The organism is Pseudomonas sp. GW821-FHT02H06, assembly GCF_059421525.1.
Map to the genome: position 1 here is coordinate 1 of NZ_JBWKVD010000008.1, position 57,671 is coordinate 57,671.

General features: G+C 60.4%; 40 protein-coding genes (1 of these 40 running past the window's edge). 20 read left to right on the forward strand and 20 right to left on the reverse strand.

From position 1 onward, the window contains the following. Positions 1-93: 93 nt before the first annotated feature. The 6 genes from msrQ to AC07VF_RS14600 form a co-directional block, all read right to left on the reverse strand. Positions 94-714, reverse strand: coding sequence for a protein-methionine-sulfoxide reductase heme-binding subunit MsrQ (msrQ, locus tag AC07VF_RS14575; RefSeq protein WP_192174629.1), 621 nt, complete (start codon positions 712-714; stop codon positions 94-96). Then, positions 714-1,727 (reverse strand): protein-methionine-sulfoxide reductase catalytic subunit MsrP, encoded by a 1,014-nt coding sequence (gene msrP, locus AC07VF_RS14580; protein WP_495009219.1) that lies wholly within the window; start codon positions 1,725-1,727, stop codon positions 714-716. The genes msrQ and msrP overlap by 1 nt, the downstream gene beginning before the upstream one ends. Before the next feature lie 71 nt (positions 1,728-1,798). Next, entirely contained in the window at positions 1,799-2,647 is an 849-nt protein-coding gene (gene pssA, locus AC07VF_RS14585; RefSeq protein ID WP_192174627.1) for a CDP-diacylglycerol--serine O-phosphatidyltransferase, read from the reverse strand. A gap of 147 nt (positions 2,648-2,794) precedes the next feature. Further along, the gene (gene ilvC, locus AC07VF_RS14590) at positions 2,795-3,811 is read right to left on the reverse strand and encodes a ketol-acid reductoisomerase (protein ID WP_037018564.1); all 1,017 of its coding nucleotides are present in this window, start codon (positions 3,809-3,811) and stop codon (positions 2,795-2,797) included. 46 nt (positions 3,812-3,857) lie between these two features. Next, positions 3,858-4,349 carry an acetolactate synthase small subunit gene (gene ilvN / locus AC07VF_RS14595; protein WP_093469284.1) on the reverse strand — a complete coding sequence of 164 codons (492 nt, stop codon included), beginning with the start codon at positions 4,347-4,349 and terminating at the stop codon, positions 3,858-3,860. Positions 4,350-4,351: 2 nt separating this feature from the next. Further along, positions 4,352-6,076 (reverse strand): acetolactate synthase 3 large subunit, encoded by a 1,725-nt coding sequence (locus AC07VF_RS14600; RefSeq protein WP_192174626.1) that lies wholly within the window; start codon positions 6,074-6,076, stop codon positions 4,352-4,354. Between the two features lie 411 nt (positions 6,077-6,487). On the opposite strand from AC07VF_RS14600, the gene AC07VF_RS14605 reads away from it, so the two are divergent. Beyond that, on the forward strand, positions 6,488-6,916 hold the full coding sequence (locus tag AC07VF_RS14605; RefSeq protein WP_192174625.1) for a DUF4124 domain-containing protein: 429 nt from the start codon (positions 6,488-6,490) through the stop codon (positions 6,914-6,916). 3 nt (positions 6,917-6,919) lie between these two features. On the opposite strand, the gene AC07VF_RS14610 is transcribed toward AC07VF_RS14605, so the two are convergent. From AC07VF_RS14610 to mrcB, 3 genes are read right to left on the reverse strand one after another with little or no spacing between them, the layout of a single operon-like run. Beyond that, positions 6,920-7,249, reverse strand: a complete 330-nt coding sequence (locus tag AC07VF_RS14610) for a YqcC family protein (protein ID WP_192174624.1) — start codon at positions 7,247-7,249, stop codon at positions 6,920-6,922. Continuing rightward, positions 7,242-7,997: a tetratricopeptide repeat protein gene (locus AC07VF_RS14615; protein WP_192174623.1), complete on the reverse strand. Its 756-nt coding sequence runs from the start codon at positions 7,995-7,997 to the stop codon at positions 7,242-7,244. The genes AC07VF_RS14610 and AC07VF_RS14615 overlap by 8 nt, the downstream gene beginning before the upstream one ends. 31 nt (positions 7,998-8,028) lie before the next feature. Beyond that, the gene (gene mrcB / locus AC07VF_RS14620) at positions 8,029-10,350 is read right to left on the reverse strand and encodes a penicillin-binding protein 1B (protein ID WP_495009218.1); all 2,322 of its coding nucleotides are present in this window, start codon (positions 10,348-10,350) and stop codon (positions 8,029-8,031) included. Between the two features lie 133 nt (positions 10,351-10,483). Here mrcB and AC07VF_RS14625 point away from each other — a divergent pair, with 133 nt between their 5' ends. The 3 genes from AC07VF_RS14625 to AC07VF_RS14635 all read left to right on the forward strand — a co-directional run bounded on the left by AC07VF_RS14625 (position 10,484) and on the right by AC07VF_RS14635 (position 12,987). Continuing rightward, positions 10,484-12,019, forward strand: a complete 1,536-nt coding sequence (locus AC07VF_RS14625) for an AAA family ATPase (protein ID WP_192174621.1) — start codon at positions 10,484-10,486, stop codon at positions 12,017-12,019. 102 nt (positions 12,020-12,121) lie between these two features. Continuing rightward, positions 12,122-12,466, forward strand: a complete 345-nt coding sequence (locus AC07VF_RS14630) for a pentapeptide repeat-containing protein (protein ID WP_192174620.1) — start codon at positions 12,122-12,124, stop codon at positions 12,464-12,466. Positions 12,467-12,708: 242 nt separating this feature from the next. After that, positions 12,709-12,987 (forward strand): TfoX/Sxy family protein, encoded by a 279-nt coding sequence (locus AC07VF_RS14635; protein ID WP_192174619.1) that lies wholly within the window; start codon positions 12,709-12,711, stop codon positions 12,985-12,987. 190 nt (positions 12,988-13,177) lie between these two features. Here the strand turns inward: AC07VF_RS14635 and deoC are convergent, their stop codons facing one another. The 4 genes from deoC to AC07VF_RS14655 form a co-directional block, all read right to left on the reverse strand. After that, entirely contained in the window at positions 13,178-13,954 is a 777-nt protein-coding gene (gene deoC, locus AC07VF_RS14640) for a deoxyribose-phosphate aldolase (RefSeq protein WP_495009217.1), read from the reverse strand. Positions 13,955-14,145: 191 nt separating this feature from the next. Beyond that, positions 14,146-14,913: a heme ABC transporter ATP-binding protein gene (locus tag AC07VF_RS14645; protein WP_495009216.1), complete on the reverse strand. Its 768-nt coding sequence runs from the start codon at positions 14,911-14,913 to the stop codon at positions 14,146-14,148. Continuing rightward, positions 14,913-15,896: a FecCD family ABC transporter permease gene (locus AC07VF_RS14650; RefSeq protein ID WP_495009224.1), complete on the reverse strand. Its 984-nt coding sequence runs from the start codon at positions 15,894-15,896 to the stop codon at positions 14,913-14,915. The genes AC07VF_RS14645 and AC07VF_RS14650 overlap by 1 nt, the downstream gene beginning before the upstream one ends. A 50-nt stretch (positions 15,897-15,946) precedes the next feature. Beyond that, the gene (locus AC07VF_RS14655; protein WP_495009215.1) at positions 15,947-16,840 is read right to left on the reverse strand and encodes a heme/hemin ABC transporter substrate-binding protein; all 894 of its coding nucleotides are present in this window, start codon (positions 16,838-16,840) and stop codon (positions 15,947-15,949) included. A gap of 169 nt (positions 16,841-17,009) precedes the next feature. On the opposite strand from AC07VF_RS14655, the gene AC07VF_RS14660 reads away from it, so the two are divergent. Next, the gene (locus AC07VF_RS14660) at positions 17,010-17,339 is read left to right on the forward strand and encodes a Rieske (2Fe-2S) protein (RefSeq protein ID WP_346627735.1); all 330 of its coding nucleotides are present in this window, start codon (positions 17,010-17,012) and stop codon (positions 17,337-17,339) included. On the opposite strand, the gene sfsA is transcribed toward AC07VF_RS14660, so the two are convergent. Beyond that, positions 17,317-18,060 (reverse strand): DNA/RNA nuclease SfsA, encoded by a 744-nt coding sequence (gene sfsA, locus AC07VF_RS14665; RefSeq protein ID WP_192174615.1) that lies wholly within the window; start codon positions 18,058-18,060, stop codon positions 17,317-17,319. The genes AC07VF_RS14660 and sfsA overlap by 23 nt on opposite strands. After that, positions 18,060-19,232: a pyridoxal phosphate-dependent aminotransferase gene (locus AC07VF_RS14670; protein ID WP_346631265.1), complete on the reverse strand. Its 1,173-nt coding sequence runs from the start codon at positions 19,230-19,232 to the stop codon at positions 18,060-18,062. The genes sfsA and AC07VF_RS14670 overlap by 1 nt, the downstream gene beginning before the upstream one ends. Before the next feature lie 350 nt (positions 19,233-19,582). On the opposite strand from AC07VF_RS14670, the gene dksA reads away from it, so the two are divergent. The 10 genes from dksA (at position 19,583) to pgi (ending at position 32,257) form a co-directional block, all read left to right on the forward strand. Then, complete coding sequence (gene dksA / locus AC07VF_RS14675; RefSeq protein WP_065988293.1) at positions 19,583-20,026, forward strand: RNA polymerase-binding protein DksA; 444 nt, start codon at positions 19,583-19,585, stop codon at positions 20,024-20,026. A gap of 133 nt (positions 20,027-20,159) precedes the next feature. After that, positions 20,160-21,047: a tRNA glutamyl-Q(34) synthetase GluQRS gene (gene gluQRS / locus AC07VF_RS14680; protein WP_495009214.1), complete on the forward strand. Its 888-nt coding sequence runs from the start codon at positions 20,160-20,162 to the stop codon at positions 21,045-21,047. Between the two features lie 121 nt (positions 21,048-21,168). Further along, positions 21,169-21,345, forward strand: coding sequence for a hypothetical protein (locus tag AC07VF_RS14685; protein WP_002552060.1), 177 nt, complete (start codon positions 21,169-21,171; stop codon positions 21,343-21,345). After that, entirely contained in the window at positions 21,329-24,283 is a 2,955-nt protein-coding gene (locus tag AC07VF_RS14690) for a sensor histidine kinase (RefSeq protein WP_192174612.1), read from the forward strand. The genes AC07VF_RS14685 and AC07VF_RS14690 overlap by 17 nt, the downstream gene beginning before the upstream one ends. Before the next feature lie 22 nt (positions 24,284-24,305). Then, positions 24,306-25,745, forward strand: a complete 1,440-nt coding sequence (locus AC07VF_RS14695; RefSeq protein WP_133776134.1) for a sigma-54-dependent transcriptional regulator — start codon at positions 24,306-24,308, stop codon at positions 25,743-25,745. Positions 25,746-26,501: 756 nt separating this feature from the next. After that, complete coding sequence (locus AC07VF_RS14700; protein WP_192174611.1) at positions 26,502-27,899, forward strand: polynucleotide adenylyltransferase PcnB; 1,398 nt, start codon at positions 26,502-26,504, stop codon at positions 27,897-27,899. Positions 27,900-27,905: 6 nt separating this feature from the next. After that, entirely contained in the window at positions 27,906-28,388 is a 483-nt protein-coding gene (folK, locus tag AC07VF_RS14705) for a 2-amino-4-hydroxy-6-hydroxymethyldihydropteridine diphosphokinase (RefSeq protein WP_192174610.1), read from the forward strand. A gap of 210 nt (positions 28,389-28,598) precedes the next feature. Continuing rightward, the gene (panB, locus tag AC07VF_RS14710) at positions 28,599-29,399 is read left to right on the forward strand and encodes a 3-methyl-2-oxobutanoate hydroxymethyltransferase (protein WP_495009213.1); all 801 of its coding nucleotides are present in this window, start codon (positions 28,599-28,601) and stop codon (positions 29,397-29,399) included. Further along, on the forward strand, positions 29,396-30,247 hold the full coding sequence (gene panC / locus AC07VF_RS14715) for a pantoate--beta-alanine ligase (RefSeq protein WP_495009212.1): 852 nt from the start codon (positions 29,396-29,398) through the stop codon (positions 30,245-30,247). Before panB ends, panC begins: the two co-directional genes overlap by 4 nt. A gap of 345 nt (positions 30,248-30,592) precedes the next feature. Then, a complete protein-coding gene (gene pgi, locus AC07VF_RS14720; protein ID WP_192174607.1) occupies positions 30,593-32,257 on the forward strand; it encodes a glucose-6-phosphate isomerase in 1,665 nt (554 codons plus the stop codon). Between the two features lie 71 nt (positions 32,258-32,328). Here the strand turns inward: pgi and AC07VF_RS14725 are convergent, their stop codons facing one another. Beyond that, positions 32,329-32,898 (reverse strand): hypothetical protein, encoded by a 570-nt coding sequence (locus AC07VF_RS14725; RefSeq protein WP_495009211.1) that lies wholly within the window; start codon positions 32,896-32,898, stop codon positions 32,329-32,331. A 323-nt stretch (positions 32,899-33,221) separates the two neighbouring features. Here AC07VF_RS14725 and AC07VF_RS14730 point away from each other — a divergent pair, with 323 nt between their 5' ends. Beyond that, positions 33,222-34,403: an acetyl-CoA C-acetyltransferase gene (locus AC07VF_RS14730; protein WP_495009210.1), complete on the forward strand. Its 1,182-nt coding sequence runs from the start codon at positions 33,222-33,224 to the stop codon at positions 34,401-34,403. Positions 34,404-34,560: 157 nt separating this feature from the next. On the opposite strand, the gene mgtA is transcribed toward AC07VF_RS14730, so the two are convergent. Further along, complete coding sequence (gene mgtA, locus AC07VF_RS14735) at positions 34,561-37,296, reverse strand: magnesium-translocating P-type ATPase (protein WP_495009209.1); 2,736 nt, start codon at positions 37,294-37,296, stop codon at positions 34,561-34,563. Positions 37,297-38,058: 762 nt separating this feature from the next. Between mgtA and AC07VF_RS14740 the strand changes: the two genes are divergently transcribed. The 3 genes from AC07VF_RS14740 to AC07VF_RS14750 all read left to right on the forward strand — a co-directional run bounded on the left by AC07VF_RS14740 (position 38,059) and on the right by AC07VF_RS14750 (position 42,464). Then, positions 38,059-39,075 carry a class I SAM-dependent rRNA methyltransferase gene (locus AC07VF_RS14740; protein WP_346631256.1) on the forward strand — a complete coding sequence of 339 codons (1,017 nt, stop codon included), beginning with the start codon at positions 38,059-38,061 and terminating at the stop codon, positions 39,073-39,075. 111 nt (positions 39,076-39,186) lie between these two features. Beyond that, positions 39,187-42,147, forward strand: coding sequence for a DUF748 domain-containing protein (locus AC07VF_RS14745; RefSeq protein WP_495009208.1), 2,961 nt, complete (start codon positions 39,187-39,189; stop codon positions 42,145-42,147). Then, positions 42,147-42,464 carry a DUF2845 domain-containing protein gene (locus tag AC07VF_RS14750; RefSeq protein ID WP_346631254.1) on the forward strand — a complete coding sequence of 106 codons (318 nt, stop codon included), beginning with the start codon at positions 42,147-42,149 and terminating at the stop codon, positions 42,462-42,464. Before AC07VF_RS14745 ends, AC07VF_RS14750 begins: the two co-directional genes overlap by 1 nt. 144 nt (positions 42,465-42,608) lie before the next feature. On the opposite strand, the gene AC07VF_RS14755 is transcribed toward AC07VF_RS14750, so the two are convergent. Genes AC07VF_RS14755 through AC07VF_RS14765 form a run of 3 tightly spaced genes read right to left on the reverse strand, consistent with a single transcriptional unit; the run spans position 42,609 to position 47,524 of the window. Continuing rightward, complete coding sequence (locus AC07VF_RS14755; protein WP_192174600.1) at positions 42,609-43,982, reverse strand: HlyD family type I secretion periplasmic adaptor subunit; 1,374 nt, start codon at positions 43,980-43,982, stop codon at positions 42,609-42,611. Next, positions 43,972-46,125: a type I secretion system permease/ATPase gene (locus AC07VF_RS14760; RefSeq protein ID WP_346627711.1), complete on the reverse strand. Its 2,154-nt coding sequence runs from the start codon at positions 46,123-46,125 to the stop codon at positions 43,972-43,974. Before AC07VF_RS14760 ends, AC07VF_RS14755 begins: the two co-directional genes overlap by 11 nt. 49 nt (positions 46,126-46,174) lie before the next feature. Further along, positions 46,175-47,524, reverse strand: a complete 1,350-nt coding sequence (locus AC07VF_RS14765) for a TolC family outer membrane protein (protein WP_192174598.1) — start codon at positions 47,522-47,524, stop codon at positions 46,175-46,177. A gap of 402 nt (positions 47,525-47,926) precedes the next feature. On the opposite strand from AC07VF_RS14765, the gene AC07VF_RS14770 reads away from it, so the two are divergent. Beyond that, positions 47,927-57,671 carry the 5' portion of a retention module-containing protein gene (locus tag AC07VF_RS14770; protein ID WP_495009207.1) on the forward strand. Its footprint extends 6,554 nt past the window's final position, so the window shows 9,745 of its 16,299 coding nt (coding positions 1-9,745); it begins with the start codon at positions 47,927-47,929; its stop codon lies off the right edge, out of view.

A 57,671-nucleotide genomic window follows, 5' to 3' on the forward strand; every position in this document is an offset into this window, starting at 1 on the left:
TCCAACTCGTTGATTATCAAGGAGTTTTCCGTTTCGTCTGCGCCGGAAGTGGGGCGAATTATAGACAGATCCAGAGGAGCGTCAAGCACTTATTTAAACTTTGGTGGCAACGTTGCTGCTCTTGGCCCGACGACGCTGGATACGCCCAGCAATTACGGGGATCCTAAGCACAAGAAGCAGTGCGCCGATCGTTGCATATATAGCCCACTCCTTCAGATCCGCCCGCACAATCCAAAGCATATGGAGCAAACCGAGCCCCAAAATCAGGTAACTGAGCCGATGCAGCTTCTTCCAACGCACTCCCAAACGGCGCTGGCTATAGCGATTGGAAGTAACCGCCAGCGACAACAGACCCAGAAAACCCAGCGCCCCGACAATGATGTACGGCCGCTTGACGAGTTCAACGCCCAATTGCGCCCAGTCGAATCCAAGGATAAAGAAGCCATAACCCAGCATGTGCAGCGACACATAGGTGAAACACCACAGCCCCAGCTGCCGGCGAACAGCGATCCATCCGGGCCAGCCCGTCGTGCGCTGCAATGGGGTCATCGCCAGCGTGATCAAAAGCAGGGTCAATGTTCCGAGGCCCAAGCGATTAACAAGCACTTTCCCGGGATCCGGCCCCAAAGCAAAAATCCACGCCTGGTAAAGCCAATACATGGGGACTAACGCTGCTGCGATGAAGACCGACACTCGCCAGTAGATGAAGCGCATCAATAGTTTTTCCGGAGATCCAGGCCTGTATAAAGAGAGGCAACCTGCTCCCCATACCCATTGAACATCTCGGTCTGGCGAATATTCGGGCTGAACAGCCCGCTAGGCAAACGTCGCTCGTGCGCTTGGGTCCAACGGGGGTGGTCAACCGTCGGGTTCACATTGGCATAAAAACCGTACTCGCTTGCCGCAATGCTTTGCCACGTGGTTTTCGGCTGCTCGCTCGTCAGGCTGATGCGCACGATGGACTTCGCGCTTTTAAATCCGTATTTCCAAGGCACGATCAGACGCAGCGGCGCGCCGTTCTGATTGGGCAGCTCCCGTCCATACATGCCCACCGCCAGAATCGCGAGGGGATTCATCGCCTCATCCAGGCGCAGACCTTCTACATAAGGCCAGTCGATCAATGCAAAGCCGGAGCGCTGGCCAGGCATGGTCTTCGGGTCCTGCAGCGTTTCGAAGCGGATGTATTTGGCATTCGCCGTGGGTTCAACCTGCTTGAGCAGCTCGGAGATCGGGAAACCCAACCAAGGGATAACCATCGACCACGCCTCCACGCAGCGTAAACGATAGATACGCTCCTCCAGCTGATAAGGCTTCATGAAGTCTTCAAGCGCGTAGCGGCCAGGCTTGGCCACCTCCCCGTCGATGACAACGCTCCACGGCTCGGTTTTCAGGGAGCCGGCGTTTTGCGCAGGATCGCCCTTGTCGGTGCCGAATTCGTAGAAGTTGTTGTAGTGGGTCGCATCCTTGAACGGCGTGATCGTCTCGTCCTTGACGGTAACGGCTTGCCACTTGGTCGCAGGCAATTTGCCTTTGAACCAGTCCGGCGCGGCGCCGGCTTCAACGTCGGCGTAGCGCGAGGCTTCCTCGGCTTGGGCCCAAGGAGGCATCGCACTGACGGCGAGCCCTGCAAGTGAGCTGCCGAGCAACGCGCGGCGAGAGAGATAAATGGATTCGGGCGTGACATCCGATTCTTTGCAATCAGATGTGGAAGGGATCTTGATCAGCATGATGACTCCGCAGTTATAGAGAACTGAAGCATCTATAGCTGCGGAGTATGCGGGAAATGCAGGCCGACTAACTACCTCTGGCGACGCAGACGCAGCAGGTACTGGATCGGACCAGACGCTGCGTAGCCGAGGAATATCAGCAGCAGAATACGCGGAGGATCACTGAACACGACGGCAAACACCAGAACCACCGCGAGGATCGCAACAAACGGCACTCGCCCCTTGAGATCCAGCTCTTTGAAACTGTTGTATTTGATGTTGCTGACCATCAGCATCCCGGCAGCAGCAACCAATAGAGCGACCAGGAACGACAATTTCGACCCCTGAATGCCGTAATCGCTGAAGGCCCAGACGGTGCCTGCGACTACGCCCGCCGCGGCAGGACTTGCCAGCCCTATGAAGTAACGCTTGTCCGCCTTGCCTACCTGAGTGTTGAAGCGCGCCAGACGCAATGCTGCGCCCGCGACATAGATGAAGGCGACCATCCAGCCGACCTTGCCCATGTCGCCCAGCGCCCAGCCAAATGCCAACAACGCCGGCGCCACGCCAAAAGCGACCATGTCGGACAGCGAGTCATACTCTGCGCCGAATGCGCTCTGGGTGTTGGTCATCCGCGCGACGCGGCCATCCAGACCGTCCAGGACCATTGCAACGAAGATGGCGATGGCGGAAAACGCAAAGTATTTACTCGCGCTCACCTGATCACCTGCACTCAATGCGCTCTGCGCACTCATGGCGCTGATGATTGCGTAGAAGCCGGCGAACAGATTCGCGGTGGTGAACAGATTGGGCAGCAGGTAGATGCCGCGATGACGGACCTGGCGCCCTTCGGCGTCATGGCCCTCTTCAATGTGTTCATCGATCGGTAGCAGGCTTTCGGCGTCAGAAGCCTTGTTCGGCTCTTCGGGACGTTCGCTCATGGACAATACCTTGCAGCTGAAAAATTTCGACAAATGCTTGTGGCCTCTGGGCCGACAAACGATGCAGCTTTATACCAGATGAGCCCCCATAACGAAAAAACGCGACCCGAAGGCCGCGTTTTTTCCTGCAAGAACTGATCTGTGATCTTAGTTCTTGGCTTGGTCGACGATTTTGTTCTTGGCGATCCAAGGCATCATCGAGCGCAGTTGCTCACCAATGATTTCCAGACCATGCGCCTTGTTGTTACGACGCTTGGCGGTCATCGAAGGGTAGCCACTGGCGCCCTCGGCGATGAACATCTTCGCGTATTCGCCGTCCTGGATGCGCTTCAGAGCATTGCGCATGGCCTGACGGGATTCGGCGTTGATGACTTCCGGGCCGGTCACGTACTCGCCGTATTCGGCGTTGTTGGAGATCGAGTAGTTCATGTTGGCGATCCCGCCTTCGTACATGAGGTCGACGATCAGCTTCAGCTCGTGCAGGCACTCGAAGTAAGCCATTTCCGGCGCGTAGCCGGCTTCCACCAGGGTTTCGAAACCGGCTTTGACCAGTTCAACGGTACCGCCGCACAGAACGGCTTGCTCGCCGAACAGGTCGGTTTCGGTCTCGTCCTTGAACGTGGTTTCGATGATGCCGGTACGACCGCCGCCAACACCCGACGCGTACGACAGTGCGACGTTCTTGGCGTTGCCCGAAGCATCCTGATAAACGGCGATCAGATCAGGGATGCCACCGCCTTTGACGAACTCGGTACGCACGGTGTGGCCCGGTGCTTTTGGCGCGATCATGATCACGTCGAGGTCGGCACGCGGAACTACCTGGTTGTAGTGAATAGCGAAGCCGTGGGAGAAGGCCAGTGTTGCGCCCTTCTTGATGTTCGGCTCGATTTCGTTCTTGTACAGCTGGGACTGGAATTCGTCCGGGGTCAGGATCATGACCAGGTCTGCAGCGGCGACAGCGGAAGCCACGTCGGTCACTTTCAGGCCGTGAGCTTCAGCTTTGGCGACAGTGGCCGAACCCTTGCGCAGGCCAACGGTGACATCAACGCCGGAGTCTTTCAGGTTGCACGCTTGAGCGTGGCCCTGAGAACCGTAACCGATGATGGCAACTTTTTTGCCCTGGATGATCGAAAGGTCGCAGTCTTTGTCGTAATAAACTTTCATGAAATTCCCCTGATAACTTGGCCGCAAGGCCATTTGCAAAATTAGGTTAGATGCTCAGCACTTTGTCGCCGCGGGCAATGCCCGTGACGCCGCTTCGTACGGTTTCCAGAATGGCGGTGGTGCCAATCGCCTGGATGAAGCTGTCCAGCTTGTCGCTTGTCCCGGTCAACTGCACGGTATAGACGCTGCTGGAGACGTCGACGATCTGGCCGCGAAAGATGTCGGTGGTACGCTTGATCTCGGCACGTTGTGCGCCAGTGGCTTTCACCTTGATCAGCATCAGCTCGCGCTCGATGTGGGCGCTTTCCGACAGATCGACAAGCTTGACCACCTCGACCAGCTTGTTGAGGTTCTTGGTGATTTGCTCGATTACTTCATCATGGCCAACGGTGGTCAGCGTCAGACGCGAGAGAGTCGGGTCCTCGGTTGGCGCCACTGTCAGGCTCTCGATGTTGTAATTGCGCTGCGAAAACAGGCCGACCACACGAGACAGCGCGCCCGGTTCGTTTTCCAGCAATAGCGAAATGATGTGGCGCATGGTTATGTCCGCTCCGTCTTGCTCAGCCACATGTCACGCATGGACCCGTCTCTGATCTGCATCGGATAAACGTGCTCGCTGACGTCGACCTGGATGTCGAGGAACACCAGGCGATCTTTCATGGCGAACGCTTCTTCCATCTTTGGCTTCAGGTCCTTGAGATCGGTGATGCGCATGCCGACATGACCGTAGGCCTCGACCAGCTTCACGAAGTCAGGCAGCGACTCCATGTAGGAGTGCGAGTGACGGCCGCTGTAGCTCATGTCCTGCCACTGACGGACCATGCCGAGCACGCCATTGTTGAGCAGGATGATCTTCACCGGCAGGTTGTACTGCAGGCAGGTCGACAGCTCCTGAATGTTCATCTGAATGCTGCCTTCGCCGGTGACGCAGGCGACATTGTCATTCGGGAAACTCAGCGCAACGCCCATCGCGGCAGGCAGGCCAAAACCCATCGTGCCGAGACCGCCGGAGTTGATCCAGCGATTGGGTTTGTTGAAGCGATAGTACTGAGCCGCGAACATCTGGTGCTGACCCACGTCGGAGGTGACGTAGGCATCGCCTTTGGTCACTTCGCACAGCGTCTCGATCACGGTCTGCGGCTTGATGACGCTTCCGTCGCCACGGTTGTACGGGAACAGGTCACCGCCGGCGCGCCACTCTTCGATCTGCTTCCACCACGTCTCGACCGAATCCTTGTTTGGGGTTTCGGCAAGCTCTTTGAGGGTCGCAACCATTTCGGTCAGGACGCTTTCCACCGGACCAACGATAGGCACGTCGGCCTTGATGGTTTTGGAGATGGAAGCAGGGTCGATGTCGACGTGAATGATTTTGGCGTTCGGGCAGAACTTGGCCGGGCCGTTGATGACGCGATCGTCGAAACGTGCGCCGACCGCAAGGATCACGTCGGCGTGGTGCATCGCCAGGTTGGCGGTGTAGCTGCCATGCATCCCCAGCATGCCGACGAACTGGCGATCAGTGCCCGGGTAGGCACCAAGCCCCATCAGCGTGTTGGTGACCGGGGCGTTCAATTGCTGCGCCAGTTCGGTCAATGGCGCCGAACCGTTGCCCATGATCACACCGCCACCGGCATAGATGACCGGGCGTTTGGCCGCGACCAGCATTTCCACGGCTTTGCGGATCTGGCCGGAGTGGCCACGGACCGCCGGGCTGTAGGAACGCAGCTTGGCTTTCTTGGGGAAGATGTATTCGAACTTTTCCGCCGGGTTGGTCATGTCTTTCGGGATATCGACAACGACAGGACCAGGACGACCGGATTGGGCGAGGTAGAACGCCTTTTTCAGGACTTCCGGGATTTCCGACGGGTGCTTGATCATGAAGCTGTGCTTCACGATCGGCCGGGAGATACCGATCATGTCGGTTTCCTGAAACGCGTCGGTACCGACCATGTTGCTCGGGACCTGGCCGGACAGCACCACCATGGGAATCGAGTCCATGTACGCGGTGGCGATGCCGGTGATGGCGTTGGTTGCTCCGGGACCCGACGTCACCAGTACGACACCTGCCTTGCCGGTGGCGCGGGCGTACCCGTCCGCCATGTGAGTCGCGGCCTGTTCGTGACGAACGAGGATGTGGCTCACAGCCGGTTCTTTGAACAGCGCGTCATATATATGCAGGAGGGCACCGCCAGGGTACCCGTAGATATGCTCTACGCCTTCGTCACGCAAAAAGCGGACGACCATTTCAGCGCCAGATAAAAGCTCCACGTTGTTCACCTCTAAAACGCCAGAATACCGTCCACACAAGCGAGGAGACGGGTCTTAATAGGTTTACTGCAAAGCAGAGCATGAGCGACGGTGGTCGCCGACTACGTCAGCACTGACTGAGCAAGTATTGGGATCGCCCCTTTAAGTGTTTCGGGGTCTTCCCACCCAGCGCGAGGTAACGCGTTGCGGGTGTTACGGGTCGGCGCGGGTGTGCGCCTCATGATCTACCGAGACGGTCTGCTTCTGGCAGTCCCTCTACAGCGAACTTTGGATTGTTCGGATTCGCCCCCCGCAAGTCAAGTCATCGATGCGCTTTCTTCGTCCGCAGTCCGCCAAAAGGCACCGAATGAGGTCGTGGCGCCGCGCTTGTGATAGGTTTCCGGCCAATGCCACAGAAGTAAGGAACCGGGAATGCGCTGGATGATGCTTGCAGCGACGCTGACACTTGCCGTCGCCCCGGCGGTAAGCCAGGCCGCGCAGATATACAAATGGGTCGACGCTCAGGGCGTCACGCATTTCGACGCCCAGCCGCCTGCCGGGCAGGCAGCACAGGAAATCAATACAGCGAGCCCCGTCGCCGCACCCCCTGCCCCGCCGCCACAGAACCAGGACGGGGTACGGGAGCAGGAGGCGGTCGATGCCAAGGTCAAGAAGCAGGTCGCCGTTCAGGAAGCGAAGCTTAAAGAGGCGTGTGACGAGCAGCGCACCAACCTTGCCCAACTGCAGAACAACCCTCGGGTACGACAGGAGGTGAACGGCGAGTTCAGGCGGTTCACGGAAGAGGAGCGCCAGGCTCGCATTGCCGAGGTCAAGAAGTACCTCGACGATCAATGCAACTGAGGGTCAGACCGCCTCTGTGATCAGGCGGTCAAAGCCTTTCAGCAGGGCAAGCAACTCGCGCGCTTCCCCGATACGGCTGGCGTACACCATCTCGGCCATTTCCAGAATACCGGATGCCGTGGGCAATGGCAGATCACGCTCAAGGATGATCTTCATGCGCGGCAGGAAGATCCATTGCAACCACTGATCAAAATCCAGCGTGTCGACGCAGAAGGGTTCACGGCTGGACAGCGACTCATCGCTGGGCGGCACATCCTTCCACCATCCCAGCACTCGCAACTCCCGCTCGATCAACAGCAACTGGTCGGCGATTTTCGGGAAGCGTTTATCCATTGGCTTTCTGCCGCGCCAGCGCCGCGCCGGCGGCGTCACCCTGTTTTTCACGCGACTGGGCAATCAACCCCCAAAGACTGGCTTGAAGGCTGGCACGGCCATTGGCGTAGGTCAGACCGCGACGCGCCAGTTGCTCGGCCTGAGGCGCATCGCCCTGAGCCAGACGCACTTGCGCCAGACGGTAAAGGACCTGTGGCTCACGGGGAGCAACGCGCTGCGCCCGCTCAAGGCTTGACGCCGCGCCGTTGAGGTCACCACCGGATTGCTGTTGCTGAGCGGTGGTCAGCAAGGCCAGCACCGGGCCATCGAGTTGCTCGTCTTCCGATAATCCGCCGCTGGACGCAGACGGAATGCCAGTCGGCGCCGACGCCGGCATGTTGTAGGTATTGCTGGTCGCTGGCGGCGGTGTGTACGTGTTGTTCACCGGAGCCTGATTGACCGGCGACGTGCTAATCGGAGCGGTACTGATCGGCGCCGTGGTGGGCGGCACGAACGTCGATATCGGCGCGCCACTGGCGTTGGCGCCGCCGGGCACCATGACCGTGACACCGGAATCTTCCTGGATCGATTGGGACTGCGCTGGCGCCTGCACGGGCGCGCGGTAGGTGTTGTTGCGTGTCGACGAAACACGTTCGCCGTTTGAAACGCGTGACCCTGAGTCCACCACCGGAATCGCACTGCGCGTCTGGGACGCGCAACCGTTGAGCAAAGCCAGAGCCGTTAAAGCCGGAATCCACCACTTGTTCACGTCACTTCCTCTTTGCTTGATTCAACCAGGCTTAGTTCAACCAGCCCTTGACCCAGTCCATTACCGAATCGGCAGGCGCTGCTGCACCGCCGCAGGTCGGGCCGGGTTGCGGCTCACTGCCGCGAATATACGGCATCTGTACGGCGTTCGGGCAGCTGGCGTCGGTGCCTTCACCAGTACTGGCATTGACCCAGGCCTGCACGACGTTATCGGGCATCGCCATGTCCAGCGGCAGCGGATCGGCCTTCTTCATGAAGCTGGTCCAGATCTGCAAGGCGCCGGTGGCCCCAGTGAACGGCGTCTTGCCGTTGTCGTCGCGGCCCATCCAGACGATCGCCAGCAAATCCTGACTGAAACCGGCAAACCAGCTGTCGCGGGAATCGTTGGTGGTGCCCGACTTGCCCGCCAGATTCAGGGTGCTCGGCAGCACGTTGTACACCGATTTACCCGTGCCTTCGCGCATCACCCGCTGCATGGCGTTCTGCAGCAGATAGATCGAACCCGGGTCGAAACGTTGTTGAATCTGGAAAGGGTAGCGCTTGAGCGGCTCCCCTTCTGCAGTCAGTACGCTGCGAATCCCGCGCAATGGCGTATTGAAGCCGCCGCTGGCGATGGTCTGATACATCGTCGCCACCTCGATCGGCGTCAGCGCGCCAGCCCCCAGGAGCATCGACGGGAAAGCCGGCCACTCGCGGGTCACGCCCAGCTTTGTCAGGGTTTTGAAGACATTCGGAATGCCCAGGTCCAGACCCAGCTTCGCGCTGGACAGGTTGTAGGAATGCGCAAGGCCCTGATACAGGAAAATATTGCCGTGGGCTTTGTGATCGTAGTTCTGCGGCTTCCAGATCTGGCCGTCGGCGCCTTTCACCTGAAAGGGTTCATCGGGTACCCAACTGGTCAGCGTGTATTGCTGCGGACGTTCGAGTGCGGTGAGGTAGATGGCCGGTTTGACCAACGACCCAATCGGCCGAACGGCATCCAGCGCTCGGTTGAAACCGGCGAAGCCTGCCTGGCGGCTGCCGATCAGCGCCTGGACTTCGCCGGTTTCCGGATTGGTGACGACCATGGCCGTTTCCATCTCGTCCACGCCTTTTCGGCCCGAAATCTTGGCGAAGCTTTCGCGCACGGCGGCTTCGGATTTCATCTGCAGAATCGGGTCGAAGCTGGTGAAGATCCGCAGGCCTTCCTCGGTCAAGTCTTCATCGCGGTAGTCCTGACGGAGTTGGCGTTTGACCAGATCAAGGAAGTCCGGAAACGAGCTGTCGGCCAGCGATCCGACTTTGCTCACGCCCAGCGGCATTTTCTTCGCCGCCGCCACCACTTCCGGCGTGGCGACACCCTGCTGTTCCAGCAGATCGAGAACCAGATTACGCCGTTCCAGCGCACGCTCCGGGTTGCGGCGCGGGTTGTAATACGACGGCCCTTTGACCAGGCCGACGAGCAAGGCGACCTGATGCAGCTTCAGTTCCGACAGCGGCTGGCTGAAGAAATACTGACTCGCCAGACCAAAACCGTGAACCGCACGCTGACCGTCCTGACCGACGAACACTTCGTTCAGATAAGCCTCGAGAATTTCCTGCTTGCTGTAATGGATCTCCAGCAGAACAGCCATCATCGCTTCGGTCAGCTTGCGGGTGATGCTGCGCTCGTTGGTCAGGTAGAAGTTCTTGACCAGTTGCTGAGTCAGCGTCGATCCGCCCTGGCGCATCTGGCCAGCGGATGCGTTGATCCAGAAAGCGCGCACGATCCCCTTTGGCGATACCCCAAAGTGATGGTAGAAATCGCGGTCTTCGACGGTGACGAGGGTGTCGAGCAAATAAGGCGGCGCCTGATCGAGTTTGATCAGAATCCGGTCTTCGAGATTCTTCGGGTACAAGCCGCCGATCATCAGAGGCTCAAGCCGCGCAACAGCCAGCTTGGCGCCATTGGCGGCGGTCAGTTCCGCGACGTAATCGCCGGAGAAGCGCACATGGATCTGCTGTGCCGGATCAGCGCCTTCATAAAACTGGAAGCCGCGGGTGTTGAGATCGACATTGTTGCCGTTGACCGCAGCAGCGCCCGGCCCGTTGGCCACGGCTTCGCGGCGATAGCCCAGCGCATCGAGCTCCAGAAGGAAGTCGTCGCGTGAAAGCTTCTGGCCGACGAACAGCTCCAGCGGTCGCGCATATACCTTGGCCGGAATGGTCCAGCGCTTGCCGGAGAATTTTTCCTGGACGATGGAATCCAGGTAAACGGCGAAGCAGCCAAGGATCACCAGCCCGACAAGACTGAGTTTCAGGGCCCAGCCCAACAGGCTGCGCAGGCGGCTGTTGGTGGGTTTGGGGGATTTTTTCGGGGTGCGGGATCGGGTCATGGCGGCGGATTATACGCACTTTCAAAGCCCCCGACAGACCACCCTTTAAGCGGTTTGCAGCAATGTCTGTAGCGGCCATAATGGCCGCCTTTCGCTACTTCTCTATCGACTTATCACCTTTCAAGGATCGTCCGTGAGCCAGACACTGATAGCCGCGCTGCAAAACCCCGCCCTGTTTCCTCACCCGGTCGAACAGTTTCAGGTCATCGAGACGCATATTTCCTGGGTGCTGCTTACCGGCCCTTACGTTTACAAGATGAAGAAGCCGGTCAATTTTGGCTTTCTGGACTTCACCAGCCTGTCGGCGCGTAAGCATTTCTGTGAGCAGGAGCTAATGCTCAACCAGCGCCTGACGGAGGATCTGTACCTGGAAGTGCTGCCTGTCACCGGCAGTATCGACGCTCCGCAGCTGAATGGTGAAGGCGAAGCGATCGAGTACGTGCTGAAAATGCGCCAGTTCCCGCAGGACGGCCTGCTCAGCACCTTGCAAGCCAAAGGCGAACTGACCACCGCGCACATCGACGACATGGCACGGCAGATCGCCGAGTTTCATCTCAAATCGCCCAAAGTCCCGATGGAAAACCCACTCGGCAGTGCTGACAGCGTCATGGCGCCGGTCACGCAGAACTTTGAGCAGATTCTGCCCTTCCTCAGCGAAAAGTCTGACCTCATTCAGCTGGAAGCGCTGGAAGCGTGGGCCAACACCAGCTTCGAGCGCCTCAAGCCATTGATGAACCAGCGCAAGCTGGACGGGTTTGTCCGCGAGTGCCATGGCGACATCCACTTGGGCAACGCAACGCTGATCGATGGCAAGGTCGTGATTTTCGACTGCATCGAATTCAACGAGCCCTTCCGCATGACAGACGTCTATGCGGACATCGGCTTCCTGGCCATGGACCTTGAGGATCGCGGCCTGAAAAGCCTGTCCCGTCGATTCGTCAGCCAGTACCTGGAGCTGACCGGCGACTACGCGGGCCTGCAGCTGCTGAATTTCTACAAAGCCTACCGCGCACTGGTCCGCGCCAAAGTGGCGCTGTTCAGCCTGAATGCCGATGCTGACCAGGTGCAGCGCGCCGCAACCCTGCGCCAGTATCGTAACTACGCCAACCTGGCCGAGAGCTACAGCGCGATCCCGTCCAATTTTCTGGCCATCACCCATGGCGTTTCTGCGGTCGGGAAAAGCCAGGTCGCGATGCGGCTGGTGGAAGCGCTGGGTGCTATCCGCCTGCGTTCGGATGTCGAGCGCAAGCGTGTATTTGCCGACCATAACGACCTGTATTCCGCCGATGTCAGTGCCGCCACCTATCAGCGCCTGAACGAGCTGGCCGGTGTCGTGCTCCGCGCAGGCTTGCCGGTGGTCATCGACGCAACTTATCTGAAGCTCGCACAGCGTCAGGCAGCCGCGCAGATTGCCGAGGCGATGGGCGTTCCTTTCCTGATCATTGATTGCGCTGCGCCAAAGGCAGTTATCGAGGGATGGCTGGCGCAACGTCGGGCACAGAATCAGGACCCTTCCGACGCAACGATGGAAGTCATTGAAGCGCAGCTGGCCAGTCGCGAAGCGCTGACCGCCGACGAGATACTGCGCAGCCGGCACGTCGAGACCAACGTCAGCGGCGATCTGGACAAGCTGGTCGCGGACATCCGTCAGCATCTGCCGGGCCTGTAACACGCCGGCCAAACCAGTGGTCGAGTCGTGAAGGATATCGCTTCACGGCTCGCCACTAGTGGCATTATAGTGGCGTCAGAATTCCAACAAAGGAGACGTCAGATGAACCAGCCCAAGCAGCTCGACTCGCCTCTGTTCGCATTGCTGCGAAAAGACGACGTGACCGCCTTCAACCTCGAACGGCCCAAGCAGGGCCCTGTCGATCTTTCGGCTGGGGATTTCCGTGGTCTAGACCTGCGTGAACTCAACGCTGAGGAGGTCGATTTCAGCGACGCCTACTTCAGATCTGCGGACCTGCGTGGCGTTGACTTCCGGACAACCAGGCTCGAGGGTGCAAGCATCGCCCACGCGCAGATATCCGGGGCGTACTTCCCGCCAGAGCTCAGTGCTGACGAAATCCTCATGTCGGTCAATTTCGGTACGCGCCTGCGCTATCGCACCCGCTAACCTCATCACAGCCGCCAAACCTCGCTCTATGCCTCGCCCCGCATGCGCCGCCGTGCCGGGCCCGTGCTCGCCTTTCCTCCTCACCTGACCCCTACCGTTCGGCGGCGTGGCCCGCGTTCCGCTGACATTCTCCCGCAGCCTGACTCGAGGTCGTCTACGCTCAAGGGCATGGCTCGCCTTTTCAGTTTGTGTCGAGCCTACGGAGAAGTTATTACACGGAATGACTGGAAAGGGCTGCAATCATGGACGATGAGTTACTGGGGATGAAGAATCTTGGCAAGACCTCGGTTCAATGGCTTCACGCTGCGGGCATTCACACTGTCGCCGACCTGCGCCGTCTTGGCGCAATCCAGGCCTACCGGGCCATCAAGGTCAGGGGTTTCCGAGCATCCAAAGCGCTGCTGTATTCACTCGAGGGCGCGCTGTCAAATCGCCTTTGGAGCGAGCTGCCTCAAGAATACAAAGATTCCCTGGACACCGAATTGAGGAACGTGAGCCCTGGGGCAATCGGGGAACGCTGAGCTCGCACAGCAAAATAGTCTGCAGAACACTGTTGACTTACAAATGAGAATCACTATGATTATCACATCCGGTCGCGAGACTGGCCGATAACCTGAAAGGCTCCTTGGTTCGGACTCTCAGATTATCTCCTCATCAGGCTAATCACGGTTTTTGACCCGGCTCTTTGCCGGGTCTTTTTTTGCCTGCGATTTAATGGCCCACACCCAGACGGACCATCAGATCATCCAGCAGGCTGGTCGCCCCGAGCCGCAGTCTCCCCTGCTCAAGCCAGCGGGGGCCGAATCGTGCCCTGACCAGATCCATGTGCACCCGCGCTTCATCGAGGGTCCGCACATTTCCGGAAACGTTGATGCCCACATGGGCGCCTGACTCGGCGATGGCCGCAATCAAAATTCGGCTGGCCTGGGGCGTTGCGTTGATGATGTGTTTGCCCGTGCTGGTTTTCAGAAAATTGGCGCCCTCCTCAATCGCCACACAGCTTGCACCGTGAATGACCTGCGGATCACGCAGCACGCCGGTTTCCAGCGTGACGGTCAATGCTGCCCGAGCACACCTGGCTTTGCAGGCACTGATGATGTCTGCGCCGATCTGCCTGTCCCCGCCAAGTAGCGCATGGAAGGGATAAACAAGATCGATTTCGTCGGCGCCCGCAAGGATTGCCGCCTGGGTTTCCGACTCGGCGGAGCTGACAGAAGGCGAACCGCTGGGGAAATTGACCGCGGCCACGACCTTGATCTCCCGCGCATGAAGCCTGTCGAGCGTGCGCCGCGCCAGTCCTGCGAATCTGGGCATTACGCAGACGGCGGCAACATGCCCCACAGGTGTCAGAGCTCGATGACACAACGCAATAATCTTTTCAGGCGTGTCGTCGGCATTTAACGACGCCAATTCCATCAGTCCAACAGCCAGTTGCGCCAGCGACGCTTCAACCTCATACACGTCAATTGCTTCGTTTAGGTCGCTCATCACACACCCTCAATGTCTTTGCCTGGGGCGACGATAATCGAGAACAGCTGTGCCTGAACGGTCACAAAGACGCAAAAGAGCAGGCCTACGTGATTACAAGAATTGTCCGAAGGACGTTGCCCGCACGGGCATCGAAAATGGGGCTGCTGCGTTGACAAGGGCAACTTATGCCGGTCGATCCGAGCCCCATTTCAGCGAGCGATCACCAGCGGATGCCCACGCTCGGGATGGGGCTGTACCAGAACATCCAGGCCGAATACCGACTTCAGCGCTTCAGACTTCAGCACTTGCTGGGGTGTGCCGGATAGATGTGCCCGCCCCTGATTCAGCAACAACAGGTGATCGCAATAACGGGCGGCCAGATTCAAGTCATGCAGGATCACCATTACCGCGCCGCCACGGTCGGCGAACGCGCGAACCGCTAACAGCGTGGTGTGCTGATGCAGCGGGTCGAGCGCCGAGGTCGGCTCGTCCAGCAGAAGGATCTGGCCCTCCTCGCCGGGCCACACCTGAGCCAGCACTCGCGCCAGATGGACCCGCTGACGCTCGCCTCCCGACAGCGTCAGATAGCTGCGACCCAGCAGGTGCAGCCCATCGGCGGCCGCAAGGGCGTACTGGATAACTTCACCGTCACGCTGCTGACCGCTGTCATGGGGCAAGCGGCCCATCGCAACCACTTCCTCGACCTTGAACGCGAAGCTCAACGTCGAACTCTGCGGCAGTACAGCCAGCCGCCGCGCCCGCTCGGGGCCACGCCACTGATTGAGGGGAATGTCGTCCAGCAACACCTGGCCGTGGGTCGGGGCAAGCTCGCCGCACAGGGCAGCCATCAGCGTACTTTTCCCGGCACCATTGGGGCCCAGCACGCCAAGCATCTGACCGGGCGCCAATGCCAAGTCGATGTTGGCGACCACCTGTTTGCCATCACGCATGATGCCCAAGTCATTGGCGATCAACATCAGCTACGCCCTCGAACCAGCAGGAATAGAAAAAACGGCGCGCCAATGAACACGGTGACAATCCCGATCGGCAGCTCCGCAGGGGCCATCACCAGTCGGGCGAAGATGTCCGCGAAGAGCAGCAGCGTTGCGCCTGCCAGCGCCGAGGCGGGAAGAACAACCCGGTGGTCCGGCCCGGTCAGCAGTCGCACCAGGTGCGGCACGATGAGGCCGATGAAACCGATCAGCCCCGCCGCCGCTACGGCGGCCCCCACGCCGAAGGCGATGCACAGAATCAGCTCACGCTTGAGGCGTTCGACCTCGATGCCCAGGTGACGCGCCTCCGATTCTCCCAGCAGCAACGCATTGAGCGCCTTGGCTCGGCGCGGCAGCCAGAGAATCACTGCCACGCAAACCAGCAAAAGAGGCCAGAGCCGGGCATAACTGGCGCCGTTGAGCGTGCCCAGGTTCCAGAACGTCAGCGTCCGGAGGCTGGCGTCATCGGCCAGATACGTGAACAGGCCTATGATCGAACCGGCCAGCGCGGTCATCGCCACCCCCGCCAGCAGCATGGTGCTGACGCTGGTTCGGCCATCGCGGCGTCCGAGCCGATAGACGATTGCGGTAACACCAAGCCCACCGGCGAAGGCGCAGATGGACAGCAGATACGGCTGGAACACCTCAGGCAAACCTCCCAGGGATGCTCCGGCGACGATGGCTACCGCCGCCCCCAATGCCGCGCCACTGGAAACCCCGACCAGACCGGGATCCGCCAAGGGGTTGCGGAACAGACCCTGCATCGCCACGCCGGACAAGGCGAGCACTGAACCTACTGCCAACCCGAGCAACGTGCGAGGCAGGCGGATCTGGCCCACGATCAGTTCCGCCTGTTGCAGGTTGTCCTCCGCCACGGGCACGCCCACCAGATGAAGAAACGCGCGCAAGGTGTCCATCATTGGCAGACTGACAGGCCCGAGCGCAAGGGACAGCCATATCGCCAGCAAACAGGCCAGGCCCAGTGCGATGAACAGCGTTTTGGGGGCGAGATCAAGCTTCATTGAGCGTTCGAGACCCTGGCGTTGAGCGCTGCGGCGTGAGGATAGAAGGCGTCTGCCAACGACTTCACGGCGTCCGGCAATCGAGGCCCAAGACCGCCCACCAGTAACGTCGGGTCAATCTCGATTACGCGGTTATCCCGGACGGCCCTGGTTGCCCCGAGCAGTGGGTTTTCACGCAGCAATGCCTCGCGAGGCTGGACACCGTTTTGAGCCCGATCGCTGACAACGAGCACTTCAGGATTCAGCCCGCTCAGTGCCTCATTGGAAAACACTTTATAGCCAGTGTGGGTAGCCAGGTTGCGGCCACCCGCCTGGGCGATTAGCCAGTCGCCGACAGTGCCTGCGCCAGCCACCATCGGCGCGCTGCCTGCATGACTGACCAGCAACAGAACACCGGGCGCGGAACGCTTCAGTTGCATCACTCGCTCATGCTCCGCCGCGAGCCGCTGGATGTATTGGTCGCTCAACTGCCGCGCCTCGCCTTCCTTGCCCAATAACGCGCCTAGCCTTTCAAGATTGGCCCGCAGCGCAGGCAACTCTGCACTCGCCGACAGCACCTCCACTTGCACGCCGGCCGTGCGCAATTGCTGGATGACCGGCGGAGGCCCCATTTCTTCGGTGCCTAGCAGAATCTTCGGACGCAACGTGAGAATACCTTCCGCCGACAACTGCCGCTGGTAGCCAATGCCCGGCAGCGATTTGACCGATGGCGGGTGCTGGCTCGTGCTGTCCACGCCCACCAGATGCGATTCCCCGCCCAGCGCGACGATCCATTCCGTCAAGGCGCCGCCAGCACTGACCCAGCGTTGCGGCTCAGGTGACGCGGCCGTTGCCAGATGGGCAATAAACAACCCTGTCACGATCGCGATCAGCTGGGCGGTGAAGCGCATAAAAGGTGCGTCCTCTATAAAGGAAGGCGCAGTCGATCACCTCAAGGCGCGACTGGCTGGATTTCGTTCATCGACTGACGGGTTTGACTGCTGGCAGAATGCGCAGCCTGCTACAGCCAGGCATTTGATAATTATTTGCATTTGAGCGTCAAGCGCCAAGGAGACCACGCTGAAATACCTGTGCGACAGCGCTGCGCTGATTGAAGGCAAAAGCCTCGGGTTTGAGGTTGATGAGCTCAAGATTCTGGCCGTCCGGCGAGGGGGTCAGGTTTATGTGTACGCCAATCGGTGTCCCCATCGTGGAGTGGCGCTGGAATGGCAGCCCGATGAGTTTCTCGATGCCAGCGCCAGCCTGATCCAGTGCGCCACTCACGGTGCGCTGTTCCTGATCGAGAACGGCGAGTGCGTCGCCGGCCCTTGCGAGGGCAAATCCCTGAGGGCTATCGACTGCGGCGAAGACGCTCAGGGCATCTGGATCAATCCAGTGGCACCGGACTGAGCGGGCGCGTTTCCGTGAGGTGAATCTCAAGGCGCCGATCAATGCGCACTTCGTCAGGGGTCAGCTCCACGCCATACGCCAGGACTTCAACCCCTGCCGCAGCCGCCTCAAGCAAGGCAGCGGCGTAGGCCGCGTCGATTTCGGCGGCGGGCCGCACGGCATCGATGCCAGTGAGGTTCACGCAGTACAGCAACACGGCGCGCACGCCTTCCCGCGCCAGGGCCGCCAGTTCACGCAGGTGCTTCGCGCCGCGCTGAGTGACCGCATCGGGAAACGCAGCGACACGACTGTCATCAAAGCCCAAAGTCACGCTTTTGACTTCCAGGTACAGCGGGCCATCGGGGTAATCCAGACGGAAGTCGACGCGGCTGTTTTCCTGGCCATAGGCGACCTCGCGCTTGAGCGCCGTAAACCCTTCCAATTCCGTGATCACGCCGGCCAGAAGTGCTTCTTCTACCAGCCTGTTGGCGCGCGCGGTGTTGACGCAGGCGAGCCGCCCCTGTGGTGTTTCGGTAATTTCCCAAGTGCCCGGCAGCTTGCGCTTGGGGTCATTGGAGCGGCTGAACCAGACCCGCCCCCCCGGCATCATGCAATTGAACATCGAACCCGTGTTGGGACAGTGAATCGTCAGCCGCTCGCCGCTGGCGGTCTCGATGTCGGCAAGGAAGCGCTTGTAGCGCTGAATCAGCCGGCCTTCTTCAAGTGGAGGTGAGAAACGCATCAGCCTTGCCAGCTCCGCAGACCCCGACCTATTCGCTCGACCGCCTCCTGAAGCCGAGGCAGGCTTTGGGTGTAGGCGAAGCGCACATGATGGCCGGCGCGGTACCGACCGAAATCCAGCCCGGGAGTAAATGCGACGTGCTCGGTTTCCAGAAAGTGATGACAGAACGCAAACGCGTCGCCACCGAACGCGCTGATGTCTGCGTATAGATAGAAGGCGCCTTCTGGCTCCACGGCAATGTTGAAGCCCAGTTCGCGCAGCGCCGGAAGCAAGAAGTCGCGACGCCGGGCAAACTCGGCACGACGTTGCTCGAGGATCTCCAGGGTCTGCGGCTCGAAACAGGCGAGTGCCGCACTTTGCGCCATGCTCGGCGCGCTGATGTAAAGATTCTGCGCCAGCTTTTCCAGATCACCGACCGCCGCCTCGGGGGCAACCAGCCAACCGAGGCGCCAACCGGTCATGCCGAAATACTTGGAAAAACTATTCAGCACGAAGGCGTCGTTATCGACTTCCAGCACGCTGCTCGCGTCCATTCCGTAGGTCAGGCCGTGATAGATCTCGTCCACCACCAGGTGCCCATCCCGTGCCTTGAGCGACGCCGAAAGCGCGGCAAGCTCGTCGCGGTGCAGCAAGGTCCCGGTCGGATTGGCTGGAGAAGCCACCAGCGCGCCGACGCTGTCCTCGTTCCAGTATTGAGCGACCAGATCGGCCGTCAGTTGATAACGCACTTCCGGCCCCACGGGCACCAACTGCGCAGCCCCCTCCACAAGGCGCAGAAAATGCCGGTTGCACGGGTAACCCGGATCGGCCAGCAGCCAGTGTTTGCCGGGATCGACCAGCAGACTTGCCGCCAGTAGCAGTGCACCTGAACCGCCTGGCGTAATCAAAATTCTGCCCGGATCGACGTTCACGCCGTAACGCTGAGCGTAAAAGCCCGAGATGGCCTCGCGCAGTTCCGGCAGACCACGGGCCGCCGTGTAACGGGTCTTGCCAGCGGCCAACGCCGCCTGACCGGCCTTGATGATCGGCTCGGCCGTGGTGAAATCCGGCTCGCCGATCTCGAGGTGGATAACGTCATGCCCCGCCGCTTGCAGTTCATTGGCCCGCGCCAGCAGCGCCATGACATGAAAGGGTTCGATGGCGCGGCTGCGCGCACTGTAGGGCTGTGGCATGGGCCTTCCTTTGGTGAGGGGTGGCGAGATAAGTCGCCGATTCTACTCATCCGCCCGGGCGGGCTACAGCGTTTATCGGCCTGAGCAGCAGCGACTTGCAGCCGACAGTCCAGAAAACCGGGCGCTCGCGCCGCAGGCACTAAACTCAGCGCTGTGAAAAATAGATAAAACCGGGCGCTCAGGCTGCGGTCATAGTCCACGTGCGTGCTGCGGGCCATCCTCGACAACCGGGAGTAGCGCGCTCCGATTCGATCTGGTAAGTTCGCCCGCTTGCAGCCGCAGGGCCGGCAGGTGTCGGCGATGGATCTTAACCTGTGTAATGGCTTAGAAGAGTGAGAGGCGGTCCGTTCATGCCCACCGAAGAAAAGCAAAAGAGCACCCCGGCAATCAGTGGTTTCGAACCCTACGTCGCGACGAAGGGTGAGGAATACATGGGCGACCCCATGCGCAAGCACTTCACCAAGATCCTGTCCAAGTGGAAACAGGAGTTGATGGTAGAAGTTGACCGCACGGTTGTTCACATGAAGGACGAGGCGGCTAACTTCCCTGACCCTGCAGACCGTGCAAGCCAGGAAGAAGAGTTCGCGCTGGAACTGCGCGCCCGCGATCGTGAGCGCAAGTTGATCAAGAAGATCGACAAGACGCTGCAGCTGATTCAGGACAAGGAATACGGCTGGTGCGAATCGTGCGGCGTCGAGATCGGTATCAAGCGCCTTGAGGCCCGTCCAACGGCCGACATGTGCGTTGACTGCAAAAGCCTCGCTGAAATCAAGGAAAAACAGGTCGGTAAGTGATCCTGTTGATCCAGTAAAAAGGACGCCTCGGCGTCCTTTTTTGTTTCGCCCTACGGGTGCGTCGCGTTTTCCCACACTGCACGACAGGTCGTCCGGTATTTCGTACGTTTTATTTCCAGTACCATCAGCGCCCATGAAAACCCCTTCTTATATAGGGCGCTTTGCGCCGACCCCCAGCGGTTATCTGCACTTCGGCTCTCTGGTCGCAGCGCTGGCCTCCTATCTCGACGCCCGTTCGGTCGGCGGAAAATGGCTGATGCGCATGGAAGATCTCGACCCTCCCCGCGAGGTTCCGGGTGCCCAGGCGGGGATACTCCAGACCCTCGAAGCCTACGGGTTCGAATGGGACGGCGAACTGGTGAGGCAAAGCGACCGGCATGAGGCTTATCAGGCGATCATCCATCAGTGGTTCAGCCATGGGCTCGCTTACGCCTGCACCTGTTCGCGCAAGCAACTGGAAGGCTACAACGGCATTTACCCGGGTTTTTGCCGGAACGCCGGGCACTCACCCGAAGACGCGGCCATCCGCATTCGGGTGCCTGAGCTGGAATACCGCTTCGAAGACCGCGTGCAGGGCGAGTTTCGGCAGCATCTGGGGCGCGACGCGGGCGATTTCATCATTCGTCGCCGCGACGGCTTTTACGCCTACCAACTGGCGGTGGTCCTCGACGACGGCTGGCAGGGCGTAACCGACATCGTACGGGGCGCTGATCTGCTCGACTCCACGCCACGTCAGCTGTACTTGCAGGAACTGCTGGGCCTGCCGCAACCCCGCTACCTTCATGTGCCTCTGATCACCCAACCCGACGGCCATAAACTGGGTAAATCCTACCGTTCGCCACCCCTGCCACCCGATCAGGCCGCGCCGTTGCTGCTTCGAGGGCTGCGCGCGCTGGGGCAAAAGACGCCGGATGAACTGAAACACGCTACGCCCCGAGAGCTGCTGGATTGGGCCATTGCCCACTGGAATGCCGATTCGATACCCCGCCTGGTCGCTATCGAGGAGGCTCGAATAGACTGAGCTCGCGCAGCCGATTCACAGGGAGGCAGCACAAAACTGGCGGAAACGTCGCTTGCAGCCCCATCGCCATCCGTTACCATGCCGCTCCGTCATCTTCTGGTCAGTCAACCTGGGAGGCCAAATGTATATCTATCGATTGGTCCTGCTGCTGGTGGTGGGTATCTACCTGTTTTCCCCGGCCATCATGGACTGGTGGATCGATGCCACCGGCGCCTGGTACCGGCCGTACATGCTGTGGCTGATCCTGATCGTAGTGACCTTCATTCTGCAGAGCCAACGAGATGCCGATGAGCTTTAGCCTGACCCAGATGATTCTGGTCAGTGCCGCCTACCTGACGGTGCTGTTCGGCGTTGCCTGGATCAGTGAACGTGGCCTGATCCCGCGCTGGATCATTCGTCACCCGCTGACCTACACGCTGTCACTTGGCGTCTACGCCAGTGCGTGGGCGTTTTACGGCACGGTGGGGCTGGCTTACGAATACGGCTACGGTTTTCTGTCGAGTTACCTGGGCGTGTCCGGCGCTTTCCTGCTCGCCCCCGTCCTGCTCTACCCCATTCTCAAGATCACCCGCACCTACCAGCTCTCGTCACTGGCCGATCTGTTCGCCTTCCGCTTTCGCAGCACCTGGGCGGGTGCACTGACCACCATCTTCATGCTGATCGGCGTTTTGCCGTTGCTGGCACTGCAGATCCAGGCCGTTGCCGACTCCATCGGCATTCTGACCCGGGAACCGGTGCGCAACTACGTGGCCTTTGCGTTCTGTGTGCTGATCACGCTGTTCACCATCTTCTTCGGGTCCCGTCACATCGCCACGCGGGAAAAACACGAAGGGCTGGTATTCGCCATCGCCTTCGAGTCGGTCATCAAGCTGGTCGCCATCGGCGGCATCGGTCTGTACGCGCTGTATGGCGTATTCGATGGGCCGCAGAGCCTTGAGCAATGGCTGCTGCAAAACCAGAGCGCACTGGCGGCGTTGCACACGCCACTGCAGGAAGGCCCGTGGCGTACGCTCCTGCTGGTGTTCTTCGCCTCGGCCATCGTGATGCCGCACATGTATCACATGACCTTTACCGAAAACCTCAATCCGCGCTCGCTGGTCAGCGCCAGTTGGGGTCTGCCACTGTTTCTGCTGCTGATGAGCCTGGCGGTACCCCTGGTGCTGTGGGCCGGTTTGAAACTGGGCGCCACCACCAGCCCTGAATATTTCACTTTGGGTATTGGCATCGCCGCCCACAGCAAGACCCTGGCCTTGCTCGGCTATATCGGCGGGCTTTCTGCGGCGAGCGGGCTGATCATCGTCACCACCCTGGCGCTGTCCGGCATGGCGCTGAACCACCTGGTGCTGCCGCTTTACCAGCCGCCTGCCGAAGGCAATATCTATCGCTGGTTGAAGTGGACACGGCGCGGGCTGATTGTCGCGATCATCATGGCCGGCTTTGGCTTTTATCTTCTGCTTGGCGCCAAGCAGAATCTGGCGAATCTGGGCATCGTCGCGTTCGTTGCAACATTGCAGTTCCTTCCCGGCGTGCTATCGGTGCTGTACTGGCCGGCGGCTAACCGACGCGGCTTCATGGCTGGCCTCATTGCCGGCATCGCGGTCTGGACCATCAGCATGTTGCTGCCGCTGATCGGCGACTTCCAGGGGTTCTACATCCCGCTGCTGAACATGATTTACGTGCTGGATGACACCAGCTGGCACATGGCAGCGATCGCTTCCCTGGCGGCCAACGTGCTGGTGTTCACCCTGATTTCGCTGTTCAGCAATCCCAGTCCCGAAGAGGCGAGTGCGGCCGAGGCCTGCGCGGTGGACAACGTTCGCCGCCCACAGCGTCGCGAGCTGCATGCCGCTTCACCCCAGGAGTTTGCGACTCAACTGGCCAAACCCCTGGGCGCGAAAGCTGCGCAGAAGGAAGTCGAACAGGCGCTGCGGGACCTTTATCTGCCGTTCGACGAGCGCCGGCCTTACGCCCTGCGGCGTTTGCGCGACCGTATCGAGGCCAACCTTTCAGGGCTGATGGGGCCAAGTGTGGCGCAGGACATGGTTGAGACGTTTCTGCCTTACAAGTCCGGCAGTGAGAACTATGTCACCGAGGATATTCACTTTATCGAAAGCCGCCTTGAGGATTATCACTCCCGCCTCACCGGCCTGGCTGCCGAGCTCGACGCCCTGCGCCGTTATCACCGCCAGACCCTGCAAGAGTTGCCGATGGGCGTGTGCTCCCTGGCCAAGGATCAGGAGATCCTGATGTGGAACAAGGCTATGGAAGAGCTGACCGGTATCGGCGCTCAGCGCGTTGTCGGGTCACGGCTCGAAACCATCGTTGATCCCTGGAAGCAGCTGCTGCTGGGGTTCATCAATGTCCCGGACGAGCACTTGCATAAGCAGCGCCTGGGCCTCGACGGTCAGACTCGCTGGCTCAACCTGCACAAGGCGGCCATTGATGAGCCGCTTGCGCCGGGCAACAGCGGGCTGGTGATTCTGGTCGAAGACCTGACTGATACGCAGATGCTGGAAGACAAACTGGTGCACTCCGAGCGTCTTGCGAGCATTGGTCGACTGGCTGCCGGTGTTGCCCACGAAATCGGCAACCCGATCACCGGCATCGCCTGCCTGGCGCAGAACCTGCGCGAAGAACGCGAAGAAGACGCCGAGCTGACGGAAATCAGCAGCCAGATCATCGAGCAGACCAAGCGCGTTTCCCGCATCGTGCAGTCGCTGATGAGCTTCGCCCACGCCGGCGGACATCAACACGCCGACGAACCGGTGTGCCTGGCAGAGGTGGCGCAGGATGCCATTGGTCTGCTGGCGTTGAACCGGCGCAATTTCGAAGTGCAGTTCTATAACCTGTGCAACCCGAACCACTGGGTGGACGGCGATCCACAGCGGCTCGCACAGGTGCTGATCAACCTGCTGTCAAACGCCCGCGACGCATCGCCCGCCGGCAGTGCGGTACGGGTGAAAAGCGAGGCTTCCGAACACACGGTCGACCTGATCGTGGAAGACGAAGGCAGCGGCATTCCGAAAGCCATCATGGACCGCTTGTTCGAACCTTTCTTCACCACCAAGGATCCGGGCGAAGGAACAGGACTAGGGCTCGCGCTGGTCTATTCCATCGTTGAAGAGCATTATGGACAAATCACCATCGACAGCCCGGCTGACCCCGAGCACCAACGCGGAACCCGAATTCGGGTGACCTTACCGCGACATGTCGAAGCGACGTCCGCCGTGAACTGAGACCGTCGAGAGAACCGAATCAATGCCTCACATTTTGATCGTGGAAGACGAAACCATCATCCGCTCCGCCCTGCGTCGACTGTTGGAACGTAATCAGTACCAGGTCAGCGAAGCCGGATCCGTGCAGGAAGCTCAGGAACGTTTCAGCATCCCTTCGTTTGACCTGATCGTCAGCGATTTACGTCTGCCCGGCGCGCCCGGCACAGAGCTGATCAAGCTCGGCCAGGGCAAGCCGGTGCTGATCATGACCAGTTACGCCAGCCTGCGCTCGGCCGTGGACTCGATGAAAATGGGCGCGGTGGATTACATCGCCAAACCTTTCGACCACGACGAAATGCTTCAGGCCGTCTCACGCATTCTTCGTGATCGCCAGACGCTGCAAAGCATGCAGGCCGAACGCGCCGCCACCGCAAAAACGGCGACGGGCGACAAGTCCGGTCCGGACAACAGCAATGGTGAGATCGGCATCATCGGCTCCTGCCCGCCGATGCAGGACATGTACAGCAAGATCCGCAAAGTCGCGCCAACCGACTCCAACGTGCTGATTCAGGGAGAGTCCGGTACGGGCAAGGAACTGGTGGCCCGCGCGCTGCATAACCTCTCCCGTCGCGCCAAGGCCCCGATGATTTCGGTCAACTGTGCGGCGATCCCTGAATCCCTTATCGAATCCGAACTGTTCGGCCACGAAAAAGGCGCCTTCACCGGTGCCAGCGCCGGGCGTGCCGGTCTGGTCGAAGCGGCGGATGGCGGCACTCTCTTCCTCGATGAGATCGGCGAGCTGCCCTTGGAAGCTCAGGCGAGACTCCTGCGCGTCCTGCAGGAAGGCGAAATTCGCCGCGTGGGCTCGGTGCAGTCGCAGAAAGTCGACGTGCGCCTGATTGCAGCGACTCACCGAGACCTCAAGAGCCTGGCCAAAGTTGGCCAGTTCCGCGAGGACTTGTACTACCGCCTTCACGTGATCGCGCTGAAGCTGCCCGCATTGCGTGAACGCGGTGCGGACGTCAACGAGATCGCCAATGCGTTTCTGGCGCGGCAAAGCCTCAAGGCCGGCCGCAACGACCTGCGTTTTGCACCGGACGCCGAGCAGGCGATTCGGCACTATTCGTGGCCAGGCAACGTGCGGGAGCTGGAGAATGCGGTCGAGCGCGCAGTGATCCTGTGCGAAAGCCCGGACATTTCCGCAGAGCTGCTGGGTATCGATATCGAGCTGAGCGATCTCGATGTCAACGAGTTCATCGGCCTTGCCCCGCAAACGTCTGGCTCGTCGAGTTCCACCGCCGGCGAGCCAACCGAGGACTTGTCGCTGGAGGACTATTTCCAGCACTTCGTCCTGGAGCATCAGGACCACATGACCGAAACCGAGCTGGCCCGCAAGCTGGGCGTCAGCCGCAAGTGCCTGTGGGAGCGTCGCCAACGCCTGGGCATCCCGCGGCGCAAGACCGGAGTGGCCAGCGAAACGTGAGTCCGTCCATGCGCGGGCTCTGGCACGCGGGTTACGGGGAATGTGAAAAAACTGTTACCTCAAAAACGGTGGCGTAACAAAACCGGGGCGTACGGTAACGAACCCCCGGTTTTTTTTCGCCTGCGCAAAATAGCGTCAATTTGCCACACCCTTGGATTCAAAGGCCTGCAGCTCGTTTTGCAAAAGTTGGCACAGGTACTGCTATAGGTATTCGTACAAGAACAACAAAAATCAGTCACCTGAAACACCAACATAATAAAAACAAGACGAATCGACTCACGCATAACAAGAACAACACGGCGGAGGCGCAGCTAACTGATTCTTTTGGAGAGGCGTTGCATTTGGGACTTGTCCCGCAACCAGGCCGAGAACAACAAAAACTACCCTTAGGTAGAGCCTGAACTGGTTGGATCGATAGATCACTGCCGCACAGCGACCAAAGCAATCCGTTTGCTCTTGACTCCCGATTGGGAGGTTTCACAGGCGAAAGCCGTGAATTGGGCGGTCAACAAAAATAAAAAGCCCATCAGACAATAAAAATAAGAGCACGCACTTTGGGGGAGCTTCGGCTCCCCCAGTAGCATCTGCACTAAACACTCTCCCCGCTCGACACCCCGCGCCACGCAGCGCATTCAGTACCCGCACGCCACCCTCGCGCTGCCTCCTACACCATCCCCCGACTAAATGCTAGAATCCCCGCCCATCGTGCGGTCACTCTTCGAAATTGGCCGAATATTCCTTCAAACAGTGCCTCCCATGCTGAAGAAGCTGTTCCAGTCATTCCGTTCCCCACTGCGCAAGCCGCAGCAACATGTGCGCACAACGCCTGAAGTGCTCAGCAGCAGCCAGCATTCGTTGCAACGCAATCAATTCAGCCGCTATGCGGTGAACATCGTCGAGCGCCTGCAGACCGCCGGCTACCAGGCCTATCTGGTGGGCGGCTGCGTCCGCGACATGATGCTCGGCATCACTCCAAAGGATTTCGACGTCGCCACCAGTGCCACGCCCGAGCAGATCCGCGCCGAGTTTCGCAACGCCCGTATCATCGGCCGCCGCTTCAAATTGGTTCATATCCATTTCGGCCGTGAAATCATTGAAGTCGCGACGTTCCGCGCCAATCACCCGATCGACGACGAAGATGAAGACAGTAACCAGTCTTCACGCAACGAGAGCGGGCGCATTCTGCGTGACAACGTCTACGGCACCCTCGAAGACGACGCCCAGCGTCGCGACTTCACGATCAACGCCCTGTATTACGATCCGGTCACCGAGCGCGTCCTCGATTACGCCAATGGTGTGCACGACATCCGCAATCGCCTGATTCGTCTGATCGGTGATCCGCAGCAGCGTTACAAGGAAGACCCGGTGCGCATGCTGCGGGCCGTGCGTTTCGCCGCCAAGCTGGATTTCGGTATCGAGAAGCACAGCGCCACGCCTATCCGCCCGCTGGCGCCCATGCTGCGCGACATCCCTTCGGCGCGTCTGTTTGAAGAAGTCCTGAAGCTGTTCCTCTCGGGTTACGCCGAAGCGACGTTCGAGATGCTCGTCGATCTCGAATTGTTCGAGCCCCTGTTTCCGGCCAGCTCCAAAGCGCTGGAATACAATCCAACCTATACCCACACGCTGATCAGCGAAGCGCTGGCCAACACCGATCTGCGCATCAAGCAGAACAAACCGGTTACGCCAGCGTTCCTGTTTGCCGCATTACTGTGGCCTGCCCTGCCCGCCCGCGTGCTGCGTCTGCAAGAGCGCGGCATGCCGCCGATCCCGGCCATGCAGGAAGCGGCCCACGAACTGATCACCGAACAGTGCCAGCGGATCGCGATTCCGAAACGCTTCACCATGCCGATCCGCGAGATCTGGGACATGCAGGAACGTCTGCCGCGCCGTTCGGGCAAACGCGCCGACCTGCTGCTGGAAAACCCGCGCTTCCGTGCCGGCTACGATTTTCTGTTGCTGCGTGAATTGGCCGGCGAAGAAACCGACGGGCTGGGTGAATGGTGGACGGATTATCAGGACGCCAACGACTCCGAACGTCGCGACATGATTCGTGACCTGGGCAGCAAGCCAGACGCTACCGGCCAGGCTCCGCGCAAACGCCGTCGCAGCAGCAGCGGCAAGCGCAAACGCGCCGGCGTCGACGGGGCGGAATAACACCCGATGATCGAGCGCGTTTACATCGGCCTGGGTAGCAACCTGGCCGACCCTGCCGAACAGTTGCGAGAAGCGATCAAGGCTATGGGCCTGTTACCGCAGAGCAGTCTGTCAGGCGTTTCCTCCTTTTATGTCAGCGACTCGCTGTTGCCGGGTCAGCCGCGTTACACCAATGCGGTCGCGGCGCTCGACACGTCGCTCCCCCCTCTCACGCTGCTTGATGCCTTGCAGGGCATCGAAAACGATCAGGGCCGCGAACGCCTCGAACGCTGGGGGCCGCGCACGCTGGACCTCGACATCTTGCTGTTCGGCGATCGCCTCATCGATGAGCCGCGCCTGAAGGTGCCGCACTATCAGATGCAGGTGCGCGCGTTTGTGCTGTACCCACTGGCCGAGCTGGCGCCGGGGATCACCTTCGCCGATGGCCGCGCGCTGAATGATTTGCTTGCCCAGTGCCCGTTCGAAGGCCTGGAGCGATTGCCGAGCTGACGCCTTTCTGCAGGTACGTTCAAACCGGTAACACCCGGAATTGACTTCCCGCCCCCTCCTCACGAAGATAAGCGTCCCAAAGCCGGGCGACCGGCCACAAGGCGCGGATCAGGCCGTTGCAAACATCGCGAAACGACGATGTGCCTGCCTCCCAAGATGAATCACGCGTTGCTCGCCGCAGTATTCACAGCGCCTGAATGAGGACTTTCCATGCCCGATATCACCGTTACGTCCCTGCTGGCTCTGAAGCAAAAAGGTGAAAAAATCACCATGCTGACCTGCTACGACGCGACTTTTGCCCACACCGCCAGCCAGGCCGGCGTGGAAGTGCTGCTGGTCGGCGACTCGCTGGGCATGGTCCTTCAGGGCCACGACAGCACGCTGCCCGTCACCACCGCTGAAATGGCGTACCACGTGGCCGGCGTCAAACGCGGCAACCAGGGCGCGCTGATTCTGGTGGATCTGCCGTTCATGTCCTACGCCACCCCCGAGCAGACCTTTGCCAACAGCGCCACGCTGATGCAAGCGGGTGCGCACATGGTCAAGATCGAAGGCGCGGCGTGGCTTGCCGACTCGATCCGGCTGCTGGCCGAGCGCGGCGTTCCGGTGTGTGCGCACATGGGCCTTACGCCTCAGGCGGTCAACGTGCTGGGCGGCTATAAAGTACAGGGTCGTCTGGAGTCGCAGGCGCGGCAAATGCGGGCCGACGCGATTACCCTTGAGCAGGCCGGCGCCGCGATGATTCTGCTGGAATGCGTGCCGAGCGAACTGGCTCAGGAAATCACCCACGCCGTGAAGATTCCGGTGATCGGTATTGGCGCCGGCAGCGCCACAGACGGTCAGGTGCTGGTGCTTCATGACATGCTAGGGCTGTCGATCACCGGCCGCGTGCCCAAGTTTGTGAAGAACTTCATGACCGGTCAGCCGGACATTCAGTCAGCGATTGGCGCGTATGTCAGCGCGGTCAAGGACGTCAGCTTCCCCGCTCCAGAACACGGATTCTCGGCATGAACACAGTTAAAACCGTTCGCGAGTTGCGCGCCGTCGTTGCCCGCGCACGCAGCGAAGGCAAGCGCATCGCTCTGGTGCCCACCATGGGCAACCTGCACAGCGGCCATATCGCCCTGGTCACTAAAGCCGTTCAACGGGCTGATTTCGTGATCGCCAGCATCTTCGTCAACCCGCTTCAATTTGGTCCCACCGAAGACCTTGCGTCGTACCCGCGCACTCTCGCCGCCGATCAGGAGCAATTGCTTCAGGCCGGTTGCCACCTGCTGTTCACGCCGACGGTCGAAGAAATGTACCCCCATGGCATGGGTGATCAGACCATCGTGCGTGTGCCGGTGGTGTCCGAAGGACTGTGTGGCGGCAGCCGTCCCGGTCACTTCGACGGCGTTTCGACGGTGGTCAGCAAGCTGTTCAACATGGTGCAGCCGGACATCGCGATTTTCGGTCAGAAGGATTTCCAGCAACTGGCCGTCGTCAATGCGCTGGTGCGTGACCTGAACATGCCCATTCAAATCATCGGCGAACCCACCGTGCGTGCTGCCGATGGCCTGGCCCTGTCGTCGCGCAATGGCTACCTGACTGAAGACCAGCGCGCTGCAGCGCCTGCGTTGTACCGCGTGATCAAACAGATCGGCACGGCATTGCAGAATGGCGATCAGGATCATCAGCAGTTGATCGGCGATGGCGTCAAAGCCCTGGAAGCCGCGGGCTTCCGTCCTGATTACCTGGAGATTCGCAACGCAGTCAGCCTGCGTCCTGCGACCCCGGATGATCATGATCTGGTGGTGCTGGGCGCGGCGTTCATGGGCAAGACGCGCCTGATCGACAACCTGCATCTGGTCAGGGAATAACCTGCCCGCCCGGCTGAAGAACGCATCCGGTCACGTGTAAAGCAAAAGTCACGTGATCGGATGACCATCTGCGCCTATGCTCACTGCGCGAAACCGAGTGTGAAGCGCAGGCCTCGGCCTTTGCAGGGCCCTGGCGATGAACTTAGCCACACCCGCAATGCCATACCGATACAGTTCGTGTCAGACCAGCAACTCTACTCCGTGAGAAAAAGTACCGAGCAAAGGTAAAGCAAGGCGCAGACATCGGCGTTGCCGGGGACTAGTCTCTGATGCGTCCACGAATTCATGTCCAATCCTGCTTTTCAGTGTCCAAAAGGCAGTTCAAGTACAAGGAAACCCGCAGCGATGGCGTACTACCGCACTCCTCATGACGTCACTACCCTGCCCGCCTGGCAGGCGCTCAAAGATCACCGCCAAGCGATGCAAAATTTCAGCATGCGCGAAGCATTCAACGCAGACCCCAAGCGTTTCGACGAATTCACGCTCAGCAGTGCCGGTCTGTTTCTCGACTACTCGAAGAACCTGATCACTGCCGAGACCCGTCAGTTGCTGGTCAATCTGGCCAATGAAGTTGGCCTGAAAGACGCCATCAAGGCGCAGTACGACGGCGAGCTGGTCAACGCTTCTGAAGGTCGCCCTGCGCTGCACACCGCCCTGCGTCGTCCGGTGGGCGACAAGCTGCTGGTCAACGGCGTCAACGTGATGCCGGAAGTGCACAAGGTGCTGAACCAGATCACGGATCTGGTCGGGCGCATCCACGACGGCCTGTGGCGCGGCTACACCGAAAAGCCGATCACCGACGTGGTCAATATCGGCATCGGCGGCTCGTTCCTGGGGCCTGAGCTGGTGTCCGAAGCGCTGTTGTCGTACGCGCAGAAAGGCGTTCGCTGCCATTATCTGGCGAACATCGACGGCACCGAGCTGCACGAGCTGACTCAGAAGCTGCGCGCCGAGACCACGTTGTTCATCGTTTCGTCCAAGACTTTCACCACCCTCGAAACCCTGAAGAACGCCACCGCTGCCCGCGCCTGGTACCTCGCCCAAGGCGGCTCCGAAGCCGAGTTGTATCGCCACTTCATCGCGGTGTCGAGCAACAACGCTGCGGCAGTCGCGTTTGGCATTCGTGAAGAAAACATCTTCCCGATGTGGGACTGGGTCGGCGGCCGTTACTCGCTGTGGTCGGCCATTGGCCTGCCTATTGCGCTGGCGATCGGCATGTCCAACTTCAAGGAGCTGTTGTCCGGCGCCTACACCATGGATCAGCATTTCCAGAACGCCGAGTTCGAAGAGAACATGCCGGTTCTGCTGGGCTTGCTGGGTATCTGGTATGGCAATTTCTGGGGCGCGCAAAGCCACGCGATCCTGCCGTACGACCATTACCTGCGCAACATCACCAAGCACCTGCAACAGCTGGACATGGAATCCAACGGCAAGAGCGTTCGCCAGGACGGCGTGCCGGTCAAAACTGACACGGGCCCGGTCATCTGGGGCGGCGTTGGCGCGAACGGCCAGCATGCATACCACCAGTTGCTGCACCAGGGCACGCAAATGATCCCGGCCGACTTCATTGTGCCGATCGTCAGCTTCAACCCGGTGTCCGACCACCATCAGTGGCTGTACGCCAACTGCCTGTCCCAGAGCCAGGCCTTGATGCAGGGTAAAACCCGCCCCGAAGCCGAAGCAGAACTGCGGGCCAAGGGCGTACCGGAAGACGAAGTGCAGCGCGTCGCGCCGCATAAGGTCATTCCGGGCAATCGCCCGAGCAACACCATTGTCGTCGAGCGCATCAGCCCTCGCCGCCTTGGCGCGCTGGTCGCGATGTACGAGCATAAAGTGTTCGTGCAAAGCGTGGTCTGGGGCACGAATGCCTTCGACCAATGGGGCGTTGAACTGGGCAAGGAGCTGGGCAAAGGCGTTTACAGCCGCCTTGTCGGCACCGACGAAACTGTCGCTGAAGACGCTTCGACCCAGGGCCTGATCAACTACTTCCGCGGTCGTCACCGCGGCTGATCTGCCGTCCTGTAACACCCTCGAAACCCGCTCTCTCGCAAGAGGCAGCGGGTTTCGTGCTTCTGGGTTTCTCAGTCTTCTATGTCGGGGAGCACCGTCGGGTCGAGTTGAACGGTGTGCTGCGCCGGATTGCGCACGCAAAGGAACTGATCGTCACGCAGCCCTTCCTTCGGGCCGACGCGCCGCAAGTGCATCAACGACCCGCACCAGGGGCATTGCGCAGTCAGACGATTCACCCTCAGACGCCCGGTCTGGCTGATTTCAAGATAGTGCCGGGAGCCGAAGAAATGCTCGAACTTGCGTCGACGGAGCAAGGCTGACAGTGCGACGGCCATCACCGCAACGATGAATGAAAACATGAACAACGTTGACCACGAGCTCTGACCGCCCAATGGCGGCTGGAACAGGGTGAAGTACAGCCCGATCAGGCTGGCGATTCCCGTGATATACCCAAAGACAGAGACGTTGCGGCTGTCGAGACTGCGCCCGCCAAACGCCGGATGGCGCTCAATGTGCAATTGCTCGGGTGTGAAGGTGGGGCGCTCGTTGTGACTGATGTTCACGTTGGCGCCACGAAAGTCGCCGACGCCGACGTTCAGGCTGTGGTCGCCGCTTTGAGTGCCATGATTGTCGTTTGGCAAAAGGGGGGCTCCTGGGAAATGGACGCTGAAATGGCCGGCGATTGTCCCTGCCTTCACACTCGACAAAAATCAGCCGCTTCCCGGGTTTGCGTCGGAACCTGAGACACTTCCTGTCATATGTTTCCGTAGGAGCCATCCGCAGACCGGTCCAGGGATGGGGGGCGTTTGATCGCCATCGCAGCAGCATCCGGGCGACAAAGGGCTTAAATTATCATCGTCATTCATGCAACCATGCTCTCCCTTGATCCGGCTGCCCGCGCTGTTTTCTTCACCTTTTCAAGCCCGGGCCGGCGCCGCGTCGCACACCACTGAGGGTTCGCACCATGCAAGATGTCGTAATCGTTGCCGCCACCCGCACTGCGGTGGGCAGTTTCCAGGGTTCGCTGGCGCATATTCCTGCAGTGGATCTCGGCGCTACCGTTATCCGTCAACTGCTGGCGCAGACCGGTCTGGACGGTGCGCAAGTCGATGAGGTGATCATGGGCCAGGTGCTGACGGCGGGTGCCGGGCAGAATCCTGCACGTCAGGCTGCGATCAAGGCGGGCTTGCCGTTCACAGTGCCCGCCATGACGCTGAACAAGGTCTGTGGCTCGGGCCTCAAGGCGCTGCATCTGGGGGCCCAGGCGATTCGTTGCGGTGACGCGGAGGTGATCATCGCCGGAGGCCAGGAAAACATGAGCTTGTCGAACTATGTGATGCCGGGCGCGCGGACCGGTCTGCGCATGGGCCACGCGACGATGGTCGACACGATGATCAGCGATGGCCTCTGGGATGCGTTCAACGACTACCACATGGGCATCACTGCCGAGAACCTGGCCGATAAATACGACATCAGCCGTGAGGCGCAGGATGCGTTTGCTGCTGCGTCGCAACAGAAAGCCGCGGCGGCCATCGAGGCCGGGCGCTTCGTGGATGAAATCACCCCGGTCCTGATTCCTCAGCGCAAAGGCGATCCGCTCTCTTTCAGCATCGACGAGCAGCCACGTGCGGGCACCACTGCTGAATCACTGGGCAAGCTCAAGCCGGCGTTCAAAAAGGACGGCTCGGTCACGGCAGGCAATGCGTCATCGCTGAACGACGGTGCGGCGGCGGTCATTCTGATGAGCGCCCGCAAAGCGGAAGAACTGGGCTTGCCGGTGCTGGCGCGGATTGCGGCTTACGCGAACGCGGGTGTTGACCCGGCGATCATGGGCATCGGCCCGGTGAGCGCAACCCGCCGCTGCCTGGACAAGGCGGGTTGGTCGCTGGAGGAGCTCGATCTGATCGAAGCCAACGAAGCCTTCGCCGCCCAGTCATTGTCGGTTGGCAAGGAACTGGGCTGGGACATGGACAAGGTCAACGTCAACGGCGGCGCCATCGCCATCGGCCACCCGATCGGCGCATCGGGCTGCCGCGTGCTGGTGACCCTGCTGCACGAAATGATCAAGCGCGACGCGAAGAAAGGCCTGGCGACGCTGTGCATTGGCGGCGGACAAGGCGTGGCGCTGGCGCTGGCCCGGCCATAACAGCCTGGCCGAGACGCAAGTGTAGGACCGGCTTCAGGCGGGAAGAGGCCAGGTCGAACACCCTCACTTTCGCGGTGTGACGCCTGACGCATTCCCGGCTAAAGCCGGTCCCACTAAAAGCACGCGGTCAGTCAATGGGGCCTGCGTCACATGGAAATCACTGCCAGCCAAACCTGCGGACATAAAACCCCTTCACCGCCTGGGTCAGCACCACGTACCCGATCAGGATCAGCGGCAGGATGGCGAAGTACAGCGGTGGCAGTGCCTGCAGTTTGAAGTAGTGCGCCAACGGGCCCATCGGCAGGAAGATGCCCACGGCCATGATCACCCCGGTCATCACCATCAACGGCATCGCCGCGCGGCTTTGCAGGAACGGGATTTTCGGCGTGCGGATCATGTGCACGATCAGCGTTTGCGTCAGCAGGCCCACGACAAACCAGCCCGACTGAAACAGGGTCTGATGCTCTGGCGTGTTGGCGCCGAACACGTACCACATCACCGCAAACGTGGTGATGTCGAAGATCGAGCTGATCGGCCCGAAAAACAGCATGAAGCGTCCTACATCCGCAGGCTGCCAGCGCTGAGGTTTTTTCAGCAGTTCCTCATCGACGTTATCGAACGGAATGGCAATCTGGGAAATGTCGTACAGCAGGTTCTGCACCAGCAGGTGCATTGGCAGCATCGGCAGAAACGGGATGAACGCACTGGCGACCAGCACCGAGAACACGTTGCCGAAGTTGGAACTGGCCGTCATCTTGATGTACTTGAGCATGTTGGCGAAGGTCCGGCGCCCTTCCAGCACCCCCTCCTCCAGCACCATCAGGCTCTTCTCCAGCAGAATGATGTCGGCCGCTTCCTTGGCGATGTCCACCGCGGTGTCCACGGAAATGCCAATGTCGGCCGTGCGCAGCGCAGGCGCGTCGTTAATGCCGTCACCCATGAAACCCACCACGTGCCCGTTGGCCTTGAGCAGCCGCACGATGCGCTCCTTGTGGGAAGGTGTCAGCTTGGCGAACACATTGGTCGTTTCGACCGCGACCGCCAGCTCAGCGTCGCTCATGCGCTCGATATCACCACCCAGCAGCAGGCCCTGACGCTCCAGACCGACTTCGCGGCAGATCTTCGCGGTGACGCGCTCGTTGTCGCCGGTCAGCACTTTCACCGCCACGCCATGCTCGGCCAGCGCTTTAAGCGCCGGCGCCGTGCTTTCCTTCGGTGGATCGAGAAACGCGACATAGCCGATCAGGGTCAGGTCGCTTTCGTCAGCCAGGCCGTAGGTGTCGCGGCCCGCCTCCATAGGACGCGCGGCCACAGCCACTACGCGCAGGCCTTCTTCGTTGAACGCTGCGGTGACGCTCAGAATACGCTCGAGCAGGTCAGGCGTGAGCGCTTCTTCGGCATCGCCGTGGCGCACGCGGTTGCACACGCTCAGCACTTCTTCCAGCGCGCCTTTGCAGATCAACAGATGCGGTTCGCGCTGCTGTTGCACCACCACCGACATGCGCCGGCGATTGAAGTCGAACGGGACCTCATCGACTTTGCTGAACGCAGTGCCGACTTGCAGCTCGCGGTGAATCTCGACGTGCTCCAGCACCGCGACGTCCAGCAGGTTTTTCAGCCCGGTCTGGTAGTAGCTGTTGAGGTAGGCCATTTCCAGAACGTCGTCGGACTCATCGCCCCATACGTCGACATGGCGCGCGAGAAAAATCTTGTCCTGGGTCAGCGTGCCGGTCTTGTCGGTGCACAGCACGTCCATGGCGCCGAAGTTCTGGATGGCGTCGAGGCGCTTGACGATGACTTTCTTGCGCGACAGGAACACCGCGCCCTTGGCCAGCGTCGAGGTGACGATCATCGGCAGCATTTCCGGGGTCAGGCCGACCGCGATGGACAGCGCGAACAGCAGCGCTTCCATCCAGTCGCCCTTGGTGAAGCCGTTGATGAACAGCACCAGCGGCGCCATCACGAACATGAAGCGGATCAGCAGCCAGCTGACTTTATTGACCCCGGCCTGAAACGAGGTCGGCGCACGATCGGTGGCGCTGACCCGCTGCGCCAGTGCGCCGAAATAAGTGTTGTTGCCGGTCGCCAGAATGACGCCCGTCGCCGCGCCGGACACCACGTTGGTGCCCATGAACAGGATGTTTTCCAGGTCCAGCGGGTTACCCGTGTCGACGTCCTGACGCCGCGCGAATTTCTCCACCGGCATGGATTCGCCGGTCATCGCGGCCTGGCTGACGAACAGGTCCTTGGCGCTGAGCACGCGGCAGTCTGCAGGGATCATGTCGCCGGCAGACAGCACGATGAGGTCGCCCGGTACCAGTTGCTTGATCGGCAGTTCGATTCGTTTTTGCGTTGCGTTATCGGCAGCGTCGACCGTGCTGTCGGCGCGGCGCATGACAGTCGCGGTGTTGCTGACCATCGCTTTCAGCGCGTCGGCGGCCTGATTGGAGCGCGCCTCCTGCCAGAAACGCAGCAGTGTGGAGAGCACGACCATGGAGAAAATCACCGTGGCGGCTTTCATGTCTTCGGTCAGCCACGAGATGAACGCCAGCAGGGTCAGTAGCAGGTTGAACGGGTTTTTGTAGCAGTGCCACAGGTGCACCCACCATGGCAGGGGCTGTTCGTGCTCGACTTCGTTGAGGCCGTGTTGCTCGCGCAGGCTTTGCGCTTCGGTTTCGCTGAGACCGTCGGCGTGACTGCTCAGGCGTGCGAGCAATTCAGGCACATCGCTGCTGGCGCCCCGGGTCAGGGTTTGCGCGAGGGTCGGCGGTACTTCGCGGCTGACGGTGGCGTCGGTCACGCTGTCGAGCGTCGCCAGCCGACGAAAGTGCCGGCCGAGTTTGCGGGTGCGGACGAAGTCTGCGAGGAATTCTTTCAGGAGGGTGTACTTCATGGTTATGTCCCCTGGACTGAAGGCTGCTGGAGCTGAAAGCACAGGAACCTTGAGCGGGTACGGCCGACCTCAGGCGCCGCGCTCGTTCATGAGCAGGCGCCGCAGGCTGGCCCGCGCAGCAAAAGCCGCGCGCGTCCGATGCGCAGACGAACGACAGACGCGTCGGTCATCACGCAGGATTGGGCGTCAGGGAAAGGACAGGAAAGCGGGCTCTGATCAGAGACCGCTGGCACTGCCGCTTCTCACGTTGTCGGCGAGATAGCGGCAGTGAAAAGACTGCGCGTTATCGTGCCGAGGATGGGCCGGTCGTTATCACCGGCTGACGTCTGTCACTCGAACAAGTACCCACTGTGGGTCTCCGCATTGGTTGAAAACGGGCGAAGCATACGCCCGGGTTTTATGAGAGTAAATCGCCAGCACGAAGGGTGTGGGGGTTTTGCAGAAGTCTTCAGGAACGGTTCAGGAACCGGGGATGACGCCCCTTGCAGGGGTGAGCTTGCTCGCACATGCGTCATATCTGAGACCCCAAGGTTGAACTGATTCACCTCAGTTTCTGTAGGAGTGAGCTTGCTCGCGATGGCGTTATGTCTGCGAAGAGGATGTCGTCTGACACGCCGCTATCGCGAGCAAGCTCACTCCTACAGTGGTTTGCAGCGAGGGCAGTGCGAAAGTCCGTAGAAGCTTGCTGGCGAACAGGCGGCAACACTGGCATTGGCCTTGCTGATAAACTCGCACGCCCTCATTCCTGCCCCAAGGCCGAGCATGTCTTCGTTGAATCAGGCGCTCAGCGTCGCCCTCGATAATCGTCAAACCCTGCTGGCGGAACTGCACGCCCAAGGCACCGACTGTTATCGCCTGTTCCACGGCAGCCAGGAAGGCGCGAGCGGGCTGACGGTCGACCGCTACGGCCCGCAACTGCTGGTGCAGAGTTTCCACAACAGCCTGGATCTTGATTCGCTGCTGGCGCTGCATACTGCCGTCAATGCACGTCTGGGTCTGGAGCTGCTGCTGGTCTACAACGACCGCTCCCAGGGCAATTCCCGGGTTGACCGGACTGACCCGATCTATAAAGCCGACGACGCTGCGCTGGCCGATCTGGTCGGCCACGAGTGGGGCCTGAATTACCGGGTGCGCGGTCGTCATGCCGGGCAGGACCCATTGCTGTTTCTCGACCTGCGCAACGCCCGCGGCTGGGTCAAGCAACATGCCGCCGGCAAGAGCGTGCTCAACCTGTTTGCCTACACCTGCGGCGTTGGTCTGAGCGCAGCGGCGGGTGGCGCGCGCGAGGTGTGCAACCTGGATTTCGCCGAGGGCAACCTGGCCGTCGGACGCGAGAACGGCCTGCTCAATCCGCAGTTGCCGACCATGCAGTTCGTCCAGTCCGATTACTTCCCGGCCATTCGCCAACTGGCCGGGCTGCCCATCGCTTCCCGTCGCGGCCACAAGCTGCCGAGTTACGTACGCCTTGAGCAACGCCAATACGATCTGGTCCTGCTGGACCCGCCGGCCTGGGCCAAGAGCGCCTTCGGCACGGTGGATCTGCTGCGCGATTACCAAAGCCTGCTGAAACCCGCGCTGCTGACCACCGCCGAAGACGGCGTGCTGATCTGCTGCAACAATCTGGCGAAAGTCAGCTTGGACGACTGGCGCGAGCAAGTACTGCGCTGCGCGAGCAAGATCGGCCGACCCGTGCGCGACTGCCAGGTGCTGACCCCGGGCGCCGACTTTCCGTCACAGGATCAACAGCCCCCGCTCAAGACATTGATCTTGCAGCTGTGATGCTCAAAAGGGCCTGAGGAAATTTCCCACACGGATTGAAGCGACTGGATTCGGAACCAGATTGGCGTGCCATACTCCAAGGACCTCCCATCGAGAGAGTCGGCGACCTACATGCCCAAAGGATTGAAACGCGCCATCGGCGCCCTGCTGGCCGTCTTCGCCATTTACAGCGTGCTGGGGTTTCTGATCCTGCCAGGCGTTGCATTGCGAATCATCAATCAACAGCTGGCCAATTACAGCACGGTGCCGGCCAGGCTCGACCGCCTCGAACTCAATCCCTACAGCCTGGAAGTCACCCTCTGGGGCCTGAACATCGGGGCCCCGGGCAAGGAGCAAATCGGTTTCGCACGGCTTTACGCCAACCTGCAAATCGACAGCCTGTGGACCAAGGCCCTGCACCTCAAGGCCGTCGAACTCGACAAACCCAAGACCGAGCTGCTGTTCGCCAAGGACGGAACGCTCAACCTGGCCGGGCTGTTCAAGCTGCCCGCCAGCGAACCCGCAACACCAGACGAACCTCCAGGCAAGCCATTTCCGCTGCGTATCGGCGAGATCAAGCTGGCCGACGGTTACGTGCATTTCCAGGACATGCGCCCCAGCGAGCCCATCGAGTTTCTCTACGACGCGCTGAATTTCGAGCTGAAAAACCTCAGCACGCTGCCGGAAGACAACGCCGACATGACCCTCGTCGCCGCCGGGCCTGAAGGCGGTCAGATCGACTGGGTCGGGCGCATCAGCCTGGTGCCGATCGCGTCGGAAGGCACGCTCAAAGTCACCGACGGCAAGATGAAAGTCTGGTGGCCCTACGTTCGCGATGCCCTGCCGCTGGTGCTCAAAGACGGGGTACTCAATTTCAACACCCACTACAAACTCAGCCTGGCCAAGGAGACCGAGCTGCTGCTGGACAACACGTCCTTGAGCGTCGCGCCCTTCGCCATCGATGCCCCGGACGGCAGACCGCTGGCTCGCCTGAAAAAACTGAGCGTGAGCGAGACGTCGATCGATCTGGCCAAGCAGTTGGTGACCGTTGGCAAGATTCGCAGCGAAGGCCTGGAAACCTGGGCAACGCGTGAGTCAGACGGTGAGCTGGACTGGCAGAAGCTGTTCGCCAGCCAGCCTTCTAAGGCGCAGGCGAAAAAGGTTGAGGCTGAAAAACAGCAGCCCGCCACCGCGAGCAGCGCTGAAACCACCGCCAGCGCAAAACCAGCGGCGCCGAGCAAGCCGTGGCAGGTGTTGCTGCGCGATACGCAGCTGCGCGACTACCGCATTCACCTCGGCGACAAGGTGCCGAAAGAGCCTGTTGCGATTGATGTCGGTCCGCTGAACCTCGACCTGACCGGCTTCGACAGCCTCAACAAATCACCCTTCAAGCTCAAGCTCGACACCGGCGTGGGCAAGCAAGGCAAGCTGACCGCCGAGGGCGAGGTGAATCTGGCGCCGGTTCGCGCCAATCTCAACGTCACCACCCGCGACATCGACCTGCGTGTCGCGCAGTCCTACGTCACGCCGTTCATTCGTCTGGAAGTGCGCAGCGGCATGCTCAACAGCGATCTGGCGGTCGACCTGAAAAGCACCGAGCCCTTGGCGCTGGGCATTACCGGCAAGGCGCAGGTCGACCAGTTGCACACCCTCGACACCCTCAAGTCGCGGGATTTCGTGAAGTGGCAGCGGCTGAATGTCGAGGGCCTGGATTTCCAGCTCGGCGACAGCCTGACCATCGCCACGATCAACATTGATCAGCCCTATGCCCGATTCATGATTGCCGACGATCGCTCGACCAATATCGACGACCTGCTGATTCCTCAGCCTGCTGATCAACCCCCTGCCGCGCCGAAAGCCAAGGCTGCCGCCAGCAGCGAAAAGCCGATGGGCATTCGCATTGGCGAAGTGAACATCACCAACGGCTCGGCCAACTTTGCCGACTTCAGCCTCACGCCAAACTTCGCTACGGCTGTTCAGCAACTCAACGGCAAAATCGGCACGCTGGATAACCGCCAGGACAAACCGGCGACGGTGAACATCAACGGTAAGGTGGATCGCTATGCGCCGGTGACCATCAAGGGCGCGCTGAATCCGTTCAACCCGATGGCAAGTCTGGACATCGCGACCAGCTTCAAGCGCGTGGAACTGACCACGTTGACGCCCTACTCGGGCAAGTTCGCCGGCTATCGCATTCGCAAGGGGCGGTTGAATCTGGACCTGCATTACCTGATCACCAAAGGCCAGCTCAAGGCCGAGAACAAGGTGGTGGTCGAGCAGCTGCAATTGGGCGAGAAGGTCGACAGTCCGGACGCGGTGAATCTGCCGCTGAAACTGGCGATCGCCCTGCTCAAGGACACCGATGGCAAGATTTCCATCGAGCTGCCCGTGACGGGCGATCTCAACAATCCGCAGTTCAGCGTGATGCCGATTGTCTGGCAGACCCTGCGCAATCTGGTGGTGAAGGCAGCGGCGGCGCCGTTCAAATTCATCGGCGGGTTGATCAGCGGCGGTGGCGGATCGGAAGATTTGGGCACGGTGGCCTTCGCGCCAGGGGTTGATGAGTTGAGCCCTGAAGCCATGGCGTCGCTGGACAAGCTGGCGGCGGGATTGAAAGCGCGTCCGGCGTTGCGCCTGGAGATTGAAGGCACCAGCGCTGAAGCGAGCGACGGGCCACTGATTGCCCAGCAGCGCCTGGAGCGCGAATACCAGAGCACGTACTACAAGATTCTCCAGCGCCGTGGCGACAAGGTGCCTGCGCAGCCGAGTGATCTAACCGTGCCTGCTGACGAGAAGGCGCCGATGCTCGAGGGGATTTATCGCACGCGCCTGAAACAGCAACCGCCGGCTGAATGGGTGAATCTGGGCAAGGAAGAGCGTCAGAACAAGCTGCGCGAGGCGGTGCTCAAATCCTGGAGTTCGAGCGCGCTTCTGTTGCGTCAGCTCGGTCAGGCGCGGGCCGGAAGCATCAAGGACTACTTGGTGGACAAGGGACAACTGGCAGACGAGCGGGTGTATTTCATCGACACCACCCTCGGCAAACCGGAAAAGGACGGCCGCGTCATCAGCCCCCTGCACCTCGACAGCGAGTAATGATTTTGAGAAATGCGATAACGAGGGTGGCGTTGGTTCTCGGTGTGACAGCGCTGGCTGGCGTTGCCCAGGCGGATACGTTGCGCTGCGGCAGCCAGTTGATCAGCGTGGGCGACCGGATGTTTGAAGTGCAGCAGAAATGCGGCCAACCGGTCAGCCAGGAGATCATCGGCTACAAGGAGACCGTCAATCACTACCGCCAGGTGGATCAGGTGCAGGTTCAGGAATGGATCTACGGCCCGAGCAACGGGATGTACCAGTACCTGAGATTCGAAGGCGGGCAGTTGGTGAGGATTGATAGCAAACGCGGGAGGTGATGGCGCCTCCTTGTGGGACCGGCTTTAGCCGGGAAGAGGCCCGGGTGAACACCATGCATTTTTGGTGTAATACCCGACGCTTTCCCGGCTGAAGCCGGTCCTACAAAGGAAGAGGCCAGTCTACCGGCCATCAACCATCAGCCATTAACGCTCGTGCAATGCCTCGGCGCGGGCTTTCAGCACGGGTTTGAGCAGGTAGCTCAGGATGGTTTTCTTGCCGGTGATGATGTCCACCGAGGCGACCATGCCGGGGATGATCAGCAGCGGGTGCTCATCAGTACCGAGGTGGCTGCGGTCGGTGCGCAGTTTGATCACGTAGAAGGTGTTCTTCTTCTCTTCGTCTTGAATGGTGTCGGCGCCGATCTGTTCCAGCTTGCCTTTCAGCCCGCCGTAGATCGTGTAGTCATAGGCCGTGAACTTGATCATCGCTTCCTGCCCCGGGTGCAGGAAGGCGATGTCTTGCGGGCGAATGCGCGCTTCTACCAGCAGGGTGTCATCCAGCGGCACCACTTCGGCAATGTCGCTGCCCGGCTGAATAACGCCGCCGACGGTGTTGACCAGCATCTGTTTGACCACGCCGCGCACCGGCGATGTCACCATCGTGCGGTTGACGCGGTCTTCAAGGCCCTTGGCCGTCGACTGCGCTTTCGAAAGATTGGTGCGCGCTTCGTTCAGTTGGGTCAGCGCATCGCTGCGGAATTTGCCACGGGTTTCATCGATCTTGCGCTGCACTTCGGCAATCGCCGCCTGTGCGCGAGGAATCGCCAGCGTGGTGCCGTCGAGCTGACCACGGGTTTCCACCTCGGAGCGTTTCAGCCGCAGGATGTCCACCGGCGACACGGCGCCTTGGGACACCAACGGCTCGGACATGCCGATCTCCTGGCGCAACAGGGCCAGGCTGCTGCGGTACTGCTCCTGCTTGGAGCCGAATTCACGCAATTCCTGCTGACGCTGAATCAATTGCTGCTGCAAACCACCAATCTCATCCACCAGTTGCTGACGGCGGCTTTTGTACAGCGACTCTTCGTTGGCTGCCTGATTCGGCACCAGCTTGCGCGCTTCGGCGCTGATGTTCAGCGGACGGTCATCGACCTCGGCGCTCAGACGCTCAACGCGCAGCTGCATGGCCAGACGATCAGCCTCGGTTTCGCCAACGTTGGACGCAAAGCGCGTGTCGTCGAGACGAATCAGCGGGGCGCCGGCGTCGACGATCTGGCCGTCGTGGGCGTAGATCTGCGCAACGATGCCGCCTTCCAGGTTCTGGATTTTCTGGATCTTGGTCGAAGGAATGGCCTTGCCCTCGCCCTTCGTCACTTCATCGATCACGGCGTAGTTGGCCCAGACCAGCAAGAAGACGAAGAACAGAATCACGGCCCAGATGGTCAGCCGCACGATGCGCGGGGCGTCGTCGACCAATGCCTTTTTGACTTCCGGCAGCGCCTGGCCTTCCAGCGAAGGTGAGCCCTTGAAGTAGCCGAAGATGCCGCCACCGGAGTTTTGACCTGACTTAAGCAACACTGATCTGCCCCTTTTTCAACGCTTCCATAACGGCGGCTTTCGGGCCGTCGGCCACGATCTGGCCGCGGTCGATGACCACCAGGCGATCAACCAGGCTGAGCAACGAGGCTCGGTGTGTCACAAGAATCACGGTCTTTTTCTCGATGACGCCATGCAGGCGCTGCTTCAAACGTTCTTCGCCGGTGTTGTCCATGGCGCTGGTGGGTTCGTCGAGCAACAGGATCGGCGGATCGAGCAACAAGGCCCGCGCCAGGGCAACGTTCTGCCGCTGACCACCGGACAGATTCTGCCCGCGCTCGCCTACCTGCAGCTCGTAGCCCTGGGGATGCAGGCTGGCGAATTCATGCACGCCGGCCAGCTCAGCGGCCTGCAGCACCATCTCGTCGTCCACGTAACGCGCGCCGGAAATCAGGTTGTCGCGCAGCGTGCCCGACAACAGTTGTATGTCCTGGGCGACGTAGCCGATGTTGTGGCGCACTTCGCTGACGTCGATCTGGCGAATGTCGACGCCATCCACCAGCAACGAGCCTTCATCAGGCTGATACAAACCGACCAGCAGTTTGGCCAGGGAGCTTTTCCCCGACCCGCTACGGCCAATGATGCCGACCTTCTCGCCCGGGCGGATCACCAGATTGATGTTGCGCAGCGCCAGGTTCTGCTGATTCGGGTAAGTGAACTCAAGGTTGCGGAATTCCATAGCGCCCTGAAGCACCTGACGGCTGAGGGGACGCTCGTCGAAGTTACGTTCCTGGGGCAGCTCCATCATTTGATCGACCGACACCATGGTCACTTTGGCTTGCTGGTAACGGGTCAGCAGACCGGACAGTTGCGCCAGCGGGCCAAGGGCGCGGCCGCTGAGCATGTAGCACGCCACGAGGCCGCCCATGCTGAGGACGCCGTCCATGATCATGTAAACGCCGAAACAGATCATCGCCACGCCCGCCAGTTGCTGGATCAGCAGGGTGATGTTCATGGCAAGACCGGAAAGCACTTTGACGCGCAATTCCAGGCGGCTAAGCGTACCGATGGTGTGCTCCCACTGGTATTGACGCTCGCTTTCGGCGTTGTTGACCTTCACCGCATCGAGGCCGGCGAGGGTTTCGATCAGGCTCGACTGACGCTCGGCACCCAGCGCCATGGTGCGCTCAAGGGTGGAGGTCAGCGGTTTTTGCAGGAAATGGCCGATGCCCAGCGCCAGCGGGAAGGCGATGATCGGAATCCACACCAGATGCCCGCCCAGCAGCGCAATCACCAACAGGATGATCAGCGTGAACGGCAGGTCGATAAGGCTGGTCAGGGTCAGCGACGTGAGGAAGTCACGCATGCCCTGGAACTCATGGATGTTCTGGGCGTAGCTGCCGACCCGCGCCGGGCGAAACTTCATCGCCATGCCGACGATGCGTTCGAACAGCGTGGCGGAAATGATCAGGTCGGTTTTCTTGCCGGCCAGGTCCAGGCACAGACTGCGCAGGCCCTTGAGCAAAAGATCAAACAGAAACGCGCCACAGATACCGGTCGCCAGCACCCACAGTGTGGCCGTGGCCTGGTTGGGCACGACTCGGTCGTAGACGTTCATCACGAAAAGAGGGGTAGCCAGCGCGATCAGGTTGATCACGAAGCTGGCAGCGATCGCGTCGACGTAAAGCCAGCGAGACAGCTTGAGGGTGTCCTTGAACCAGGAACGAGCGCGCGGGATGAGCGAGCCCTGGGTCACGTCAAATTTATGTTGCGGCTGTGCGAAAAACACCCGACCGCTGTAATCCTGCGCCAGCGCTTCGGTCTCGATCAGCACTTCGCCGCCGTTACTTTCGCTGATCAGCAGGCGGGCCGATTGGCCCTCCCAACCGAGCAGAACGGCAGAGCGCCCGTCTTTCAGGAGCAGCAAGGCGGGCAATGCGATCTCGGGAATCTGGTTGAGTTTGCGTTGCAGCAAACGCCCCTGCAAACCCGCCCGGGCTGCGGCGCGGGGCAGCAAATCCGGGCTCAGGCGCTGGTCGGGCAATGGCAGACCGGTGGTCAGCATGGCCCGGCTCGCCGGTTTGTGATGCAGGGCACAGAGTGTCAACAGCCCGTCGAGTAGCGGATCGTCGTGCTGGCTGCGTGGATCATGACCTAATTGAGCCGAAGGTAATTCCAAGTCCACGCTGACACTCTCTTTCTTAACGGTTAAAAGAACCTGACTCCGTCAAGAATCAGTTCATGCCCGGCAGCTGAACTGTCGGTTTCACATCGTTCTGCACAACCGATGCCATCGGCGCCACGACACCCTGGCTTTTCAGCAATGTGCCCATGTCCGCCTTGATGCGGTACTGGGTGTACGTCTGCAGGTTTTTCAGCTGCACCAGACGCTGTTGCGCGGTGAACAACTCGTTCTCGCTGTCGAGAAGGTCGAGCAGGGTACGCTCTCCCAGACTGAATTGCTGCTGGTACGAAGTACGCACGCTGTTGGCCCGCTCGACGTACTGCTGAGCGATCGGCACCTGGGCGTTGGCGTTGTTGTAGGCGTTCCAGGCCAGGCCCAGTTCTTCGTTCAACTGACGCAGCGCGTTGTTGCGGATATCCAGGGCCTGACTCGACAGGTACGACTTGGATTGCAGGTCAGCCTTGTTGCTGCCACCGGCGTACAGGTTGAAACGCATGCGGACCATGGCTTCCCAGCCATTGTTGTGGCCTTCGTCGCCGCCAATGTTGTTATCGGCATTGCGGCCCAGTTCTGCATCGAAACGCGGGTAGTAATTGGACTGCGCCGAGGTGTACTGCTTTTCAGCGGCAACGATGTCGGCTTCGGCCGAGCGCAGCACCGGGCTGTTCTCGAGCATCTGGCGGCGGGCTTCGTTCAGATCGGCAGGCATCATGGCGAACGGCGACGGCGCTTCCAGCTGGTCAGCTTCCAGACCAACGGCACTCAAGTAGTTGGTCTGGGCGTCGGCCAGGTTGGTTTGTTCGGTGATCAGGTTGTTACGGGCCTGTGCCAGACGGGCATCGGCCTGGTCCATATCGGCCATACGACCTACACCGCGGGAAGTGCGCAGTTTTATTTGGTCGTAAATACGTTCGTGACTCTTCAGGTTTTCTTCGGCCAGCCGAACCATTTCACGTTGAGTAAGAACATCGAGATAGACCTGCGCAACTGTCAACGCGGTACGTTCGGTTGTATTTAACAGCGAGTATGCCCGGGAATTGGCGGTGGCTTGTTGACGCGCAACTTCGTTACTTGTTGCGAAGCCATCAAAGAGCATTTGCTGAAGACGGATTTGCGACTCGCCACGGTCCAGCGTCTGGTAATCGTGACGACCGGTCGAGGCACGGGTGCTTGGCGTATCGGAACCGGCCCGGCCGTAGCCCGCCGTGACATCGACACGCGGCAGGTAGCCGCCCTTTGCAGCACGGAGTGCGTAGTCCTGGGCGATACGGGCATTGATGCCGGCCTGCACCTCGGGATGCTCGTCCATGGCTTTCTGCATGGCGGACTGTAGCGTCTGGGCCTGAACGAAACCGGCACAAAGGATGAGGGGTACAGCAGTGAAGAGGTGCTTACGCATTTTGGTGATTTCCCGAGAACGTACTTGTTCAAAATGCAGCAATACGCACTGCCGCATCGTAAAAATGGCCATTGAAGTGATCGTCTCGAGAGTGTTCTGAAGGGCGCTTGCGATCACACTGCAGAAATCCGCGATCTCATCAAATATCAATGTGACATTACGGAAGCGATTGTTTAGGATGTCGCCGAATAGGTCAATACTTTGGCAGAAAGTTAATTCCGGTGCCGACCTGCTGTTAATAAATTGACGCCAGATTACGAGCAACTTAATAAGTTCCCTAACTTGTTATCTGGCAATGAAACAAATGCGAATCTTTACGTCATCCAGTAATGAAGCGGCGTTAGTTAAGGCCGGTCGGCATGATGGATACCAACTGAACGGTAATTTCGGAGAGTCACCCCCATGAGCAGTGTTGTTGCCATCGTCAAAAGCATTGTTGGCCAGGTAGTAGCAGTTTCCCCGGAAGGGATTCGTCGTGTGCTCATCGAGGGTGACCGGTTGTTCACCGGCGAGCAGCTTGAGACAGGCCCGGGAGGCGCAGTCACGCTGCAGCTTGCCGATGGCCGTCAGCTGGACATTGGCCGTGACAGCCAGTGGAGTGCCGACGCACCGGCGTCCACTACCAACCTTGCCGAAGCCAGCGCGCAAGCGGCACCGTCAGTTGCCGAACTGCAGCAGGCCATCGCGGCCGGCGCCGACCCGACCAAAGACCTCGAAGCCACTGCAGCGGGTCCGCAAGCGGCGCCAGGTGACGGCGGCAACGCAGGCGGCGGCCACAGCGTGGTGATGCTCACCGAGACGGCGGGCGAAGTGAATCCGACCATCGGCTTCCCGACCAACGGGCTGGGGACGACGACCACGCCGCCGCCTACGCTGAGCAACGGCCTGGCGATCGACAACGGCAACGACAACGGCGGTACCCCCGTCGCGCCGCAGCCGACCGGCACCCTGACGCTGACCGCCACTCAGACGCTGACCGAAGCCGGCGGCGCGCTGGTTTACACGGCAAACATCACCCAGGCACCGACGTCGGACCTGACGGTCACCCTGTCCAACGGTTCGACCATTGTCATTCGTGGCGGCGACACGTCCGGCTCAACCACTGTTCAACTGGCTGACAACAACACGCCGTACATCGACCCTTCCGTTATCAGCACCACTATCACCGGCACAACCGGCGGTGGCGGTCTGGTCGTGACGACCGATCCGACGCCGGCGGTGACCACCATCACCGACACCATCGACACCACCACGGTCAGCCTCAGCGCTGCGCCGACGTCTGTCGAAGGCACCTCGATCACCTACACCGCTACGCTGACCAACCCGGCACAGACCCCGGTCAACGTCACCTTGTCCGACGGTTCGACCATCACCATCCGTGCGGGCGAGTCCACCGGTACGGTTGTCGTCGCGGCCCCAGCGAATGACGTCTACAACACCAACACCGTTATCAGCACCACGATTACCGGCGCAACCGGCGGCAACTTTGAGAACCTGGTGCCTAACACGGAGCCGGCTGTGGTGCAGATCGTCGACAGCATCGACACCACCGTTGCCAGTATCACCGGCACCCAGTCGGTGGTTGAAGGCCAGGCCGCCACGTACACCATTACGTTGAGCAACCCGGCGCAGACCGAAGTCACGATCAATCTGACCTACAGTGGCACCGCATCCAACGGCACTGACTACACGCAAGTGGTCAGCGTGAAGATCCCTGCCAACAGCAGCAGCGTCACCTTCGACCTGAACACCCTTAATGACACGATCCCGGAAGGCGTTGAAAACGTCACCGTCGCGATCGGCGCTATCACCGGCGGCAACTTCGAGAACATCGTTGCCAGCGCGACCAATGGCAGCGTCACCACCACCATCATCGACAACGACGCTCTGCCGGTTGTCGATCCGAATGGCGGCGGTAACGGCACCAACAGCGAAACCACGTTCACCGAAGGCCAGGCTGGCGTTTCGATCGCCGACCAGTTGACCGTCACTGACGCCGACAGCCCGACCCTGCAAGGCGCGAAAGTCACCCTGACCAACGCTCAGGACGCCGACACATTAGTAGTGGGCAGCCCGAACGCGAACATCGCGGTCACTACCGCCACCGTCAACGGCCAGATCGTACTGACCCTGACCGGTGCCGCCACCGCTGCCGAATACGAAGCCGTGATCAAGTCGATCACCTTCCAGAACAGCAGCCAGGACCCGAGTGTCGCGGACCGCACCATTACTGTGACCGTCAACGATGGCCAGAACGATTCCGTGCCGGCCACCAGCATCGTGCACGTCGTTGCCGTCAATGACGCCCCGACCGTCTCGTTCACCAGCACCGATTACGTCGAAAACGGCGCGCCTCAGGCACTGGTCAACAACCTGCAGATCGGCGACGTCGACGGCGGCCAGTTGAGCGGCGCGAAGATCACCGTGACTGGCGTTCAGGCCGAAGACCTGATCGCTTCGCCGTCCTTCCAGGGTGGCAACACCGGCACCACGGCGTCGGGCATCAGCTACACGCTGGGCAATGACGCCAACGGTAACGTCGTCATTCAGTTGAGCGGCAACGCCTCGATCGCCGACTACACCACGCTGATCAACTCGATCACTTACGCCAACAGCAGTGACGCCCCGATCACCACCCCGCGCGGCGTGACGATCGAAGTGACTGACGTGGACACCCACGGCACCAACAACCTGACGGGCAGTGCCACCGGCGAAGTCGACATCACCCCGGTCAACGATGCACCGACCGTCACCGACGCATCGGGCAAAGGCGACGAAGACACCACCATCGCGGTCAAGCTGACCGGCGCTGACGTCGACGGCACCATCGATCACTTCAACCTGGTCAGCCTGGCAGCCAACGGCACGTTCTACGCCGATGCCGCCGGGACCCAGGCGCTGACCAACCTCAGCAACATCGCCGCCACCGCCAACGGCGCGACGATCTACTTCAAGCCGAACGCCAACTGGGCGGGCGACACCAGCTTCACCTACACCGCGGTCGACAATCAGGGCCAGCCAGCCGGCACGCCAGCCAACGGCATCATCAACGTCACGCCAGTGGCCGATGCCCCGATCGTCACCGTTGCCAACGCCCAAGGCGCTGAAGACACCGCGATCAAGCTGACGCTGAGCACTGCACTGGTCGACACCGATGGCTCCGAATCCCTGGGCCCGTTGGTTGTGTCCGGCATTCCGGTCGGCGCCGTGCTGACTGACGGCACCCACAGCTATACCTCGATTCCGACCGGCGACGGCGCTGTCTACATCGACGGTTGGGACTTGAACAACCTGACGATCACGCCGCCGAAAGACTTCAACGGCCCGATCACCTTGCAGGTGAGCTCGACCTCGACCGAAGCCGCCAACAAGGATGCGGCCACCACGACGCAGTCTCTGATCGTCAACGTGACGCCCGTGAACGACGGCCCGGCGGTCAACTTCGACAGCACGACCTACACCGAAAACGGTGCGCCGGTCGCGCTGGTCAACAACTTCAGCATCACCGACATCGACAGCACTCAGCTGAGCAGCGCGAAAATCACGCTGACCGGTATCCAGGCTGAAGACCTCGTTGTGTCCCAGTACTACAAAGGTGGCACCACTGGCGTTACCGACCTGGGCATCACCTACACGCTGAGCAACGACGCCAACGGCAACATCGTGATCGACCTGACGGGCAATGCCTCGGTCGCCAACTATGAAACCCTGATCAAGTCGCTCACGTACGCCGACAACAGCGAAAACCCGAGCACCGTCCCGCGCGGCGTGAGCATTTCCGTCACCGACCTGGACGCCAACGGCACCACTAACCTGACCGCCGTGCACGACGGCCAGATCAACGTGATTGCCGTCAACGACGCCCCGACCGTGAACGCGGCACTGGGCCAGGGCGACGAAGACACCGCCATTGCGGTCAAGCTGACCGGCGCTGATGTCGACGGCACCATCGACCACTTCAACCTGGTCACCATGGCCGAGCATGGCAAGTTCTACGCCGACGCAGCTGGTACCCAGGAGCTGACCAACTTCAGCAACATCGCCGCCAGCAACAACAGCGCGACCATCTACTTCAAACCGGATGCCAACTGGGCCGGTGACACCAGCTTCACCTACACCGCCGTCGACAACCAGAACCTGCCTGCGGGCGCGCCGGCGAACGGCATCATCAACGTCACGCCGGTAGCCGATGCTCCGATCGTCACCGTTGCTGACGCACAAGGTAATGAAGACTCCGCGATCAAGCTGAACGTGAGCACCGCGCTGGTCGACACCGATGGCTCGGAATCCCTGGGCCCGTTCGTGGTGTCCGGTATTCCGGTGGGCGCCGTGCTGACGGACGGCACCCACAGCTACACCTCGATTCCGACAGGCGACGGCGCTGTCTACATCAACGGTTGGGATTTGACCAACCTGACGATCACGCCGCCGAAAGACTTCAACGGCTCGATCATCCTGCAAGTGAGCTCGACCTCCACCGAGCTGACCGGCCAATCGGCCACCACGACTGTGCCCCTGACTGTCACCGTCGGTCCGGTCAACGATGCACCGACCGTCACCTTTACCAACCCTGACTACGTCGAAAACGGCGCACCTCAGGCATTGGTCAGCAATCTGCAGATCGGCGATGTCGACAGCGCTCAGCTGAGCAGCGCGAAGATCACGCTGACCGGCATTCAGGCTGAAGACCTGATCGTTTCCCAGTACTACAAGGGCGGCAACAGCGGCACCACCGACCTGGGCATCAGCTACAACCTGAGCAACGACGCCAACGGCAACATCGTTATCGACCTGACCGGCAAGGCGTCGATCGCCGACTACACCACGCTGATCAACTCGATCACCTACGCCAACAGCAGCGATAACCCAAGCACTGCCCCACGTGGCGTGACCATCGAAGTGACCGACGTTGATGCCAACGGCACCAACAACCTGTCGGGCAGCGCCACCGGTCAAATCGACGTGACCGCTGTCAACGATGCACCGACCGTTAACACAGCGTCGGGTGCTGGCAACGAAGACACCACCATCGCCGTCAAGCTGACTGGCTCTGACGTCGACGGCACCATTGGCCACTTCAACCTGGTCAGTGCGCCTGCACACGGTACGTTCTACTCGGACGCCGCCGGCACCCAGCCGCTGACCAACTTGACCAACATCGCCGCCAGCAACAACGGCGCGACGATCTACTTCAAGCCAGACGCGAACTGGGCAGGCGACACCACCTTCACTTACACCGCTGTCGACAACCAGAACCTGCCAGCCGGCAACACGGCAACGGGCACGATCAACGTCACGCCAGTGGCTGATGCGCCGATCGTTACCGTCAGCAACGCCCAGGGCGCCGAAGATTCGGCGATCAAGCTGAACGTAAGCACCGCGCTGGTCGACACCGATGGCTCCGAATCCCTGGGCCCATTCGTGGTGTCCGGCATTCCGGTCGGCGCCGTGCTGACGGACGGCACCCACAGCTACACCTCGATTCCGACAGGCGATGGCGCGGTCTACATCAATGGCTGGGACCTGACCAACCTGACGATCACGCCGCCGAAAGACTTCAACGGTTCGATCAACCTGCAAGTGAGCTCGACCTCGACTGAGATCACCGGTCAATCGGCAACCACGGCTGTGCCCCTGACTGTCACCGTCGGGCCGGTCAACGATGCGCCAGTGGTCAACTTCGACAGCACCTCGTATACCGAAAACGGTGCACCGGTTGCGATCGTCAATAACCTCAGCATCAGCGACGTCGACAGCACTCAACTGAGCAGCGCGAAGATCACGCTGACCGGTATTCAGGCTGAAGACCTGATCGTTTCCCAGTACTACAAAGGCGGCACCGATGGCACCACCGGTACCACCAGTCTGGGTATCAGCTACAAGCTGAGCAACGACGCCAACGGCAACATCGTCATCGACTTGACTGGCAAGGCTTCGGTTGCGAACTACGAAACCCTGATCAAGTCGATTACTTACGCCGACAACAGCGAGAACCCGAGCACTGCCCCACGCGGCGTGACCATCGCCGTTACTGACGCTGATGCCAACGGCACCAACAACCTGACCGTCGTTCACGACAGCCAGATCAATGTCATTTCCGTCAACGATGCGCCGGTAGTCAACGCCGCTTCGGGTGCAGGCAAGGAAGACACCACCATCGCCGTCAAGCTGTCTGGCTCCGATGTTGACGGCACCATTGGCCACTTCAGCCTGGTCAGTGCGCCTGCACACGGTACGTTCTACTCGGACGCGGCCGGTACTCAGCCGCTGACCAACTTGAGCAACATCGCCGCCAGCAACAACGGCGCGACGATCTACTTCAAGCCAGACGCCAACTGGGCCGGTGATACGAACTTCACTTACACCGCGGTCGACAACCAGAACCTGCGAGCCGGCAACACGGCAACTGGCACGATCAATGTCACGCCAGTGGCTGATGCTCCGATCGTTACCGTCACCACCGCCCAGGGCGATGAAGACACCGCAATCAAGATCAGCGTCGGCACTGCATTGGTTGACACCGATGGTTCGGAAAGCCTGAGCGGCCTGACCGTCGGCGGCATCCCGGTTGGCGCTGTGCTGACCGACGGCAAAAACAGCTACACCTCGATCCCGACCGGCGACGGCAAAGTCATCATCGATGGCTGGGACCTGACCAAGCTGACCCTGACACCACCGGCTGACTTCAACGGTTCGATCACGCTGCAAGTGAGCTCGACGTCGACTGAAATCACCGGCCAATCGGCAACCACGACCCAGTCCCTGACTGTGAACGTCGCGTCGGTCAACGATGCACCTGTGGTCAACGCGGCCACAGGCAATGGCAACGAAGACACTATCGTCGCGGTCAAGCTGACCGGTTCGGACGTCGACGGCACCATTGACCACTTCAACCTGGTCAACACGCCTGCCAACGGCACCTTCTACTCCGACGCCGCTGGCACCCAGCCGCTGACCAACCTGAACGACATCACCGCCACCAACAACGGTGCGACGATCTACTTCAAGCCGGATGCAAACTGGAATGGCAGCACGCCGTTCACCTACACCGCCGTTGACAACCAGGGCCTGGCTTCCACCACCCCGGCCACCGGCACCATCACGGTTACGCCCGTCAACGACGCGCCTGTGGTCAACTTCGGCAGCATCACCTACACCGAGAACGGTGCAGCGACGCCGATCGTCAAAGACTTCAGCATCACTGATGTCGACAGCACTCAACTGAGCAGCGCGAAGATCACGCTGACCGGTATTCAGGCCGAAGACCTGATCGTTTCCCAGTACTACAAAGGCGGCACCGATGGCACCACCGGTACCACCAGTCTGGGTATCAGCTACAAGCTGAGCAACGACGCCAACGGCAACATCGTCATCGACTTGACTGGCAAGGCTTCGGTTGCGAACTACGAAACCCTGATCAAGTCGATTACTTACGCCGACAACAGCGAGAACCCAAGCACCGCGCCACGCGGCGTGACCATCGCTGTGACCGACGCTGATGCCAACGGCACCAACAACCTGACCGTCGTTCACGACAGCCAGATCAATGTCATTTCCGTGAACGATGCGCCGGTAGTCAACGCCGCTTCGGGTGCAGGCAACGAAGACACCACCATCGCCGTCAAGCTGTCTGGCTCCGATGTTGATGGCACCATTGGCCACTTCAACCTGGTCACTGCGCCTGCACACGGCACGTTCTACTCGGACGCCGCCGGCACCCAGCCGCTGACCAACTTGAGCAACATCGCCGCGACCAACAACGGCGCGACGATCTACTTCAAGCCAGACGCAAACTGGGCCGGTGATACCAACTTCACTTACACCGCGGTCGACAACCAGAACCTGCCAGCCGGCAACACGGCAACTGGCACGATCAACGTCACGCCGGTGGCGGATGCTCCGATCGTCACCGTCACCACCGCCCAAGGCGATGAAGACAGCGCCATCAAGCTGGACCTGAGCGCTGCACTGGTGGACACCGATGGTTCTGAGTCCCTCGGCCCGGTCATTGTGGGCGGCATCCCAGTGGGCGCGGTGCTGAGCGATGGCAACGGCCACAGCTACACCTCCATCCCTGTTTCTGAGGGCGGCGATGGCGAGGCGTACCTCACCGGCTGGAACCTGAGCACCCTGACCATCACGCCGCCGAAAGACTTCAACGGCTCGTTCAACCTGCAAGTGAGCTCGACGTCGACCGAAAGCGCCAACAACGACTCGGCCACCACGGTTAAGTCGCTGACCGTTAACGTCGCATCCGTGAACGACGCTCCAGTTGTTAACGCCGCCACCGGCAATGGCAACGAAGACACTATCGTCGCGGTCAAGCTGACCGGCTCTGACGTGGACGGCACGATCGACCATTTCAATCTGGTCAACACGCCTGCCAACGGCACGTTCTACTCCGACGCCGCTGGCACTCAGCCGCTGACCAACTTGAGCGACATCACCGCGACCAACAACGGCGCGACGATCTACTTCAAGCCAGACGCAAACTGGAATGGCAGCACGCCGTTCACTTACACCGCTGTCGACAATCAAGGTCTGCCCGCCGCCACTCCAGGCACTGGCACGATCAATGTCACGGCCGTCAACGACGCGCCAGTGTTCAACTTCGACAGCACCTCGTATACCGAAAACGGTGCACCGGTTGCGATCGTCAACAACTTCAGCATCACCGACGTCGACAGCACAGAGCTGAGCAGCGCGAAAATCACGCTGACCGGTATTCAGGCTGAAGACCTGATCGTGTCCCAGTACTACAAAGGCGATACCAGCGGCGATACCGGCCTGGGCATCAGGTACACCCTGAGCAACGACGCCAACGGCAACATCGTCATCGACCTGACCGGCAAGGCTTCGGTTGCGAACTACGAAACCCTGATCAAGTCGATTACTTACGCCGACAACAGCGAGAACCCGAGCACTGCCCCACGTGGTGTGACCATCGCTGTGACCGACGCTGATGCCAACGGCACCAACAACCTGACCGTCGTTCACGACAGCCAGATCAATGTCATTTCCGTGAACGATGCGCCGGTAGTCAACGCCGCTTCGGGTGCAGGCAACGAAGACACCACCATCGCCGTCAAGCTGTCTGGCTCTGACGTCGACGGCACCATTGGCCATTTCAATCTGGTCAGTGCGCCTGCACACGGCACGTTCTACTCGGACGCCGCCGGTACTCAGCCGCTCACCAACTTGACCAACATCGCCGCCAGCAACAACGGCGCGACGATCTATTTCAAGCCAGACGCAAACTGGGCAGGTGATACCAGCTTCACTTACACCGCTGTCGACAACCAGAACCTGCCAGTCGGAAACACGGCAACTGGCACGATCAACGTCACGCCTGTGGCGGATGCCCCGATCGTCACCGTCACCACCGCCCAGGGCGATGAAGACAGCGCCAACAAGCTGGACCTGAGCGCTGCACTGGTGGACACCGATGGTTCCGAGTCCCTCGGCCCGGTCATTGTGGGCGGCATCCCAGTGGGCGCGGTGCTGAGCGATGGCAACGGCCACAGCTACACCTCCATCCCTGTTTCTGAAGGCGGCGATGGCGAGGCGTACCTCACCGGCTGGAACCTGAGCACCCTGACCATCACGCCGCCGAAAGACTTCAACGGCTCCTTCAACCTGCAAGTGAGCTCGACGTCGACCGAAAGCGCCAACAACGACTCGGCCACCACGGTTAAGTCGCTGACCGTCAACGTCGCATCCGTGAACGATGCGCCGGTAGTCAACACCGCCACAGGCAATGGCAGCGAAGACACCCTCGTTGCGGTCAAGCTGACCGGCTCCGACGTCGACGGCACCATTGACCATTTCAACCTGGTCAACACGCCTGCCAACGGCACTTTCTACTCCGACGCTGCCGGCACCCAGCCGCTGACCAACCTGAACGACATCACCGCCACCAACAATGGCGCAACGATCTACTTCAAGCCGGATGCGAACTGGAACGGCAGCACGCCGTTCACCTACACCGCCGTTGACAACCAGGGTCTGGCTTCCACCACCCCGGCGACCGGCACCATCACGGTCACGCCCGTCAACGACGCGCCGGTGGTCAACTTCGGCAGCATCACCTACACCGAAAACGGCGCACCGATCGCGATCGTCAAAGACTTCAGCATCACTGATGTCG

What these genes read in the sequence shown, in the direction of transcription:
- msrQ (WP_192174629.1), bottom strand. Translation starts at nt 714, where the DNA reads ATGCGCTTCATCTACTGGCGAGTGTCGGTCTTCATCGCAGCAGCGTTA.
- msrP (WP_495009219.1), bottom strand. Translation starts at nt 1,727, where the DNA reads ATGCTGATCAAGATCCCTTCCACATCTGATTGCAAAGAATCGGATGTC.
- pssA (WP_192174627.1), bottom strand. Translation starts at nt 2,647, where the DNA reads ATGAGCGAACGTCCCGAAGAGCCGAACAAGGCTTCTGACGCCGAAAGC.
- ilvC (WP_037018564.1), bottom strand. Translation starts at nt 3,811, where the DNA reads ATGAAAGTTTATTACGACAAAGACTGCGACCTTTCGATCATCCAGGGC.
- ilvN (WP_093469284.1), bottom strand. Translation starts at nt 4,349, where the DNA reads ATGCGCCACATCATTTCGCTATTGCTGGAAAACGAACCGGGCGCGCTG.
- AC07VF_RS14605 (WP_192174625.1), top strand. Translation starts at nt 6,488, where the DNA reads ATGCGCTGGATGATGCTTGCAGCGACGCTGACACTTGCCGTCGCCCCG.
- AC07VF_RS14610 (WP_192174624.1), bottom strand. Translation starts at nt 7,249, where the DNA reads ATGGATAAACGCTTCCCGAAAATCGCCGACCAGTTGCTGTTGATCGAG.
- mrcB (WP_495009218.1), bottom strand. Translation starts at nt 10,350, where the DNA reads ATGACCCGATCCCGCACCCCGAAAAAATCCCCCAAACCCACCAACAGC.
- AC07VF_RS14630 (WP_192174620.1), top strand. Translation starts at nt 12,122, where the DNA reads ATGAACCAGCCCAAGCAGCTCGACTCGCCTCTGTTCGCATTGCTGCGA.
- AC07VF_RS14635 (WP_192174619.1), top strand. Translation starts at nt 12,709, where the DNA reads ATGGACGATGAGTTACTGGGGATGAAGAATCTTGGCAAGACCTCGGTT.
- deoC (WP_495009217.1), bottom strand. Translation starts at nt 13,954, where the DNA reads ATGAGCGACCTAAACGAAGCAATTGACGTGTATGAGGTTGAAGCGTCG.
- AC07VF_RS14645 (WP_495009216.1), bottom strand. Translation starts at nt 14,913, where the DNA reads ATGTTGATCGCCAATGACTTGGGCATCATGCGTGATGGCAAACAGGTG.
- AC07VF_RS14655 (WP_495009215.1), bottom strand. Translation starts at nt 16,840, where the DNA reads ATGCGCTTCACCGCCCAGCTGATCGCGATCGTGACAGGGTTGTTTATT.
- sfsA (WP_192174615.1), bottom strand. Translation starts at nt 18,060, where the DNA reads ATGCGTTTCTCACCTCCACTTGAAGAAGGCCGGCTGATTCAGCGCTAC.
- AC07VF_RS14670 (WP_346631265.1), bottom strand. Translation starts at nt 19,232, where the DNA reads ATGCCACAGCCCTACAGTGCGCGCAGCCGCGCCATCGAACCCTTTCAT.
- dksA (WP_065988293.1), top strand. Translation starts at nt 19,583, where the DNA reads ATGCCCACCGAAGAAAAGCAAAAGAGCACCCCGGCAATCAGTGGTTTC.
- gluQRS (WP_495009214.1), top strand. Translation starts at nt 20,160, where the DNA reads ATGAAAACCCCTTCTTATATAGGGCGCTTTGCGCCGACCCCCAGCGGT.
- AC07VF_RS14685 (WP_002552060.1), top strand. Translation starts at nt 21,169, where the DNA reads ATGTATATCTATCGATTGGTCCTGCTGCTGGTGGTGGGTATCTACCTG.
- AC07VF_RS14690 (WP_192174612.1), top strand. Translation starts at nt 21,329, where the DNA reads ATGCCGATGAGCTTTAGCCTGACCCAGATGATTCTGGTCAGTGCCGCC.
- AC07VF_RS14695 (WP_133776134.1), top strand. Translation starts at nt 24,306, where the DNA reads ATGCCTCACATTTTGATCGTGGAAGACGAAACCATCATCCGCTCCGCC.
- AC07VF_RS14700 (WP_192174611.1), top strand. Translation starts at nt 26,502, where the DNA reads ATGCTGAAGAAGCTGTTCCAGTCATTCCGTTCCCCACTGCGCAAGCCG.
- folK (WP_192174610.1), top strand. Translation starts at nt 27,906, where the DNA reads ATGATCGAGCGCGTTTACATCGGCCTGGGTAGCAACCTGGCCGACCCT.
- panB (WP_495009213.1), top strand. Translation starts at nt 28,599, where the DNA reads ATGCCCGATATCACCGTTACGTCCCTGCTGGCTCTGAAGCAAAAAGGT.
- panC (WP_495009212.1), top strand. Translation starts at nt 29,396, where the DNA reads ATGAACACAGTTAAAACCGTTCGCGAGTTGCGCGCCGTCGTTGCCCGC.
- pgi (WP_192174607.1), top strand. Translation starts at nt 30,593, where the DNA reads ATGGCGTACTACCGCACTCCTCATGACGTCACTACCCTGCCCGCCTGG.
- AC07VF_RS14730 (WP_495009210.1), top strand. Translation starts at nt 33,222, where the DNA reads ATGCAAGATGTCGTAATCGTTGCCGCCACCCGCACTGCGGTGGGCAGT.
- mgtA (WP_495009209.1), bottom strand. Translation starts at nt 37,296, where the DNA reads ATGAAGTACACCCTCCTGAAAGAATTCCTCGCAGACTTCGTCCGCACC.
- AC07VF_RS14740 (WP_346631256.1), top strand. Translation starts at nt 38,059, where the DNA reads ATGTCTTCGTTGAATCAGGCGCTCAGCGTCGCCCTCGATAATCGTCAA.
- AC07VF_RS14745 (WP_495009208.1), top strand. Translation starts at nt 39,187, where the DNA reads ATGCCCAAAGGATTGAAACGCGCCATCGGCGCCCTGCTGGCCGTCTTC.
- AC07VF_RS14750 (WP_346631254.1), top strand. Translation starts at nt 42,147, where the DNA reads ATGATTTTGAGAAATGCGATAACGAGGGTGGCGTTGGTTCTCGGTGTG.
- AC07VF_RS14765 (WP_192174598.1), bottom strand. Translation starts at nt 47,524, where the DNA reads ATGCGTAAGCACCTCTTCACTGCTGTACCCCTCATCCTTTGTGCCGGT.